The organism is Pseudomonas sp. Leaf15 (assembly GCF_001421425.1).
Taxonomy (GTDB): Bacteria; Pseudomonadota; Gammaproteobacteria; order Pseudomonadales; family Pseudomonadaceae; genus Aquipseudomonas; species Aquipseudomonas salomonii.
Map to the genome: position 1 here is coordinate 115343 of NZ_LMKI01000005.1, position 57671 is coordinate 173013.

At 61.4% G+C, this 57671-nt stretch carries 48 protein-coding genes; 24 read left to right on the forward strand and 24 right to left on the reverse strand.

The window, feature by feature from the left end:
* Nucleotides 1-133 precede the first annotated feature (133 nt).
* Entirely contained in the window at nt 134-1135 is a 1002-nt protein-coding gene (locus ASE80_RS06240) for an ABC transporter substrate-binding protein (RefSeq protein WP_056858146.1), read from the forward strand.
* 30 nt (nt 1136-1165) lie between these two features.
* On the opposite strand, the gene ASE80_RS06245 is transcribed toward ASE80_RS06240, so the two are convergent.
* Complete coding sequence (locus ASE80_RS06245; RefSeq protein WP_056858147.1) at nt 1166-2086, reverse strand: LysR family transcriptional regulator; 921 nt, start codon at nt 2084-2086, stop codon at nt 1166-1168.
* A 181-nt stretch (nt 2087-2267) separates the two neighbouring features.
* Between ASE80_RS06245 and ASE80_RS06250 the strand changes: the two genes are divergently transcribed.
* On the forward strand, nt 2268-3173 hold the full coding sequence (locus ASE80_RS06250; RefSeq protein WP_056858148.1) for a TauD/TfdA dioxygenase family protein: 906 nt from the start codon (nt 2268-2270) through the stop codon (nt 3171-3173).
* A gap of 56 nt (nt 3174-3229) precedes the next feature.
* On the opposite strand, the gene ASE80_RS06255 is transcribed toward ASE80_RS06250, so the two are convergent.
* The gene (locus tag ASE80_RS06255) at nt 3230-4837 is read right to left on the reverse strand and encodes an alkaline phosphatase family protein (RefSeq protein WP_056858149.1); all 1608 of its coding nucleotides are present in this window, start codon (nt 4835-4837) and stop codon (nt 3230-3232) included.
* A 190-nt stretch (nt 4838-5027) separates the two neighbouring features.
* Nucleotides 5028-5972, reverse strand: a complete 945-nt coding sequence (locus tag ASE80_RS06260) for a LysR family transcriptional regulator (RefSeq protein WP_056858150.1) — start codon at nt 5970-5972, stop codon at nt 5028-5030.
* 155 nt (nt 5973-6127) lie between these two features.
* On the opposite strand from ASE80_RS06260, the gene ASE80_RS06265 reads away from it, so the two are divergent.
* On the forward strand, nt 6128-8443 hold the full coding sequence (locus ASE80_RS06265; protein ID WP_056858151.1) for a TonB-dependent receptor: 2316 nt from the start codon (nt 6128-6130) through the stop codon (nt 8441-8443).
* Here the strand turns inward: ASE80_RS06265 and ASE80_RS06270 are convergent.
* Nucleotides 8414-9613, reverse strand: a complete 1200-nt coding sequence (locus tag ASE80_RS06270) for a CynX/NimT family MFS transporter (protein ID WP_056858152.1) — start codon at nt 9611-9613, stop codon at nt 8414-8416. The genes ASE80_RS06265 and ASE80_RS06270 overlap by 30 nt on opposite strands.
* Nucleotides 9614-9722: 109 nt before the next feature.
* On the opposite strand from ASE80_RS06270, the gene ASE80_RS06275 reads away from it, so the two are divergent.
* From ASE80_RS06275 to ASE80_RS06325, 11 genes are all read left to right on the forward strand, one after another.
* Complete coding sequence (locus ASE80_RS06275; RefSeq protein WP_056858153.1) at nt 9723-10574, forward strand: LysR family transcriptional regulator; 852 nt, start codon at nt 9723-9725, stop codon at nt 10572-10574.
* 396 nt (nt 10575-10970) lie between these two features.
* Complete coding sequence (locus ASE80_RS06280; RefSeq protein ID WP_056858154.1) at nt 10971-11789, forward strand: energy transducer TonB; 819 nt, start codon at nt 10971-10973, stop codon at nt 11787-11789.
* Between the two features lie 51 nt (nt 11790-11840).
* Complete coding sequence (locus ASE80_RS06285) at nt 11841-12563, forward strand: MotA/TolQ/ExbB proton channel family protein (RefSeq protein ID WP_111452836.1); 723 nt, start codon at nt 11841-11843, stop codon at nt 12561-12563.
* Nucleotide 12564: 1 nt separating this feature from the next.
* A complete protein-coding gene (locus ASE80_RS06290) occupies nt 12565-12966 on the forward strand; it encodes an ExbD/TolR family protein (protein WP_017136714.1) in 402 nt (133 codons plus the stop codon).
* 317 nt (nt 12967-13283) lie between these two features.
* Nucleotides 13284-13865 carry an alpha/beta hydrolase gene (locus ASE80_RS06295; RefSeq protein WP_056858156.1) on the forward strand — a complete coding sequence of 194 codons (582 nt, stop codon included), beginning with the start codon at nt 13284-13286 and terminating at the stop codon, nt 13863-13865.
* A 49-nt stretch (nt 13866-13914) separates the two neighbouring features.
* Nucleotides 13915-14853 (forward strand): sigma 54-interacting transcriptional regulator, encoded by a 939-nt coding sequence (locus ASE80_RS06300; protein ID WP_056858157.1) that lies wholly within the window; start codon nt 13915-13917, stop codon nt 14851-14853.
* A gap of 124 nt (nt 14854-14977) precedes the next feature.
* A complete protein-coding gene (locus tag ASE80_RS06305) occupies nt 14978-15760 on the forward strand; it encodes a MetQ/NlpA family ABC transporter substrate-binding protein (protein ID WP_056858158.1) in 783 nt (260 codons plus the stop codon).
* Nucleotides 15761-16285: 525 nt separating this feature from the next.
* A complete protein-coding gene (locus tag ASE80_RS06310) occupies nt 16286-16951 on the forward strand; it encodes an amino acid ABC transporter permease (protein WP_056858159.1) in 666 nt (221 codons plus the stop codon).
* On the forward strand, nt 16932-17591 hold the full coding sequence (locus tag ASE80_RS06315) for an amino acid ABC transporter permease (protein ID WP_056858160.1): 660 nt from the start codon (nt 16932-16934) through the stop codon (nt 17589-17591). Before ASE80_RS06310 ends, ASE80_RS06315 begins: the two co-directional genes overlap by 20 nt.
* Nucleotides 17588-18364, forward strand: a complete 777-nt coding sequence (locus tag ASE80_RS06320; RefSeq protein WP_056858161.1) for an amino acid ABC transporter ATP-binding protein — start codon at nt 17588-17590, stop codon at nt 18362-18364. The genes ASE80_RS06315 and ASE80_RS06320 overlap by 4 nt, the downstream gene beginning before the upstream one ends.
* Nucleotides 18361-19212 carry a transporter substrate-binding domain-containing protein gene (locus tag ASE80_RS06325; protein WP_056858162.1) on the forward strand — a complete coding sequence of 284 codons (852 nt, stop codon included), beginning with the start codon at nt 18361-18363 and terminating at the stop codon, nt 19210-19212. Before ASE80_RS06320 ends, ASE80_RS06325 begins: the two co-directional genes overlap by 4 nt.
* A 121-nt stretch (nt 19213-19333) precedes the next feature.
* On the opposite strand, the gene ASE80_RS06330 is transcribed toward ASE80_RS06325, so the two are convergent.
* Nucleotides 19334-20494 (reverse strand): AAA family ATPase, encoded by a 1161-nt coding sequence (locus ASE80_RS06330; RefSeq protein ID WP_056858163.1) that lies wholly within the window; start codon nt 20492-20494, stop codon nt 19334-19336.
* 119 nt (nt 20495-20613) lie between these two features.
* Here ASE80_RS06330 and ASE80_RS06335 point away from each other — a divergent pair, with 119 nt between their 5' ends.
* The 4 genes from ASE80_RS06335 to ASE80_RS06350 all read left to right on the forward strand — a co-directional run bounded on the left by ASE80_RS06335 (nt 20614) and on the right by ASE80_RS06350 (nt 28112).
* Complete coding sequence (locus tag ASE80_RS06335) at nt 20614-21696, forward strand: efflux RND transporter periplasmic adaptor subunit (protein WP_056858164.1); 1083 nt, start codon at nt 20614-20616, stop codon at nt 21694-21696.
* On the forward strand, nt 21693-22763 hold the full coding sequence (locus tag ASE80_RS06340) for an efflux RND transporter periplasmic adaptor subunit (RefSeq protein WP_056858165.1): 1071 nt from the start codon (nt 21693-21695) through the stop codon (nt 22761-22763). The genes ASE80_RS06335 and ASE80_RS06340 overlap by 4 nt, the downstream gene beginning before the upstream one ends.
* Entirely contained in the window at nt 22760-25813 is a 3054-nt protein-coding gene (locus ASE80_RS06345; RefSeq protein ID WP_056858166.1) for an efflux RND transporter permease subunit, read from the forward strand. Before ASE80_RS06340 ends, ASE80_RS06345 begins: the two co-directional genes overlap by 4 nt.
* Nucleotides 25814-25928: 115 nt before the next feature.
* Nucleotides 25929-28112, forward strand: coding sequence for a glycoside hydrolase (locus tag ASE80_RS06350; RefSeq protein ID WP_056858167.1), 2184 nt, complete (start codon nt 25929-25931; stop codon nt 28110-28112).
* Between the two features lie 112 nt (nt 28113-28224).
* On the opposite strand, the gene ASE80_RS06355 is transcribed toward ASE80_RS06350, so the two are convergent.
* The 12 genes from ASE80_RS06355 to ASE80_RS06410 form a co-directional block, all read right to left on the reverse strand.
* Complete coding sequence (locus ASE80_RS06355; protein WP_056858168.1) at nt 28225-28851, reverse strand: class I SAM-dependent methyltransferase; 627 nt, start codon at nt 28849-28851, stop codon at nt 28225-28227.
* Between the two features lie 50 nt (nt 28852-28901).
* On the reverse strand, nt 28902-29546 hold the full coding sequence (locus tag ASE80_RS06360; RefSeq protein ID WP_056858169.1) for a methionine ABC transporter permease: 645 nt from the start codon (nt 29544-29546) through the stop codon (nt 28902-28904).
* Nucleotides 29536-30648, reverse strand: coding sequence for a methionine ABC transporter ATP-binding protein (locus ASE80_RS06365; RefSeq protein ID WP_056858170.1), 1113 nt, complete (start codon nt 30646-30648; stop codon nt 29536-29538). Before ASE80_RS06365 ends, ASE80_RS06360 begins: the two co-directional genes overlap by 11 nt.
* Nucleotides 30645-31460, reverse strand: a complete 816-nt coding sequence (locus ASE80_RS06370) for a MetQ/NlpA family ABC transporter substrate-binding protein (protein ID WP_056858171.1) — start codon at nt 31458-31460, stop codon at nt 30645-30647. Before ASE80_RS06370 ends, ASE80_RS06365 begins: the two co-directional genes overlap by 4 nt.
* 143 nt (nt 31461-31603) lie before the next feature.
* Complete coding sequence (locus ASE80_RS06375) at nt 31604-32956, reverse strand: LLM class flavin-dependent oxidoreductase (protein ID WP_056858172.1); 1353 nt, start codon at nt 32954-32956, stop codon at nt 31604-31606.
* Entirely contained in the window at nt 32957-34150 is a 1194-nt protein-coding gene (locus tag ASE80_RS06380) for an SfnB family sulfur acquisition oxidoreductase (RefSeq protein ID WP_056858173.1), read from the reverse strand. It lies immediately after the preceding gene.
* A 24-nt stretch (nt 34151-34174) separates the two neighbouring features.
* A complete protein-coding gene (locus tag ASE80_RS06385) occupies nt 34175-35416 on the reverse strand; it encodes an SfnB family sulfur acquisition oxidoreductase (RefSeq protein ID WP_056858174.1) in 1242 nt (413 codons plus the stop codon).
* Between the two features lie 187 nt (nt 35417-35603).
* Nucleotides 35604-36389 (reverse strand): hypothetical protein, encoded by a 786-nt coding sequence (locus tag ASE80_RS06390; protein WP_056858175.1) that lies wholly within the window; start codon nt 36387-36389, stop codon nt 35604-35606.
* Between the two features lie 313 nt (nt 36390-36702).
* Nucleotides 36703-37449: an L-cystine ABC transporter ATP-binding protein TcyN gene (gene tcyN, locus ASE80_RS06395; protein WP_056858176.1), complete on the reverse strand. Its 747-nt coding sequence runs from the start codon at nt 37447-37449 to the stop codon at nt 36703-36705.
* A 2-nt stretch (nt 37450-37451) separates the two neighbouring features.
* Nucleotides 37452-38117: a cystine ABC transporter permease gene (tcyL, locus tag ASE80_RS06400; RefSeq protein ID WP_017135731.1), complete on the reverse strand. Its 666-nt coding sequence runs from the start codon at nt 38115-38117 to the stop codon at nt 37452-37454.
* Nucleotides 38117-38911: a cystine ABC transporter substrate-binding protein gene (gene tcyJ / locus ASE80_RS06405; protein ID WP_056858177.1), complete on the reverse strand. Its 795-nt coding sequence runs from the start codon at nt 38909-38911 to the stop codon at nt 38117-38119. The genes tcyL and tcyJ overlap by 1 nt, the downstream gene beginning before the upstream one ends.
* 275 nt (nt 38912-39186) lie before the next feature.
* Complete coding sequence (locus tag ASE80_RS06410; protein ID WP_056858178.1) at nt 39187-40185, reverse strand: D-cysteine desulfhydrase; 999 nt, start codon at nt 40183-40185, stop codon at nt 39187-39189.
* A 166-nt stretch (nt 40186-40351) separates the two neighbouring features.
* Between ASE80_RS06410 and epsC the strand changes: the two genes are divergently transcribed.
* The 4 genes from epsC to mgrA all read left to right on the forward strand — a co-directional run bounded on the left by epsC (nt 40352) and on the right by mgrA (nt 46421).
* Nucleotides 40352-41278: a serine O-acetyltransferase EpsC gene (gene epsC / locus ASE80_RS06415; RefSeq protein ID WP_056858179.1), complete on the forward strand. Its 927-nt coding sequence runs from the start codon at nt 40352-40354 to the stop codon at nt 41276-41278.
* 415 nt (nt 41279-41693) lie between these two features.
* A complete protein-coding gene (betT, locus tag ASE80_RS06420) occupies nt 41694-43655 on the forward strand; it encodes a choline transporter BetT (RefSeq protein WP_164488393.1) in 1962 nt (653 codons plus the stop codon).
* 291 nt (nt 43656-43946) lie between these two features.
* Entirely contained in the window at nt 43947-45275 is a 1329-nt protein-coding gene (locus tag ASE80_RS06425) for an OprD family outer membrane porin (RefSeq protein ID WP_082463572.1), read from the forward strand.
* Nucleotides 45276-45383: 108 nt separating this feature from the next.
* Complete coding sequence (gene mgrA / locus ASE80_RS06430; RefSeq protein ID WP_056858182.1) at nt 45384-46421, forward strand: L-glyceraldehyde 3-phosphate reductase; 1038 nt, start codon at nt 45384-45386, stop codon at nt 46419-46421.
* A 540-nt stretch (nt 46422-46961) separates the two neighbouring features.
* Here mgrA and tauD read toward each other — a convergent pair.
* The 7 genes from tauD to ASE80_RS06465 all read right to left on the reverse strand — a co-directional run bounded on the left by tauD (nt 46962) and on the right by ASE80_RS06465 (nt 55110).
* Entirely contained in the window at nt 46962-47798 is an 837-nt protein-coding gene (gene tauD / locus ASE80_RS06435; protein WP_056858183.1) for a taurine dioxygenase, read from the reverse strand.
* An 11-nt stretch (nt 47799-47809) separates the two neighbouring features.
* Nucleotides 47810-48646, reverse strand: a complete 837-nt coding sequence (gene tauC / locus ASE80_RS06440; protein WP_056858184.1) for a taurine ABC transporter permease TauC — start codon at nt 48644-48646, stop codon at nt 47810-47812.
* Nucleotides 48643-49422: a taurine ABC transporter ATP-binding subunit gene (gene tauB / locus ASE80_RS06445; RefSeq protein WP_056858185.1), complete on the reverse strand. Its 780-nt coding sequence runs from the start codon at nt 49420-49422 to the stop codon at nt 48643-48645. The genes tauC and tauB overlap by 4 nt, the downstream gene beginning before the upstream one ends.
* A gap of 18 nt (nt 49423-49440) precedes the next feature.
* Entirely contained in the window at nt 49441-50418 is a 978-nt protein-coding gene (gene tauA, locus ASE80_RS06450; protein ID WP_056858186.1) for a taurine ABC transporter substrate-binding protein, read from the reverse strand.
* A gap of 183 nt (nt 50419-50601) precedes the next feature.
* Nucleotides 50602-52185, reverse strand: a complete 1584-nt coding sequence (gene gshA, locus ASE80_RS06455) for a glutamate--cysteine ligase (RefSeq protein ID WP_056858187.1) — start codon at nt 52183-52185, stop codon at nt 50602-50604.
* Nucleotides 52186-52399: 214 nt separating this feature from the next.
* A complete protein-coding gene (locus ASE80_RS06460) occupies nt 52400-52783 on the reverse strand; it encodes a PaaI family thioesterase (RefSeq protein WP_017135364.1) in 384 nt (127 codons plus the stop codon).
* Nucleotides 52783-55110 carry a Tex family protein gene (locus ASE80_RS06465; RefSeq protein WP_056858188.1) on the reverse strand — a complete coding sequence of 776 codons (2328 nt, stop codon included), beginning with the start codon at nt 55108-55110 and terminating at the stop codon, nt 52783-52785. Before ASE80_RS06465 ends, ASE80_RS06460 begins: the two co-directional genes overlap by 1 nt.
* 357 nt (nt 55111-55467) lie before the next feature.
* Between ASE80_RS06465 and ompR the strand changes: the two genes are divergently transcribed.
* Both ompR and ASE80_RS06475 read left to right on the forward strand, forming a co-directional pair.
* Entirely contained in the window at nt 55468-56208 is a 741-nt protein-coding gene (gene ompR / locus ASE80_RS06470) for an osmolarity response regulator transcription factor OmpR (protein WP_017135366.1), read from the forward strand.
* A gap of 117 nt (nt 56209-56325) precedes the next feature.
* Nucleotides 56326-57639, forward strand: a complete 1314-nt coding sequence (locus tag ASE80_RS06475; RefSeq protein ID WP_056858189.1) for an ATP-binding protein — start codon at nt 56326-56328, stop codon at nt 57637-57639.
* Nucleotides 57640-57671: the final 32 nt, after the last annotated feature.

Below are 57671 nucleotides of genomic sequence, written 5' to 3' on the forward strand. Positions count from 1 at the left end.
CGCTGGAGCCAGCGTTTCTGCTCGCATAGTCCAAAAAGCTATTAAATTGTGAATTTATAGTATTTAAAGTTTTGCTCGGGCTATGCCTACTTTCTGCTCCCCAGGCGACCGTCGCCCACCAGGAGCTGCGCTTATGAAACTGCCCTTCAAACGTTTGATCAGCCTGTTCGCGGGCACCGCCCTGGCCGGGTTGGTGCACGCTGCCGACCTCAAGGAAATCCGCATCGCCGTGCCTGACCTGAGTGCCGGCAGCCAGCACAGCGGCGGCGGTATAACGGATGTGTTGCGCGAGCAGCAGATCTTCGAAAAAGCCTTTGCCGATCAAGGCATCAAGATTCAGTGGAATTACTTCAAGGGCGCCGGTCCCGTGATCAATGAAGCCTTCGCCAATGGCCAGGTAGACCTGGCCTACCTGGGCGATCTGGCGGCGATCATCGGTCGCTCCAATGGGCTGGACACGCGTTTGCTCAGCGCCACCGCGCGCGACATCAAGCAGTACCTGGGCGTGGTGCCGGGCTCGGGGATCAAGACTTTGAAAGATCTCAAGGGCAAACGTGTGGCGGTGTTCCGTGGCACGGCCAGCCAGTTGTCGTTCGACAGTGCATTGGCCAGCCAGGGCTTGAATGAAAAGGACCTGAAGGTCATCAACCTGGATTTCAACGCGGCGGGCGCGGCATTGGCCGCCAAGCAGATTGATGCGACCTGGGGCGGTTCGAACCTGACGGCGTTGCAGGCCAAAGGGCTGGCGGAAATACCGCTCACCACCAAGGACCTCGGCGGTGCCGGCAGCATCCAGGCGGTGCTGGTGGGCAGCAAACAGTTTGTCGACGAACACCCTGATGCGGTGGCCAAGTTGCTCAAGGCCCAGCAGCAAGCGGTGCAGTGGTTGACCACCGACAGCAACAAGCAGGCCTACATCGAGTTGGTGTCGGGGCGTGCCAGTTATCCACCGGTGATCCTGACCAACGACTTGAAAGACCAGCATCTCAGCGAGATTTTTCCGTCGACCCTGGATCCGGTGTTCCTGGGCAAGTTGCAGGGCGCGGTGGACTTGGCGTCCAAGGAGCGCTTGATTCGCAAGTCGTTTCAGGTGAGTGACTGGGTGGCGCCGAACCTGGCCGCTGCGGGCCTCTGAGGTCTTTTTTGGTGCCTGCGATGAGGCCCGTCAAACCGCCACACTCACCTCCTGCCTGTCGACCTCCACCAGCGTCTCGATCATCGCCTTCGCCGCCGGCGACAACCTCGACCCCGTGCGGCTGACAATCCCGCACCGCGCACTCATGGTCTCCATGTTCTGCGGCAGGTTGCGCCAGTGCAGCAGCACCAGCGAACCCTTTGCGATGTCCTCGGCAAAGGCTTCCTCGGTGCCCACGCCGATGGCATTCGATTGCAGCACGATTTTTACCAGCGCCGGGAAGTGTTCAGTCTGAATGCTGGGTGAAAAATCCATGCGCCCGCTCAGGTTTGCCAGCAGTTTACGAATGCCCTGAGAGATCAGCGGCGAGGCCAGCGGGTAGTCGAACATGTCGTTGGTCGACAGGCTGTCCTTGGCCAGTAACGGGTGGCCTGGGCGGCAGAAAAATACGCCGCGTTTGGGCGTCAATGCGCGGGTCTGGAAGTTCGGGTCGGCCTCGAACTGGCGGATGTCGGCGATAAAGAATTCGATCTCTTCGCGGCTCAAGGCGCGGCTGAGTTTTTCCCAGTTATCCACCTGGAAACTGGTGCGGATTTTCGGGTGCGCGCCGATAAAACGCGCCACTGCATCCGGCACCAGTTTTACCGCTGGCGCCGGGCCGCAACCGAAGCGCAGGTCGCCGGCGTCGAGCTTGGTCATGCGCGTAACTTCACTGCTCAGCAGCGCGGCGCCGTGCACCAGGGTCAAGGCATGTTGCAGCACCACCTGGCCCTCTGGCGTGGGCCGCAAGTCCTTGTGGCCACGGTCGACCAGCACGCAGCCGAACTCCTGTTCGAGCCCCTGGATGCTGCGGCTGAACGCCGGTTGGGTGATGCCCATGGCGTCGGCGGCGCGCACGAAACTGCGGTGTTCGTTGAGGGCGATGAAGTACCGAAGTTGGCGAAGATCCATATGCTTTCCCGGCATTTGAAAAATAGGTCGAAGGCATTTGCGACCGTGGGAGCTGAGGTTTTAAATGCAAGCTCTTATTCCGTCAACGAAGCATTGATTCATTTGCTAGATCTAAATTGCATATGAATAGAGCGTTGCAGGAAAGCATCCCACCATCAGCAGGCACATGAGGGTCATCACAATGAGCAACGCCGCATTAGCTGTTCAACCCGTCGCCCAGGCGCTCGACATCCACCCGGTGGCCGGCCGCATCGGCGCCGAGATCCGTGGCATCAAACTCTCCGGTGACCTGGATGCCGCCACCGTCGAGGCCATCCAGCAAGCGCTGGTGCAGTACAAAGTGATCTTCTTCCGCGAGCAAACCCACCTCGATGACCAGAGCCAGGAAGCCTTTGCGCACCTGCTCGGCGAGCCGATCGCACACCCCACGGTGCCGGTGCGCGACGGCACGCGCTTCCTGTTGGAACTGGACGGTGCCCGTGGCCAGCGCGCCAATTCCTGGCACACCGACGTGACCTTCGTCGATGCCTACCCGAAAGCCTCGATCCTGCGTTCGGTGTTGGCGCCAAAATCCGGTGGCGACACGGTGTGGGCCAATACGGCCGCCGCCTACAACGACCTCAGCGCCGACCTGCGCGCACTCGCCGACAACCTGTGGGCCGTGCACAGCAACGAGTACGACTACGCCGGGCGCAAGCCGGATGTGTCGCCGGAAAAGCTTGAGGAATACCGCAAAATCTTTACTTCCACCGTGTATGAAACCGAGCACCCCGTGGTGCGTGTACACCCGGTCAGCGGCGAAAAAACCTTGCTGCTGGGCCACTTCGTCAAACGCCTGAAAGGCTATTCCCAGACGGAGTCGGCGCAGCTATTCAACCTGCTGCAAGGCCACGTCACCCGCCTGGAAAACACCGTGCGCTGGCGCTGGAACACTGGCGACGTGGCGATCTGGGACAACCGCGCGACTCAGCATTACGCGGTGGATGACTACGGCACTCAGGAACGCATCGTGCGTCGGGTCACGCTCAAGGGCGATGTGCCGGTGAGTGTGCAAGGGCAGCGCAGCCAGACCACCAAAGGCCTCTAAACCGGTTGGAGATTAAACAATGTGGGAGCCAGCTCCCACATTAGTTTTTTGTGTGTTTACCAGACGCCGATTTTCACTACTTTTTCCGCTTCCGGCTCACCGTACCGGAACCATTGGCCACGCGAATCAACCTCCGCATGACTGATGGTCGTACGCCGCTTCAACCCACGCAGCCATTCGAACAAATACCCCAAGTGCGTCTCGCGCACCGCCGCATACGCCGGGTCTTCGCCCAAGTCCTGCACTTCCTGCGGGTCATTTTCCAGGTCAAACAGCTGTGGACGAAAGCCGTCATAGGCCAGGTATTTCCAACGCTCACTGCGCACCATGGTCATGCGGCAGCGGTCGATAGGCTGCGCCAGCCTCTCGCGGGCGGGAGCCTGGAAGGCATAGTCATATTCAGCGATGGCGTAATTGCGCCAGGTGATCGATTCGCCGTGCAACAGCGGGATCAGCGAGCGGCCTTCCAGGCGATGGTCTGCGGCGGGCAAGCCCAGGGCATCGAGGAACGTTGGCAGGGCGTCGATGGTTTCCACCAGGCGCTCATCCACCGTGCCCCGGCTGATATCGGCACTGGCACGCGGGTCGCGCACGATCAGCGGAATGCCCACCGCAGGCTCCAGCAGAAACTCTTTTTCGCCCAGGAAGTGGTCGCCGAGGAAGTCGCCATGGTCACTGGTGAACACGATCAGCGTGTCGTCCCAGCGGCCGTTGCTTTGCAGAACATCGAACAGCCGCCCGAGTTGATCATCGACTTGTTTGATCAGGCCCATGTAGGTCGGGATCACCGTGAGCCGCACTTCATCACGGGAAAAATTCACGCTCTCCTGATGCTGACGGAACGCCTGGTAGACCGGATGATCACTGGTGTGCGCGGGCTGAATCGGCGCCTGGATATGCTCCGCGCCATACAGCGCGTGGTACGGCGCCGGCGCGATGTAAGGCCAGTGCGGCTTGATGTACGACAGGTGCAAACACCACGGCTGCTCGCCTTGTTCAGCGATAAAGTCGATGGCGCGGTCGGTGGTGTAGACGGTCTCCGAATGCTGCTCGGCTACCCGCGCAGGCAGCCCGGCGTTGCGCATATGCCAGCCGCTGAGTACCTCACCGTTTTCGCCGGCGGCGGCGTTGGCCCATTCATGCCAAGGGTTGGTGCCGTCGTAGCCGTGCTCGCGCAGGTACTGGGTGTAGGGCGCGGACTCGCGTTTTTCTGCGAACAGCGGGCTGTCGGGGTAGATGCCGTCATGGCGCAGATATGCGTCGAAACCCACCTCATTGAAGGGCTCGGCCTGCGGGCTTTCAGGGTCGATATTCAGGCGCTGCAGGGCCTCCAGGTTTGGCGTGGCGTGGGTCTTGCCCACCAGCGCGGTGCGGATGCCGTGGGGGCGCAGGTAGTCGCCGATGGTCAGCTCTTCCAAGGGCAGCGGCACCGCGTTCCAGGCCACCTGATGGCTGCTGACATAGCGCCCGGTGTACGCCGACATCCGCGATGGCCCGCAAATGGTGCCCTGGGTGTAGGCGCGGCTGAAACGCACGCCGGCGGCGGCGAGGCGGTCAATATTCGGCGTGTGCAAATGCGCGTGGCCGTAGCACGACAGGTAATCGCGGCGCAGTTGATCGCACATGATGTACAGCACGTTACGCACGGGTTGGGAGTTGGACATGAGGCTTCACCGGACTGAGGACAGGTGAAGGTTTTCGCTGTTCAAGTGGTGTGCTGGCAAGTGCATTTGAGGACTGGGTTTTATGCAGGGAATGCATGGGTGTTGCTACCGGCGCTATCGCAGGCAAGCCAGCTCCCACAGTTGAAATGCGTTCCCCTGTGGGAGCTGGCTTGCCTGCGATAACGCCCGCTCAGACGGCGAGATTTTCCAAGGCACACACATCCTCATCCAGCTCATCGATCTGCTTGATCTGCTCAATCATCGCCTCCGCCAACGGCGACAGCCGATACCCCGCCCGACTGACAATCCCGTAGCGGGTATAGCGCTCTTCCAAGTCCTCAGCCAGCCCATCAATCTTCAAACACACCAACTCACCCCGGGCCATGTGCAGCACATCGCTGTTGGCGCTGACGATGCCGATCGCATCCGAGCGCAGCACCACTCCCATCAGGCTGTAGCCGTTTTCACACTCCACGTTGGGCAGGTAATCCGGCCGGCCGCTGAGGTCGACGATCACTTTTCGCAGGTTCGGCGGGCGAATCGTCACCGCCAGCGGGTAGCTCATCAGCTCGGCGGCGCTGACGCTTTTGCGCTCGGCCAGCGGGTGCCCGGCGCGGCAGCAGAAGTACCAGCGCCGTGCGCGCAGGCGGTGGGTGTGGTAGTCCGGGTTGGCTTCGAAGTGGCGGGTGTCGGCGACGAAAAACTCGAACTCTTCGCTGAGCAGGCGTTTGCTCAAACTTTGCCAGTCATCCACCTGGAACTGCACGCGGGCCTTGGGGTAGCGCCCGATAAAACTGCCTATGGCACGCGGAATCAACCCGGAAGCGGGCGCCGGGCCGCAGCCGAAGCGCAGTTCACCGGCTTCCAGGCCATTGAACTGGCTGATCTCGTTGGCCAGTTGCTGCGCGCCGCTGACCAGGCGCCGTGCATGTTCGAGCAGCACCTGGCCTTGCTTGGTCGGCGCCAGGTCCTTGCGCCCACGGTCCACCAGTTGGCAACCGGCACTGTGTTCCAGCGCCTGGATGCTGCGACTGAACGCCGACTGCGACAGGTTCACGGCCAACGCCGCCGCGACAAAACTGCGTTGTTCGGCAAGGGCAATGAAGTGACGAAGTTGGCGTAAGTCGATATGCATTTTTCACATCAAAAATATCCGGGAAATGCATTGGCTATGCATTAGGTCGACTCCTTATAAAGGCTATCTCTTATGCAGTAAATGTTCGATAAAACATAAATAAATAACTTTTGGGAATATCCACTGATGGATATTTCCGGGTTTCGGAGCCGCTTATGAGTCTGTTGAAGTCCTTGCCCCTGGCCATGTTGGTGGCCGGCAGCACCAGTTGGTCGCCGACCCAGGCCGCCGAAACGCCTGCGCCTGCCGGCAAGGGCGAAAACGCCAGCGGCCAGCTCGGGACCGTCACGGTGACGGCCCGGCGGCGCACCGAAAGCGCCCAGGCAGTGCCGACGCCCATGAGCGTCATCGGCGGCCAGGCGCTGGAGAGCCAGCGGGTCTACCGCATTCAGGATTTGCAGCAACTGGTGCCCAGCGTCAACGTTGCCTACATGCATGCGCGTCAGTCCAGCGTGTCGATTCGCGGGTTGGGCAACAACCCGGCCAGCGACGGCCTGGAAGGCAGCGTGGGGCTGTATATCGACAACGTTTATCTCGGGCGGCCGGGCATGGCGGTGTTCGACTTGATGGACATCGAGCAGCTTGAAGTCTTGCGCGGCCCGCAAGGCACCTTGTTCGGCAAGAACACCACGGCGGGCGTGATCAATATCAGCACGCGCGCGCCGAGTTTTACGCCGGAGCGCAGCATTGAAACCTCGTTGGGCGAGGACGGTTATTTCCAGACCAAGGGCACGATTTCCGGCCCGCTCACCGACGAGTTGGCGGGGCGTTTTTCGGCCTATCGCACGCGTAGCGATGGCGACATCAAGAATGAATACGACGGCCATGACCTTAACGGCGGCTCACGCCAGGGCTTTCGCGGGCAGTTGCTGTACAAGCCCAGCGACACCTTCAACCTGCGCTGGATCGGTGACTACAACGAGGAGGATTCCAGTGCCGGCACCCGCGTGCTGTACAGCACGGGGCCGACCATCAATGGCACCAACCTCTATCAGTCTCGGGCCGCAGCGGCGGGCGCGACCCTGGTGGATGGCACCCATCGCAAGGTCAACCTGGACAACGACCAGCATGTCACCGTGTTCCAGGGCGGCACGTCCCTTGAGGCTAACTGGACGCTACCAAGTGACTTCACCCTGACCTCGGTCAGCTCCTATCGCTGGTGGAATTTCACCCCGCGCAATGACGATGGCCTTAACGTGCCGGCGTCGTATAACGCCGGTGTGTCGGTGGAAGATAAGCAGTGGTCCCAGGAATTCCGCCTGGCCTCGCCCACCGGCGGTTTCTTCGACTATGTGCTGGGCGCCTATTACTTCGGCAACTCGCTGGATAACAAATCCTTCGCCTATTACGGGCCCAAGGCGGATATCTGGAATGGCATGCCGACCGGCGCCTTGAATGATGTGAGCAGCGTCGGCAACGGGCATATTCGCACCGACAGTTTTGCCCTGTTCGCCCAGGGCACCTGGCACCTCACCGAGCGCCTGGATTTCACCGCCGGTGTGCGCGGCACCTACGAAGAAAAAAGCGCCTGGGTCAGCCGCAATGCACCCGTGGGTGGCGCTGCGGTCACCGGCGCCGCTGCCACGGCGCGGCGTGGGCGCACCGGCGCGTATGACTCGGGCGATCTCAACCAGTACAGCGCCACGCCGTCGGGGCTGCTCAACCTGAGCTATCACTTCAACGACAACCTGCTCGGGTACGCCACGTTGTCCCATGGCGAGAAGTCCGGCGGGGTCAATTTGGTGGTGGGCTCTGCGCCGACGGCCGGGGCGGATTCGCTGCTGGTCGGCACCGAGCGCGCCAACAACGCCGAACTGGGGTTTAAAAGCACGCTGTGGGACCGCCGCCTGCAACTTAATGCCAACCTGTTCTGGACCCAGGTCAACGGCTACCAGACCAACGCCTACGACCAGGAAAACCGCGTGCAATACCTGACCAACGCAGGTTCCGTGCGCTCGCGCGGCGTGGAAGTGGAAAGCACGCTGGTGCCGATCCGGGGCCTGACGTTGAATATCAATGGCTCGTTCAACGATGTGAGTTACCTGTCTTACAAAGATGCGCCGTGCCCACCGGAAGTCAGCTTGCGTCCGGGTGCGCCGGCTTCCTGCGACCTGAGCGGCCACCAAGTGGTGGGCGCGTCCAAGTGGATCGCCAACGCCAACGGCGAGTACAAGTGGAACCTGGATAACGGCTTCGAACCTTACGTGACCGCCAGCTACGCATTCCGCTCCAAAGCGGTGGGCACGGTGGAGGATTCCGACTATGGGCAGATTCCGGCCTACGCGGTGGTCAACCTCTCTACCGGCCTGCGCGGCAACTACCAGCAAGGGCAGTGGGATGTGTCGTTGTGGCTGAAAAACGCCTTCGACAAAACCTACTACACCACCCTCTGGACCGGCGGCAATGGCGGCTACGAAGGCTTGCTGGGCACGCCGCGCACCCTAGGCGTGACGGGCCGCTACGACTTCTGAGTCGGTGCGGTAGGTGGCCGGGCTGAACACCCGCGTCACCACCAGCATCGCCAGCACCGTGACCGTCAGCACCACCCAGGCGCTGACGAAGTTGCCGGTGAGTTCACGCAGCCAGCCGGTCAGCCAGGGCGAAACCGCGTTGATCAAAAAGCCTACGCCTTGCACGAAGGCCGCCAGTTGCCCGGCCTGACGTGGATCGCGGTGGTGGTCGAGGGTCAGCAGCAGGCTCAGGGCGAAACACGCGCCCAGGCCAAAACCGCACAAGGCTACCCACAGGTGCGGGTACTCCAGCGGTGCGAGGATCAGGCCGAGGTAGCCGACAGTCTGTGCCAACAGGCTGATGCCGAGCAGCGGGCGACGGTCGATACCGCGCTGAGCCAGCACCGGCATCAACAGCGCAGCGATCACCTGGAAGATGGTCATGAACGCCAGCAACGAACCGCTCGGCAACACGCCCCAGCCCAGTTGCTGATAGTAGGCCGGCAGCCACGCCACCATGCTCATGTAGCCGCAATTCACCAGCCCGAAATACAACGCCAGCAGCCAGGCCCGACGATTGCGCAGCCCCTTGAATGCCGGCGCGACTTGCTGGTTTCTCGCCGCGCCCAACGGCAGCCAGGCCCACAGCAGCAACGCCCCCAATGCAGGTAACAGCCAAACGCCAAGCCCCGCCTGCCATTGCTGAAAATGCGTAGCCACCACGGGGCTGAGCAATGCCGCCAGGCCACCGCCCGCCATCAACGAGGCCGAATACACACCCATCGCCACCGGCACGCGGTGATGAAATTCGCGCTTGATCATCGCCGGCACCAACGCCTGGATCAGCGCCACACCGGCACCGCCCAGCAACGCGGTAACCAGCAGCGCCGACGCCTGGCCCATCAACCAGCGCGCCAGGCACGCCAGCAGAATCATCATCAAGCCCAGGGCAATGCCGCGCCGCTCGCCCAGGCGCGCTTCCACGCGCACGCCGACCAGCGCCACCAGGCCCATGCACACCACTGGCAGGCTGGTGAGCAGGGCGCTGCTTTGGAAGCTCAGGCCGGTGGCCTGGCGGATCTCGCCGAGCAAGGGGCTGATGGAGCTGAGGATGGGGCGCAGGTTCAGGCCCAGTACGACCAAAAGGCCCCAGCCGGCGAGTTTTCCCGCGAATGAATGGTTAAGCGTCATGCACGGCCTGTCGTCTGCGCAAAAGAGGCGTGAAGTATGGCCAGCCGCCAGAGTATTCTGAAATTAAATATAACCATGCCAATCAGTGGCAGACGTAATGGTGACAAACATGTTTGATCCCGTGTTATTGCGCAGTTTTGTCGCCGTGGTGGATTGCGGCAATTTCACCCGCGCCGCCGAGCGCCTGCACTTGACCCAATCCACCGTCAGCCAGCAGATCCGCCGCCTGGAAGACACGGTGGCGTGCCAGTTGCTCGACCGTGACCAGCGCCGCGTGGTGGCCACGGCCGAGGGCGAGCGTTTGCTGGCGTACGCGCGGCGCATCCTCGCGCTGCATGAAGAGGCCGCCGATGTCTTGATCAACCAGCAAAGTGACGGCGTATTGCGCCTGGGTGTGCCGGAGGACTTTGCCGCCGAGCGCCTGATGCCGTTGCTGTCGGCTTTTGTGGTGGCCTATCCGCGGGTGCGTCTTGAGGTGACCAGCGGCCTGGGGCCCGAGTTGCAGCGCCAATACCGTGCCGGCGAGTTCGACGTGTTGCTGGTCAAGCAGATGGGCGACAGCGACGACTGCGTGGCCTCGTGGCCGGAACCCCTGTGCTGGGTCGACAGCCGCGACATGCCGTCGATTGGGCGCGACCCGCTGCCCTTGGTGGCGTTTCCGGTGGGCGGCTTGTACCGCAATGAAATGCTTCACCACCTGGAAGTCGGCGGCTGGCGTTGGCGTATCGGTTATTCCAGCGCCAGCCTGGCCAGTGTGTGTTCGGCGGTAGCGGCAGGGTTGGGTATCAGCCTGTTGCCGCGACGGGTGGTGCAACCTGGGCATGTGGTGCTCGGCGATGACAGTGGTTTGCCGATGGTGCAGGGCGTGCGCCTGGCGCTGTATGGCCGCAGTGGGTTGGGCGCGGCCGGGCAGACTTTGCAGCAGCAATTGTTCGCTCTATGCGCCAACAACCCATCTTGAAGCGTTCGACGAGCGTTTTTTGTGGCGAGCGGGCTTGCCCCGCGTTGGGCTGCGCAGCAGACCCAAAACCTGCCAACACGCTATGCCTGGCGCGCCGCGTTTTGCCTTAGAGGGGCCGCTGCGCAGCCCAACGCGGGGCAAGCCCGCTCGCCACAATCCATGCGTTTACTGAATATTTTTTATGCCTTTAAAGCATTCAAAAACAACCCCTTCGCCACAGGCCACGGCCAACGTGGCTTTGGCGTTTCAGGATGTTTCGTTTATTCAATTTAGATCTATGTATAACTTTAAAGATTACTTTAAGAGATAAGCGTCTAGCCCCGATGATTCAGCCCTCGACGGCCGCTTTGGCAGGCCTGTCGGTTTTTTTGTGTGAAAACCGTAGGGAGTGAATCAATGGGCAATGTCCAGACCGCCGCCAGTGCACCCGAGGCGCAGTGGCGCCAGGCACCGGGTGGTGAGTTGGTCGACCTTGGCCGGCCGCACCGCGCGCCGTTGGGGCAATTGCGTTTGCAGAAAACCCCGAAGCGTTTTTCGAGCCGTCGCGAGGGGATTCTGCTCGGATTGCTGGTGCTGGCCCTGCACGGTGCGGTGATCTATTGGGTGAGCCAGAAGCCCACGCCGGTGCTGCCGATTGTGCCGCCGGAAATCCCGCCGATGACCATCGAATTTTCCCAGCCGGCGCCGCCGGTGGTGGAGCCGCCTCCGCCTGTGCCGCCACCACCGCCGCCACCTGTGGTCGAGCCACCGCCGCCGGTGGTCGATGAGTTGGCCGCCAAGCCTGCACCGCCAAAACCTGTTCCAAAACCCAAACCAAAGCCGGTCCCGAAACCGGAACCCAAGCCTGTGCCGAAAGCGGTCGAGCAACCGCCCGCGCCACCGACACCCGCGCCTCCAGCGCCCGCAGCGCCACCGACACCGTCACCTGCACCGGTGACACCGGCTTCGGCCAACGCTGCGTACCTGAAGAACCCGGCGCCGGAGTACCCGTCACTGGCCCAGCGCCGTGGCTGGGAAGGCACGGTGTTGTTGCGCGTGCATGTGTTGGCCAGCGGCAAGCCGGGTGAGGTCCAGGTCCAGAAAAGCAGCGGTCGCCAGCAACTCGACGACGCCGCACTGACCGCCGTGAAGCGTTGGAGCTTCGTGCCGGCCAAGCAGGGCGATGTGGCCCAGGACGGCTGGGTCAGCGTTCCGATCGATTTCAAGATTCACTAACTATTCGGCAGCGGTGTGTTGGACACGCCGCCACCTGCACAGAGGGAAAACATCATGGCATTAGCATCTCCACTTGAATCCATCGAAAGCGCGGTGATCTGGCTGCTGGTGGTCTTTTCGGTCGCCACCTGGGGCCTGGCATTATTGAAGGGCGTGCAGTTCGGGCGCCTCAAGGCGCAGGATCGCAAATTCCACAAACAGTTCTGGGCGGCGTCGAGCCTCGACTCCGCCGCTGAATTGGCCGAAACCCAGCCCGGCGCCGCTGCCCGTGTGGCCCAGGCCGGTTATGCCGCGATCCAGGTCGGTGATGCCCCGCACGCGGCAGACTTGAGCCAGGCCATCAATCACCAGGACCGCCTTGAACGCGCTTTGCGCCAGCAGATCGTGCGTGAGCGCCGCTCTTTGGAAACCGGCCTGGCCGTGGTCGCCAGTATCGGCAGCACCTCGCCGTTTATCGGCCTGTTCGGCACCGTGTGGGGCATCATGGAAGCCCTCAAGGGCATCAGCGCTGCCGGCTCGGCCAGCCTGGAAACCGTGGCCGGCCCGATTGGCGCGGCACTGGTGGCCACCGGTGTGGGTATCGCCGTCGCCGTGCCGGCGGTGCTGGTCTACAACTACTTCCTGCGTCGCCTGAAGCTCACGGCGGCGGACCTGGATGACTTCGCCCACGATTTCTACAGCCTGGCGCAGAAGAATTCCTTCCGTGTGCTGCTGCACCCGACCCTGACCAAAAGCGCGGCCGGCACCGCGCAAAAAGTGAAGGAGGCGTCCTGAGATGGCCTTCTCCACGCAAGACAGTGATGAGGTGCTGAGCGAGATCAACGTCACGCCGCTGGTGGACGTGATGCTGGTGCTGCTGGTGGTGTTTATCGTCACCGCGCCGTTGTTGACCAACTCGATCCCGATCAACCTGCCCAAGACCCAGGCTGTAGCCCCGGTGGAGCAGAAGGACCCGCTGGTGGTCAGCATCGATGGTGCCGGCAAATTGTTTATCAACAAGGACGAAATCCAGCCTGACCTGCTGGAATTCAATCTGCAGGCGGCCAAGGCCAAGGACCCGGAGGTGCGGGTGCAGCTGCAGGCCGATGATGGTGTGAATTACGGCGAAGTGGCGCGAGCCATGGCGTCTATCGAGCGCGCAGGCATCACCAAGCTGTCGGTGATTACTGCACGTTAAGTTTCAAAAGCCTCGACAATTTTTTGGCCGTCTCCTTGGCAGGGTGCGGCCTTTTTTTTGCCTGCAATTTAGGCTCTGACACGAATCTCGATGTGCAACAGGGTCCAGTGTGGGAGCTGGCTTGCCTGCGATAGCGGTGGGTCAGTCTATACATCTGTAACTCAGAGACCGCTATCGCAGGCAAGCCAGCTCCCACATTTTAACTATTCATGTGTTTGATTTTTTGGTTATTAATAAATAGCTTCTTATTCCTTAACGAATATAACCCTCGTCCCTATACTGACCAGCAACGTTAAACGCTGCAGGAGGGCACACCCATGCACAGCGAGTCGATTCGTTATCTGATCGTGCCGGGCTGGCAAGGATCGCCAGAAGATCATTGGCAAAGTCATTGGCAGAACAGCCTGCCCAACAGTGCGCGCGTGGAGCAGGCCGACTGGCTTACCCCGCGTCGCGAAGACTGGGTGGCGGCACTGGCGGAGGCCATCGCCGCTGACAGCACACCGGTGATTCTCATTGCCCACAGCCTGGGTTGCATCACGGTCGCCCACTGGGCGGCCACCGCGCCGGTGCATTTTCTACGGCAGGTGCGCGGCGCCTTGCTGGTGGCGCCGGCCGATGTCGAACGCCCAGCCTGCGCCCCCGCCCTGCGCAACTTTGCACCGATTCCCACGCACCTGTTGCCGTTTCCCAGCCAAGTGGTCAGCTCCGACAATGACAGCGCCATCAGCGCCACCCGCGCCTTGGAGCTGGCCCGCAACTGGGGCGCCGAGGCCGGCATTTTGTCCGGTGCCGGGCATATCAATGTGAAGTCCGGCCACCAACGCTGGGAACAGGGTTTCGCCTACCTCTATCGCCTGCAAAACCGCCTTGAGCATCACGCCCGGCGCCGTGCATAAATTTTTTTCAACGCCCCGTCCCTGAGCGGATTTGGGGCGGGAGCCTGCCATGAGTCATGACACCTTTGGCCAGCCGTTGCTGACCTTTCCCGATGCTGAAAAAAGCCCGCTGAGCATCCGCGCCAAGGCGCTGGTGTTTGTCGACCCGCGCTCACGCCAGCTGCGTGAAGAGCTGGAAAGCCTCGCGCCGCGTGCATTGCCGGTGTTGATTCGCGGCGAGACCGGCAGTGGTAAAGAGCTGCTCGCGCGGCATATTCACCGGGGCAGCGACCGCACGGGTTTGTTTGTGTCGGTCAATTGCGGCGCCATCAGCCCCACCTACGCGGATGCCGAATTGTTCGGTTATGCCGCCGGCAGCCACAGCGGCGCAGCCAGCAGCCGCGCCGGCTGGTTTGGCTCAGCCAATGGCGGCACCTTGTACCTGGACGAGATCGGCGACTTGCCGCTGCCGATCCAGGTGAAACTGCTCGCCGCCCTGGAAAACCACGAAGTCACCCGTGTCGGTGCTCATCAGCCAAGCCCGGTGGATGTGCGCCTGGTTGCGGCCACCAGCATCGACCTGGCCCAGGCTGTAGCCGCCGGCAAGTTTCATGAGCGCTTATTTCATTACCTGAGCGAAGGCCAGCTCGACCTGCCGGCCCTGCGTGAGCGGGTGGGCGACATCCTGTCGCTGGCTGAATATTTCCTCGGCATCTACAGCCAGCGCCTGGACCTGCCGGTGCCGCTGATCAGTGATGCCGCCCAGCGTGTGCTCGAGCACCACAGCTGGCCGGGCAATACCCGCGAGCTGGAAAACGTTATTCACTTTGCGCTGTTGGTAAGCAGTGGCGATGAGATTTTGCCCGAGCATTTGAACCTGCCCGCCGCCGGTTCGCCGCTGGAACAACTGCGGCGGATCTTCGCGAGTGCCAGCGCCGCCGAACAGCAAACCTTGCTCAGCTTTCTAAATGAACAGCCGCAACATGAAAAAAATGGAATATCAACGTGAATAAAAGATATTGTTCGGGAATAAAAAATCTAGGTATTGTCCATCCCACGCCGCGATAGCACTTCGCTGGCACACCATAAAAACGGTCGTCAGAGACGCCCCGGAATTTCGATAAGGACACTGCATGAAAAAGGTTCTGTTGTTTACCGCACTGGCGGCTGCCCTGACTGCAAGCTTCGCCCAGGCCAACGAGAAACTGGTGGTAGCGGCTACCCCGATCCCGCACGCGGAGATCCTTGAGCTGGTCAAGCCGACCCTGGCTAAAGAAGGCGTGGACCTGGAAATCAAAGTCTTCACTGACTATGTACAGCCCAACACCCAGGTTGCCGAGAAGCGTCTGGACGCCAACTACTTCCAGACCCTGCCGTACCTGGAAAACTTCAACAAGGGCAAGGGCACCAACCTCGTCACCGTGATTGGTGTGCACGTTGAGCCCATCGGCGGTTACTCGAAAAAGATCAAGAACATTTCTGAGCTCAAAGATGGCGCCACCGTGGCCATCCCGAACGAAGGCTCCAACGCCGGCCGTGCCCTGTTGCTGCTGCAAAAGAATGGTCTGATTACGCTGAAAGACCCGACCAATGCACTGGCTACGCCGAAAGACATCGCCAGCAACCCGAAAAACCTGAAATTCAAAGAGCTGGAATCGGCGCTGCTGCCACGCGTGCTGGACCAGGTTGACCTGGATGTGATCAACACCAACTACGCCCTGGAAGCCGGCCTGAACCCAGCCAAGGACGCACTGATCATCGAAGACGCCAAGTCGCCGTACGTGAACTTCCTGGTTGCCCGCCCGGACAACAAAGACAGCGACGCGATCCAGAAACTGGCCAAAGCCCTGACCAGCCCGGAAGTCAAAGCCTTCATCGAGAAGAAGTACAACGGCGCGGTAGTGCCTGCGTTCTGATGTAAATAAAACCCCCTTCAAGGTTTGAACGCCGACGGCTACTGCAGCGTCGGCGTTTTTTTATGCCTGAAACACCATCAAACCCTGTGGGAGCTGGCTTGCCTGCGATTGATCGTTCCCACGCTCCGCGTGGGAATGCCTCCTGTGACGCTCCGCGTCACGACCTTAGAGCGGACGCGGAGCGTCCTGTGCTGCATTCCCACGCGGAGCGTGGGAACGATCAGCGTTTCAGATATCGCGGCTATTGATCGCCCGACGCAACGCCACCAGCCACTTCACCAACTCCTGCGGATCAATCGGTTTCGCTTCGTTCATCAGTCATTCCCTCGAAACACAGACCCAGCAACCATAGCCGTCACCCACCAAACCCGCGAATCCGCCGGTTATCTTTTTGGGCGATATCAATATGCTATTTCGGTATTTAAATTTTACTTTTTATGCCTTTAAAGTTCGCGCTACCCGACGTTACCCTCGTCGGAACGGACAGCGCCCGCCGCATTACCCCTGCGGCGTCATGGACTCAAGATGACCTTCGATTTTGCTTTTATCCTCAGCACCTTGCCGGCGTTTCTAAAAGCCGTGGGGGTCACACTGCAAGTGGGCTTGATCGCCATTGCCACCTCGTTGCTGGTGGCGGTGATCAACGCGGCGCTGCTGGTATTTCGCACGCCCTACCTGTCACGCCTGGTGGCGCTGTATGTGGAGCTGGCGCGTAACACGCCGCTGCTGATCCAGCTGTTCTTCGTGTACTTCGCACTGCCGGCCCTGGGTTTCAATATCTCCGGGTTCTGGGCGGCGATCATCACCATGACCTTCCTCGGCGGCGCCTACCTCACCGAAGTATTGCGCGCCGGGGTGGAAGCGGTGCCGCTGGCGCAGATCGAGTCGGGCAAGTCCATCGGCCTGTCGGACTGGCAACTGCTGCGCCTTGTGATCCTGCCCCAGGCCGGCATCCTCAGCCTGCCGGCGCTGTTCGCCAATTTCATCTTTTTGCTCAAAGAGACCACCGTGGTGTCCGCCGTGGCGGTGCCGGAGATTCTCTACACCACCAAGAGCTACATCGCGCTCTACTACAAGACCTACGAAATGCTCGCCGTGCTGACGCTGATCTGCGTGCTGCTGTTCTTGCCGCTGTCGCTGTTGCTCAGCCGCCTGGAAAGGAGGCTCCAGCATGGCCAGTTCGGGTCTTGAGTTGTTGTGGGTGTCGTTGCCGCAACTGGGCAAGGGCGCGGCGCAAACCCTGTCGATTTCTTTTTTGAGCATCGCCTTCAGCACCGTCGGCGGCGTGTTGTATGGCGTGTTGCGCACCTTGAATAACAAGGTGATCAACGCGGTGCTGCGGGTGTACCTGGAGCTGTTTCGCGCGATCCCGGTGCTGGTGTGGTTGTACCTGCTGTTTTTCGGGCTGCCGATTTTCTTTGGCCTGAGCATTCCAAGCTTCTGGTGCGCGGTGCTGGTGCTGTCGCTCTGGGGCGCCAGCGAGGTGGGCGAGGTGGTACGCGGCGCGCTGCATTCGCTGCCACGCGGCCAGCGCGAGGCGGGGCTGTCGATTGGTTTATCCGACCCGCAACTGTACGGCTACGTATTGCTGCCCCAGGCCCTGAAACGCATGACGCCGCCGACCATCAACGTCTACACGCGCATCATCAAGACCAGCTCCCTGGCGGTGCTGATCGGCGTGGTGGATGTGATCAAGGTCGGCCAGCAAATCATCGAACGCACCTACGAGTCGGTACTGATCTACGGCGTGCTGTTTCTGTTTTTCTTTTTTATCTGCTACCCGTTGTCGGCCGCCTCCAAGGTGCTGGAACGGCGCTGGGGCCAGTCATGAGCGCATTGATCGAGTTCCAGGGTTTCAACAAATTTTTCGGCGAGGCGCAGGTGCTCAAGGGCATCGACCTGAGCGTGCAGAGCGGCGAAGTGGTGGTAATTCTCGGCCCCAGCGGCTGCGGCAAAAGTACCTTGCTGCGCTGCCTCAATGGGCTGGAAGTCGCCCACAGCGGCAGCCTGCGGTTTGCCGGCAAAGAGTTATTGGACAAAAACACCGACTGGCGCCAGGTGCGCCAGGACGTAGGCATGGTGTTCCAGAGCTACCACCTGTTCCCGCACATGAGCGTGCTCGACAACATCCTGCTCGGCCCGCTGAAAGTGCAAAAACGCGACCCGCGTGAAGCCCGTGAGCAAGCAGAGAAACTGCTGGCGCGCGTGGGGCTCGCCGACAAACGCGATGCCTTCCCGCGCCAGCTGTCCGGCGGCCAGCAGCAACGCATCGCCATCGTCCGTTCGTTGTGCATGAACCCGCAGGTCATGCTGTTTGATGAAGTCACCGCCGCCCTCGACCCGGAGATGGTCAAGGAAGTGCTGGAAGTGATCCAGGGCCTGGCCCGCGATGGCATGACCCTGTTGATCGTCACCCACGAAATGGCCTTCGCCCGCGCCGTCGCTGACCGCGTGGTGTTCATGGAGGCCGGTCGCATTCTCGAACACAACACCCCCGAGGCATTCTTTACGAACCCGCAAACCGCACGCGCGCAGCAGTTCCTCGAGAAGTTCTCCTTTGTTTCAACACTGCCCAAGAAAACCAAGGAATTGGAGCTGATATGAAAAAACTACTGCTGCCACTGTTTGCCGTTGCCTTACTGGCCGGCTGCGATAAAAAGGCCGAAGAGCCTGCCAAACCCGTCGCTGCTGCCAGCTACATCGACAAGATCAAAGCGCGGGACAAGCTGATTGTCGGCGTGTTTACCGACAAACCCCCGTTCGGTTTCGTCAACGAAGCGGGCCGCTATGTGGGGTTTGATACCGACATCGGCCGCCAATTCGCCAAGGACCTGCTGGGCGATGAAAACAAGGTTGAGTTCGTAGCCGTCGAGCCGGCCAGCCGTATTCCGTTCCTGCAAAGCGACAAGGTCGACCTGATCCTCGCCAACATGACCGTAACGCCGGAGCGCAAGGAAGCGGTGGACTTTACCAACCCCAACCTGAAGGTCGCTGTGCAGGCGCTGGTGCCGAATGACAGCGCGGTAAAAAGCCTGGATGACCTGGCGACCCGCACCACCATCGTCACGACCGGCACCACCGCCGATATCTGGCTGACCAAGAACCACCCGGACTGGAAACTGCTCAAGTTCGAGAAAAACTCCGAGTCACTGCAAGCCCTGTCGGCCGGGCGTGGCGATGCCTACGCGCAAGACAACCTGGTGCTGTTCAGCTGGGCCAAGCAGAACCCTGGCTACCGCGTGCTGGAAGAGAAACTCGGCGATGAAGCGCCGATTGCACCGGCGGTGAAGAAGGGCAATATCGAACTGCGCGACTGGGTGAATGCGGAGCTGGCGAAGTTGGGCGAGGAGAAGTTTTTGCTCAAGCTGTATGACCAGTATGTGCGTAAAGAGCTGAGCGATGACACCAAGCCTGAGAGTGTGATTGTTGAAGGCGGTAAGTGGCAGGGCTGATGATCGTTCCCACGCTCTGCGTGGGAATGCCGCTCAGGACGCTCTGCGTCCGCTCTTGGAGTCGTGACGCAGAGCGTCACAGGAGGCGTTCCCACGCAGAGCGTGGGAACGATCTTTATCTCTACTCAGGCCAATGCCAGGCCGGCCCATCCAGAATCCCCTGGCCCACAATCTGAGTCTGCCCCAGCACCTTCTCCAGCACGATGCAATTGCATGCCTCGTCCTGCTGCAACGCCGCAATCAAGCGGCTGGCATGCGACACCACCCACACCTGGCACTGCGTCGAGGCCTGGATAATCAAGCGCGCCAACGCCGGCGATAAATCCGGGTGCAGGCTGGTTTCCGGTTCGTTCAGCACCATCATGGTCGGCGGCCGTGGCGTCAGCAGCGCCGCGATCAGCAGCAGGTAGCGCAAGGTGCCGTCCGACAATTCCGCGGCCGACAACGGCCGCAGCAAACCTTCCTGATAAAACTCAATCGCAAAACGCCCACCTTGCAACGGCTCGATGTTCAGCCGTGCACCGGGGAACGCGTCACTGACGGCGCGCTGCAACGCCTCGGGATCGCCGATTTCGCGGATGGTCTGCAATGCCGCCGCCAGGTCGCGCCCATCGTGATGCAACACTGGCGTGCGCGTGCCCAGTTGCGGCTGGCGCACGGGGGCGTCCACATCGCTGCGAAAATGATCATAAAAACGCCAGCCACGAATGCTTTCGCGCAGCAACAACACCTCCGGCGAGCCGCGCAGGCTGCCGACCTGATCGAACAGGCTGTGATAGTTGGGCGTGTGCTGGGCCAGTACGTCCCAGGCGCGGCCATCGCGGGCGCGCACCATCGGCCCGGAGCGCTGCACCAGCAGGCTGGCCGGGCGGTAGACGTGACCGGCCCAGATGCATTCTTTCTTTACTTCCGGGTCCAGTTGGAACGCGGAAAGGGTCTTTTCCGGCAAGCCAAGGGAGATTGCGTAGCTGAAGTCCTCGGCGGCAAACCCCAGGCGCAGGCGTTTGACGCCCTGGCGCACCGTCGGCTCAACGGCCACCTCGCCATTGCGCATGCGTCGGCTGACGTTCTCGGGCCCGGCCCAGAAGGTTGAATCCAGCCCGCCTTCACGCGCCAGGGCATTGATCACCCCGCCTTGGGCGGTTTCGGCCAGCAAGCGCAAAGCGCGGTACAGGTTGGACTTGCCGCTGCCATTGGGGCCGGTGACCAGGTTCAAGCGGGCCAGCGGCACCACCAGTTTATTGATCGAGCGGTAGTTGGCCACCGCGAGGGTTTTGAGCATGTGTTTTAGTCGGCGTGGGAACCCTTGGAGTATGGGATGCTCCATGCAGATAAGGAACCCTGATCTAAGCTCACAGTCGCATACTCACTGTCACATCGCGTCACGCAAAAGGAGCCTGCATGGGCGGTCGTATTTACACCTGTATTTTCGGACTTGGCCTGCTGACGCTGCTGAGCGGCTGTGGCCAGGAAAAGGCCGAACCCAAGGAGCATTCGCGGGTGTTTGTGCAGACCGTGCAGCCCGCGGATTTTGCCGCCGCCGTGACCCTGACCGGCGATATTCAGGCTCGCGTGCAAACCGACTTGTCCTTTCGCGTGGGCGGCAAGATCATCCAGCGCATGGTCGACGTGGGCGACCGCGTAACCGCCAGGCAAGTGCTGGCCAAGCTCGACCCCAAGGATTTGCAGACCAACGTTGATTCCGCCCAGGCCCAGGTCGTGGCCGAGCAGGCGCGGGTCAAGCAGACCGCAGCGGCCTTTGTGCGCCAGGAAAAGCTCCTGCCCAAGGGTTACACCAGCCGCAGCGAATACGACGCCGCTCAAGCCGCGTTGCGCAGCAGCCAAAGTGCCCTGGCCGCGGCCCAGGCGCAGTTGGCCAATGCCCGCGAACAACTCGGCTATACCGCGCTGGTCGCTGATGCCCCAGGCGTGATCACGGCGCGCCAGGCCGAAGTCGGCCAGGTGGTGCAGGCCACCGTGCCGATTTTCAGCCTGGCCACCGATGGCGAGCGCGATGCGGTGTTCAACGTATATGAGTCCTTGCTGGTGGAGCCGCCGCCCGATGCGCCGATCACCGTGAGCCTGCTGGATAACCCGAGCATCAAGGCCGTGGGTAAAGTGCGTGAAGTCACGCCTGCCGTGGCGGCCAATACCGGCACCGTGCAAGTGAAAATCGCCCTGCAATCGCTGCCCAAAGGCATGCAGTTGGGCTCAGTGGTCAGCGCCACGGCCAATGGCCCGGCCAAGGCCAGTGTGGAGCTGCCGTGGTCGGCGCTGACCAAAGACCTTAACGAACCCGCCGTGTGGCTGATTGACGGTGACGGCAAGGCGCAACTGCACAAAGTCACGGTAGCGCGCTACCTGACCGGCAAAGTGATTATTGGCGACGGCCTTAAAGGCGGCGAAAAAGTCGTGGTGGCCGGCGGGCAATTGCTGCACCCCGGCATGCTGGTCGAGATCGCCCAGCAAGGAGTCCAGCCATGAAGCGCCTGACGGCATTGCTTGCCGCCAGCCTGTTGCTGGTCGCCTGCTCCAAAGAGGAAGCGCCGCCCGAGCCCGTGCGGCCGGTGCTGTCCATGGAAGTGAAATCTGAAGATCAGGAAAACCTCGGCCGTTTCGCCGGCACCATCCAGGCCCGCTACGAAAGCAACCTGGGTTTCCGCGTGCCCGGCCGTATCGCCCGCCGTGCCGTAGATGTCGGCGCCGAAGTGGAGAAGGGCGCCTTGCTCGCCGTGCTCGACCCCACCGACCAGCAAAACCAGTTGCGCGCCGCCCAAGGCGACCTGGCCCGCGTGCAGGCGCAGTTCATCAATGCCCAGGCCAACGCCCGACGCCAGCAGGAACTGTTCAATCGCGGCGTCGGCGCCCAGGCCCAGCTGGATGTGGCCCAGACCGACCTGAAAACTACCCAGGCGACCCTTGACCAAGCCAAAGCCTCGGTCAACCAGGCCAAGGACCAACTCAACTACGCCGAACTGCGTACCGACCACGCCGGGATCGTCACCGCCTGGAATGCCGAAGCCGGCCAAGTGGTCAGCGCCGGCCAGCAAGTGGTGACCCTGGCGCGCCCGGACATCAAGGAAGCGGTGATCGACCTGCCCGCCGGGCTCGCCGAGCGCCTGCCGCCGGACGTGGTATTCCTGGTCGCCGGGCAACTCGACCCGAGCGTCAACACCACCGCCATCGTGCGCGAGATCGAACCCCAGGCCCAAAGCGCCACGCGCACCCGCCGCGCACGCCTGACCCTGGCCGAAACGCCACCTGCGTTCCGCCTCGGCACCGCCATCAGTGTGACCCTGAGCACGGCCATTGCACCGCGTATCGAAGTACCGCTGACAGCCTTGCAGGAAGCCGACGGCAAAACCCGCATCTGGCTGCTCGACAGCCAAAGCCAGACCGTGCAGCCGCGTGACGTCACGGTGATCAGCCGCGATGCCAGCAGCGCCTTGCTCAACGGCGGCGTCAAACCCGGCGAACGCATCGTCACCGCTGGCGTGAACAGCCTGAAACCCGGGCAAAAAGTCAAAATCGACGAGGACAGCCCGCGATGAAAGGGAGCTTCAACTTATCCGACTGGGCCCTCAAGCATCAGTCCTTCGTCTGGTACCTGATGTTCGTCGCGCTGCTGATGGGCGTGTTCTCCTACATGAACCTGGGCCGCGAGGAAGACCCGTCGTTCACCATCAAGACCATGGTGATCCAGACCCGCTGGCCGGGCGCGACCCAGGAAGAAACCCTCAAGCAAGTCACCGACCGCATCGAGAAAAAACTCGAAGAACTCGACTCCCTCGACTATGTGAAAAGCTACACGCGGCCGGGTGAATCCACGGTATTCGTGTTCCTCAAGGACACCACCAGCGCCAAGGCCATCCCGGAGATCTGGTACCAGGTGCGCAAGAAAATCGACGATATTCGCGGCACCTTCCCCCAGGGTTTGCAGGGGCCGTCGTTCAACGATGAGTTCGGTGATGTGTTCGGCTCGGTCTACGCGTTTACCGGCGATGGCCTGTCGATGCGCCAGCTGCGCGACTACGTAGAACAGGTGCGCGCCGAGATTCGTTCGGTGCCGGGGCTGGGCAAGGTCGAGATGATCGGCCAGCAGGACGAAGTGATTTACCTGAACTTCTCCACGCGCAAACTCGCGGCGTTGGGCATTGATCAACGGCAAGTGGTGCAAAGCCTGCAATCACAGAACGCCGTGACCCCCGCCGGGGTGATCGAGGCCGGGCCGGAGCGGATTTCGGTGCGCACGTCCGGGCAATTCGCCTCGGAAAAAGACCTGGCCAACGTCAACCTGCGGCTTAATGATCGCTTCTATCGGCTGGCGGACATTGCCGATATCAGCCGTGGCTACGTCGACCCGGCGCGGCCGATGTTCCGCTTCAATGGCAAGCCGGCGATTGGCTTGGCCATAGCCATGCAGAAGGGCGGCAATATCCAGTCGTTCGGCAAGGCGCTGCACACGCGCATGGACGAACTGACCGCCGACTTGCCGGTGGGCGTTGGCGTGCATAAGGTTTCCGACCAGGCCGAAGTGGTGGAAGAAGCCGTCGGCGGCTTTACCAGCGCCCTGTTTGAAGCGGTGATCATCGTGCTGGTGGTGAGCTTTATCAGCCTCGGCATGCGTGCCGGCCTGGTGGTGGCGTGCTCGATCCCACTGGTGCTGGCGCTGGTGTTCGTGTTCATGGAATACAGCGGCATCACCATGCAGCGGGTGTCATTGGGCGCCTTGATCATTGCCCTCGGCCTGTTGGTGGACGACGCGATGATCACCGTGGAGATGATGATCACGCGCCTGGAAAAAGGCGAAACCAAGGAGCAGGCGGCGACCTATGCCTACACCTCCACAGCCTTCCCGATGCTCACCGGTACGCTGGTGACCGTGGCCGGTTTTGTGCCGATTGGCCTCAACGCCAGCTCGGCGGGCGAGTACACCTTCACCCTTTTCGCGGTAATTGCCGTGGCGATGTTGGTGTCGTGGGTGGTGGCGGTGCTGTTTGCGCCGGTGATCGGCGTGCATATCCTCAGCGCCAACGTGAAACCGCATGACGCCGAACCTGGGCGCATCGGCCGTGCCTTCAATGGCGGCATGCTCTGGGCCATGCGCAACCGCTGGTGGGCCATCGGCATTACCGTGGGCCTGTTTGTGGCCTCGGTGTTCTCCATGCAGTTTGTGCAGAACCAGTTTTTCCCGTCCTCGGACCGTCCGGAAATCCTCGTCGACCTCAACCTGCCGCAAAACGCCTCGATCAATGAGACGCGCAAGGCCGTCGACCGCCTTGAAGCAATCATCAAGGACGACCCGGACATTGCGCGTTGGAGCACCTACATTGGCCAAGGGGCGATTCGTTTCTACCTGCCCCTCGACCAGCAACTGGAAAACCCCTACTACGCGCAGCTGGTCATCGTGAGCAAAGGCCTGGAAGAGCGCGGCGCCTTGATTGCGCGCCTGCAAAAGCGCCTGCGCGATGATTTTGTCGGCATCGGCAGTTATGTGCAGCCGCTGGAAATGGGCCCGCCGGTGGGGCGGCCGATTCAGTATCGCGTGTCGGGCAAGGATATCGATCAGGTGCGCAAACACGCTATCGAACTGGCGACCTTGCTGGACCAGAACACCCACCTGGGCGAGATCATCTACGACTGGAACGAGCCCGGCAAAGTGCTGCGCGTGGACATTGCCCAGGACAAGGCGCGCCAACTCGGGCTGTCGTCGGAAGACGTGGCGCAGTTGATGAACAGCGTGGTCAGCGGCGCCTCAGTGACCCAGGTACACGACGATATCTACCTGATCAACGTGGTCGGCCGCGCCGAAGACGCCGAGCGCGGTACGCCGGAAACCTTGCAGAACCTGCAGATCGTCACACCCAATGGCACCTCGATTCCACTGCTGGCCTTCGCCACCGTGCGTTATGAGCTCGAGCAGCCGCTGGTATGGCGTCGGGACCGCAAGCCGACGATCACCATCAAGGCCTCGGTGCGTGACGAGATGCAGCCCACGGACCTGGTGAAACAGCTGGCGCCGACCATCGATAAATTCAGCGCCGGCTTGCCGGTGGGTTACAAGGTGGCCACCGGCGGCACCGTCGAAGAAAGCGGCAAGGCCCAGGGCCCGATTGCCAAGGTGGTGCCGCTGATGCTGTTCCTGATGGCGACCTTCCTGATGATCCAGCTGCACAGCGTGCAGAAGATGTTCCTGGTGGCCAGTGTCGCGCCGCTGGGCCTTATTGGCGTGGTGCTGGCGCTGATTCCCACTGGCACGCCCATGGGCTTTGTGGCGATCCTCGGCATTCTGGCGCTGATCGGCATCATCATCCGCAACTCGGTGATTCTGGTGACGCAGATCCACGAATATGAAGTGGCCGGCTACACAGCGTGGGACGCGGTGGTGGAAGCCACCGAGCACCGGCGCCGACCGATCCTGCTCACTGCAGCGGCGGCCAGCCTGGGCATGATCCCGATTGCGCGGGAAGTGTTCTGGGGGCCGATGGCCTACGCGATGATTGGCGGGATCATCATTGCGACCTTGCTGACGCTGCTGTTTTTGCCGGCGTTGTATGTGGCTTGGTACAAGATTCGGGAGCCGAAAAAAGAACAGGCCTGACCATCGGAGCCTTCCTGCAAGGATGTGGGAAGGTTCTTTGAAACACTTTTCGAACACTTGCTGAGGCTTATGTGCTTTACCCTCCGGGCCTGATCTTGTCTGGAAGGCCCGTGCCATGCGTCATTTTTTGCTGGTTGTCAGCCTGTTGTTATCTCCACTGGCATTAGCCGGCACCGTGTTGGAAAACGCCCTGTGGCGTGTCGAGCTCGACCCCGCCACGCTCGCGCTGCGCGTTACGCCCGCAGGCGAGGCGTCGGTGCAGGCGTCCAGCGGTGTGGCTGCCCATGCTGTCAGTGATATGCAATCGGGTGCCGAGCAGGCTGCCTGGCAGTGGGACAACGGCGCTTATCGCCTGACGGCCCGCCTTGAGCAGCGCGACCTGTCCCTGACCCTCAGCGCCCGCGAGCCGGGTGAGTTGCCGCTGTTGCGCCAACCCGCTGCGGCCATGGGCAAGGGGTTGATCTGGCCCTTGGCCGAAGGGCATTACATACCGGCCGATAACGCCGTGTGGAAAGCGTTTTTGCTGGAGCAGGGCGAACTCAATACCACTCAAGACCTCAGCCTGCCGTTATGGGGCATGGATCACGGCCGCTTCACGTTGAACTGGTTGCTGACCAACCCCTACAACAACCAGTTGAAATGGCAGGCCGACGGCAAGGGCCTGGCACTCTCGGTGGCGCACGAATTTACCCGTCTTGATCCCGCGGCGCCGATGACCTTGCGCTTGCACCTGGGCGACGCCGACCCATTGGCCGGTGCCAAGCGCTATCGGCAATGGCTTGTGGAGCAGGGCCGCTACGAGCCGCTGGCGGACAAGCTGCAACAAACCCCCGAAGCCAAAAAACTGCTGGGCGCCAGCCATGTCTACCTGTGGGGCAACAGCCTGCTGGCCCCCGCTGATGTGCGTGATTGGCCGCTGCTGGTCAAACGCTTGCGCGGTCATGCACTCAAGGGGTTGATGGACAAAGAGGCGACTCAGGTACTCGCGCAAGCCAAGGCCTTGAACCGTTATGAGCAAGGCGTTTTGCTGCGGGGCCTGAATGCGGCGATCAATCAGCAAGCCCGGCAGGCTTGGCAAGTCGAAGACCCGGACATGACCCGGCTCGCCGCCCGCTATGGTGAGCTGCGCAGCGAGCTGGCCAAGGACTTTGCCGGGGCCTTGACCGATACCCCGGAGACCTGGGGCAACCAGACGATTCAATCCCTGCGCGACGCCGGGCTGCCGCGTCTGTTGGTGACCCTGGGCGAAGGCTGGGAAGGCGGCCTGTGGCATCCCGAAGCGATTCGCGCCGGTGTCGAAGCCGGTTACCTGATGGCGCCCTACGACTCCTATGAAACCGCCTTGTCCGCCAGCGAAAACCCGGACTGGACCACCGCGCACCTGGGCGCCAAGGCCTACCGCGACTGCGCAATTGTGCTCAAGGACGGCAAGCTGAAAACCGGCTTCCAGCAATCGGGCCACTACATCGACCCGCGCTGTATACGGCCTTTGCTGGAAGCGCGGGTGAAGGCGGTGCAGGCCAGGGCCGGTTTTAACGCCTGGTTCCTGGATGCCTACGCCACCGGCATGGTGTTCGACAGCTACCGTGACAGTGCGCCCATGACTCAGGCGCAGAACGCCGAAGGCAATATCGATGCCTCCCGCTGGATCAACACGGTACTCAAACTGCCGGCGGGCTCCGAAGATGGCAATGCCAGCACCGCCCAGGGCACTCTGTTCGCCCACGGCATGCAGACACCGGTGATCGGCTGGGGCGATCGGCAGATGACCCAGGACAAGCAATCGCCCTATTACGTCGGCAACTGGTACCCGCCGGAGCAGCCGGCGGTGTTCTTCAAGCCTGTGCCGTTAAAAGAGCCGTTTCGCACACTGTACTTCGACCCGACCATGCGCCTGCCGCTGTACCAGGCGGTGTTCCATGGTTCGGTGATCACCACCCACCATTGGCTGTTCGACAACCTGAAGCTGAGCAATGTGCGGGCCGAGAACGAGCTGACCCAACTGCTCTACAACGTGCCGCCGCTCTATCACCTCACGGATGCGACGCTTAAGCAGCGGCTGCCGATGATTCAGCGTCAGGACCGTTTTTTCAGGCCGTTGCATCAGCGTTTGGCGGCTCAGGCGATGACCGATTTTCGGTGGCTGACGGCGGACAAACAGGTGCAGCAGACCACGTTTGCCGATGGCACGCGGTTGGTGGTGAATTTTTCTGCGCAGGAGCAAGCGGGGTATGTGGGGCGTAGCGTGACGGCGTTGGTGGTGGGTGAAAAACCGGTGGTGTATCAGGTGAATCCGTAGCGCCGGTTAAATCGCTATCGCAGGCAAGCCAGCTCCCACATTTGAAGGTATTCACACATCAAAATGTGGGAGCTGGCTTGCCTGCGATAGCGTCAGATCAAACAACGAGTCTCTAGGCCTTGCGCCACACACTCGCCAACCAAGGCTGTTGCTCGCGCGGCAACCCGGCCGGTCGGTAGTAATGCTCCAACTCCACAAACCCCGCCGCCGTCAGCAAGCCTTGCCACGTCTCCAGGTCGTGATAAGACCCGTACCGAGGCCCATTCCAGCCTTCCTGATTCTCACCCCGAGGGTTGGAACTGAACAACACACCCCCCGGTTTCAGCGCCCCATGCAGTTGCTTGAGCACCCGTGGCAGTTCCTGCTTGGGAATATGAAACAGCACCGCATTGGCAAACACCCCATCAAAGCGCGCGGCGGGTAAATCCAGCTTCAGGAAGTCCTGCTGCAACACCTCACAACCACTGTCTTCACGCGCCATCTGCGCAAAGCGCTCTGAGCCATCGAGCCCCACGGCGATATGCCCCATACGCGTAAACGTGCGCAAATCCCGCCCTGGGCCGCAGCCGAAATCCAGCACGGTAAACGGTGGCGTGCCCTGGATATGCCGCAGCAGGGCGTCGATGTTCTGGCTCACATCGTGATCGCGCGTGCCTTCGCGGAAGTCTTCGGCGACTTTGTTGTAGTGGCCGAGGGTGGTGGTGGTGATCTGGTCGAGGTCGTCGGGCTTTAAGGTCATGACGGGTAATACCGGGCGCTGAGATTGCCCGACTATACCTCACCTCTCCCTCATCTCTTGTTAAGCACCCGCGCCAACCGATCCCCACCCAACTGAATCACCGCTACCAACACCACCAGCAGCACAATCACCGTGAGCATGATCTGCGTGTCAAAGCGCTGATAGCCATATCGATAAGCAATGTCCCCCAGGCCGCCAGCCCCAATCGCCCCGGCCATGGCCGATGAGTTGATCATGGTCACCAGGGTAATCGTAAACCCGCCGACAATCCCCGGCAGCGCCTCGGGAAGCAACACATGCCAGATAATGTGCCAGCGGCGGCAGCCCATGGCCTGTGCGGCCTCGATCAAGCCATGATCGACCTCACGCAAACTCACTTCGGCAATCCGCGCAAAGAACGGCGTGGCGGCGATGGTCAGCGGTACAACGGCGGCCCACACGCCGTAGGTAGTGCCGACGATCAGCCGCGTGAACGGGATCAGCGCCACCATCAGGATCAAAAACGGAATGGAGCGGAACAAATTGACGAACGCCCCCAGCACACGGTTCAGCGCCGGAGCCTGGTAGATGCCGCCCTTGTCGCTGGTGACCAGGAACACCGCCAGCGGAATCCCCACCAGCAACGCAATCAGCGATGACACGCCAACCATCAACAAGGTGTCGATGGCGCCCTGTAATAAACGATCAAACCACATAGCCCAGTACCTCTACCTGTTGCGCCCAATTCCCCGCGCGGCTGCGCAACTCTTCGGCGTTGTGGGGCGAGCCATTTACCGCCAACAGCAATTGCCCCAGGGCATGCCCCTGAATCCGCTCCACACCGCCTTGCAGCAAGCGCACGCGCCCGCCGAGGGCGCTGAACAGTGCGGCCAGGTCCGGTTCGTCTGCGGTGCTGCCAGTGAACTGCAACCGCAACACCGCCGCCGCCGTCGACGAAGGTTCAGCCTGCAAGCGACTTTGCAATTCGTCCGGCAGCCCGTGTTGCAACGGCGCCAGCAGGGTTTTGCTGACCTCGTGCTGGGGGTTGCCGAACACTTGCCACACCGGGCCTTGCTCGACGATGCGCCCGTGTTCCAATACCACCACGCGGTCGCAGATGTCGCGAATCACCGCCATCTCGTGGGTGATCAACACGATGGTCAGGCCCAGGCGCTGGTTGATCTCGCGCAACAGGCCGAGGATCGACTGGGTGGTCTCCGGGTCGAGGGCCGAAGTGGCCTCGTCGCACAACAAAATCTGCGGGTCATGCACCAGCGAACGGGCGATGCCCACGCGCTGTTTCTGCCCGCCGGAAAGTTGCGCCGGGTAGGCTGTGTGCTTGTCCTTGAGGCCGACCAGTTCCAACAGTTCCCGCACCTTTTGCTCACGCTGCGGCTTGGGCACACCGGCGACTTTCAGCGGCAGTTCGACGTTCTGCCACACCGTCTTGGCCGACATCAGGTTGAAGTGCTGGAAGATCATGCCGATGCGCCGCCGCAGCGCCACCAGACGGTCTTCGTCGAACTCACCAATGTCCACCTGATCAATCAACACGCGCCCGCTGCTTGGTTGTTCCAGGCGGTTGATGGTGCGGATCAGCGACGACTTGCCGGCGCCGCTGCGGCCGATAATGCCGAACACTTCACCGTGCTGGATCGCCAGATCAATGCCTTGCAGGGCATGCACGGCGCCGTCATAGGTTTTGCCCAGGTTGATAAAACGCACATGGGCACGGTTCAGGTCGGGGTGCAGCTCTGTCTGCTCGGCGGCCCTGGGCGGCATGCCCAGGTCGCGCAGTTGGGCGTTGGCGGCGGTCATTTTTTATCTTCCCAGCCGACCTGGTAGAGCTTGCCGAGGGATTTATCCAGCGCCGCACGCACCACTGGCGAGTGCTGGTAAATGTCGACGAACTTGATCACGCGCGGGTCGGTTTTGCTCTTGGGCTGGATCACAAACTGAATCACGTATTCCGGGTGGTCGAGGCCGTCGAACAGCAGCGCCGACTCGGCATCGAAGGTCTTGGACAGGCGGATATACGCCGGGTAACCCTGCACCAGATCGGCGTCGTCATAGGCGCGCACCAGTTGCACGGCCTCGACTTGCAGGATCTTGAGCTTTTTCGGGTTGGCGATGATGTCTTCTTCGGTGGCCTTGTAGCCCACGCCCGGCTTGAGGCTGATCAGCCCGGCCTTGGCCAGCAATTGCAGGCCGCGACCGCTGTTGATCGGGTCGTTGGCAATCGCCACGCTGGCGCCTTGGGGCAGGTCATTGATGGTTTTGTACTTCTTGGAATACAGCCCGACGTTGTTGATGATGCCCGGCGCGTAGGGCACCAGGTCAAAACCGGCGGCGGCCTTGGCGTTTTCCAGGAACGGAATGTGCTGGAAGTAGTTCACGTCAATATCGCCGGCGGCCAGGCTGACGTTGGGCGCGATCCAGTCGGTGAACTCCACCAGCTCGACTTTCAGGCCTTGCTTGCCGGCTTCAGCGACGGCGGCTTCGAGAGGAATCGCGAAGGCGGCGGTGGTGCCGATTTTCAGCGGTGCGTCGGCGGCAAAGACGGCCGAGCTGAACAAGCCGAAAGCCAGGGCCAGTGCTTTGACTGGGTGGGAGAGCCGTGTCTTTTTCATAATCGATTTCCAGTCGTAAGAGATTCGAGCAAACGATGAGGATCTAATGTGGAAGCTGGCTTGCCTGCGATAGCGGTGGGTCAGCAAAAAAGATGTGGCTGACAGACCGCTATCGCAGGCAAGCCAGCTCCCACAGTTTTGGTTCAGTGTCGGTAGGTGGAACCGGTGTGTTGTTCGGGTAGACGAGCCCCGGCGTGAAAGACCTTTTCGCGCAGTGTTCCCTGCTCATAAGCCGTCTTGTACGACCCACGCTTCTGCAACTCCGGCACCACCAAATCGATAAAGTCGACATAGCTTTCCGGCGTCACAATCCGCGTCAAATTGAAGCCATCCAGCCCCGTCTCGCTGATCCAGGATTCCAGCTCATCAGCCACCTGCTCGGGCGAGCCGACCAAGGTGATATAGCGCCCACCCAGGGCGTGCTGTTCGAGCAATTTGCGCCGGGTCCAGTCGTTGTTCTGCAGGTTCTTGGTGGCGGACTGAATCGCGTTGCTCTTCACGTACTGGATCGGTTCGTCGATCTCGTATTGAGAGAAATCAATCGCCGTGGACGCCGAAAAATGCGCCACGCCGGCCTCCGGGCTGGCGTAGCTCAAGTACTCGGCGTGCTTGGCCCAGGCCAGCGCTTCGGTGGCGCCAACGATCACGTTGAGCCCCATGAACACCTTGATGTCCTCCGGGTTGCGCCCGGCCTCGACGGCACTGGCGCGCACCTTGTCCACCTGGGCTTTGGTCGCGGCCTTGTTCTGGCCGCTGATAAATACGCACTCGGCATGGCGCCCGGCAAACAGCAGGCCACGGTCCGAACTGCCGGCCTGGAACAGCACCGGGGTACGCTGTGGCGAGGGTTCGCACAGGTGATAACCCTCGACCTGATAGAACTCGCCGTGATGCTCGACCTTGTGCACCTTGCCCGGCTGCGCGTAGACCCGTTGCTTCGGGTCATTGAGTACCGCGTCGTCTTCCCAGCTGCCTTCCCAGAGTTTGTACAGCACCTGCAGGTACTCATCGGCCTGGTCATAGCGGCGGTCATGCTCCACCTGCTCGGTCAGGCCCATGGCCTTGGCCGCGCTGTCGAGGTAGCCGGTGACGATGTTCCAGCCGACCCGGCCACGGCTCAGGTGGTCGAGCGTGGACATGCGTCGGGCGAACAGGTACGGCGGCTCGTAGGTGAGGTTGGCGGTGAGGCCGAAACCGAGGTTTTTGGTCACGGCGGCCATGGCCGAGACCAGCAGCAACGGGTCATTGACCGGCAGTTGGATCGACTCTTTGAGCGGCACGTCGACCGAGTTCTGGTACACGTCGTACACGCCGACGATATCCGCGATGAACAAACCGTCGAACAGCCCGCGCTCCAGGGTTTGCGCCAGTTCGGTCCAGTATTCGATGGTTTTGTATTGCGTGGAGGTATCCCGTGGGTGAGTCCACAGGCCGTGGTTGATATGCCCGATGCAGTTCATGTTGAAGGCATTGAGCAGGATTTTTTTCTTGGCCATTCAGATGGTCCCCCGCAGTGGTGGGTTTTCATCGTTGAGGTAGTAATTGCCCACCGCGTGGTACTTCCAGCGCACCGGGTCGTGCAGGGTGTGCACCCGGGCGTTGCGCCAGTGACGGTCGAGGCCATGCTCGGCCAGAGTGGCCTGGCTGCCGGCCAACTCGAACAAGGTGCTGCCGGCGGCCAGGGAGATTTCCGTGCTCAGGGCGCGTACTTCAGCGACAGCAATGGAGGCTGCTGCGACGGTTTCGGCATTGCTGTCGGCCTGGGCGCGGTCGAGATATTCACCCGAGCGCTCCAGCAAGGCCTCGGCCGCGTGCAGGCGGATGCTCAAGTGGCCGAAGCTCTTGAGCGTCAGTGGGTCTTCGCTGGCCTTGTCGTTGCCGGCGTCGATCCACGGGCGGGTCTTGGTGCGTACAAAGTGCAGCGCGTCTTCAAAGGCGGCGCGGGCGATGCCGGTGTCGATGGCGGCGTGAAGGATCTGCGCCAGCGGGCCGACGGTGGTCGGGCGCTCGAAGGCGCTCTGGAACGGGATCACGTCCTGGGCGGCCACCCAGACGTTTTCGAATACCACTGAACCGCTGCCAGTGGTGCGCTGGCCGAAACCACTCCAGTCGTCGATCACGCTCAAGCCCTCGCTGTCGCGGGGCACAAACGCCAGTTGCTGCACGCCGTGTTCATCCACCACCGAAGTGGGGATGCGTTGGGCGTAGATCGCGCCGGTGGAATAAAACTTGCGCCCGGTGATGCGAAAACCGTCGCCGTCGCGGCTGATGGAGGTGACGCGGTCGTGGGCGGTTTTGGTGCCGAGTTCCGCCAAGGCGTTGCCGAAACGCTGCCCGGCGAGTACTTCGGCGTACAGGCGTTTTTGCTGGGCCGGGCTGCCATTCACGCGCAGCACTTCCAGCGCATAAAAGTGGTTTTGCGGGATCTGGCCCAGCGAGGCGTCGGCCTGGGCAATCAGGGCGATGACCTTGGCCAGGGTGACGTTGGACACACCGGCGCCGCCATATTCCTTGGGCACGCTGATGCCCCACAGGCCGGAGCGCGAAAACACGTCCAGTTCGGGCAGCGGCAGACGGCGTTCGCGGTCACGCTGGGCGCTGTCACGGGCAAAGTCTTCGGCCAGGTCGCTGGCGACAACAAGGGCTTGTTCGTCGCTGGTGATGACCGCGACGTTAGGGGAAAAAGTCATGGGTTTCTCCAGATGTCTGGTCGGTCAGATCCAGGAATGTCGAGCAGGCAAAGTGCCGTTCAGCCGATACGCGCCGATGGCGTGATACTTCCAGCGCACCGGGTCGTGCAGGGTGTGCACGCGGGCGTTGCGCCAGTGGCGGTCGAGGTTGAATTCGGCGAGGGTGGCGCGGCTGCCGGCCAGTTCGAAGAGCTTTTCGCTGACCAGCAACGACACTTCGGTAGTCAGCACCTTGGCCTCGGCCACGGCAATCGAGGCGCGGGCGGCCGAGTGCGCGGTGATCGGTGCGGCGCCGACTTCGTCCAGCAGCTTGCCGGCCTTGCGCAGCAGGGCTTCGGCGGCGTGCAGTTCGATTTTCAGTTTGCCGATATCGGCGATCACGTACAGGTCATCGCTGGCGCGTTCGACCTTGGCGTCGATCCACGGGCGCGAACGTTCGCGCACGAAGGCGATGGTGTCATCCAGCGCCCCACGGGCGATGCCGGCATCGATGGCGGCCTGGATCAGTTGCGAGACGGCGCCCTGAATATTCGGGCTTTCGCCGAGGCGCCAGTTGTCGACGACCAACTCTGCGTCCACCGGCACCTGATCGAGTAATACCGTGCCGCTGGCGGTGGTGCGTTGGCCAAAGCCCGACCAATCGTCAACGATGCGCAGCCCTGGCGTGCCACGGCGCACAAACGCCATGACTTGCTTGCCGTCATCGTTCAGGGCTTTTACCGCGACCCAATGGGCGAACAAGGCGCCGGTGGAGTAGAACTTCTGGCCGCTGATCACATAGCCGTCATCCCTGGCAGTGAGGCGCGCCTTGAGTTCCAGGGTGTTTTTGGTGCCGCGTTCGGGGCCGCCATTGCCGATGCGCCAGCCGTCGAGCACGCTTTGGAACAGCTGCTTTTTCTGGCGCGCGGTGGCGGTGCTTTGCAGCAGGTGCAGAATGCCGAAATGGTTCTGCGGGATTTGCCCGAGGGCCGGGTCCGCTGCGCTGATGATCGCGAACACTTCGGCCAGGGTCACGAATGACACCTGGGGGCCGCCGTATTCACGGGGAATGGAAATACTGCCCAGCCCGCTGCGGGTGAACTGTTCAAGCTGCGCCCAGGGCAGCTTGCGCTGCTGGTCGCGTTTGGCCGCTTGCAGGCGCGCGGCCTGAGCCAGCTCATGGGCCGCGCTCAACGCCTGGGCGTCGTTGCGCAGCACCGTGGCCGGCAACAGCAGTGGGGCTACGTCCAGATCACTCTGGTGGGGTGTTAGAGCCAAGTTAGACATCAGCGCCGCTCCTTGGCTGCACGTAATGCCCTGGCGTTATGCACCGGGGTAATTCTGACCATACCGACCTCGCATTCAATGAAATAAAAACAGAAAAATCAGAGATGTCCGGTGGTCCGGTGCATATACCCTAAGCGTGTTAAATTTTTAAATAAACTAACTTATTGGAATATGCATAGAAGGGCTGTCACCCAGGCTCGCAGGGCGAGCCGGGCTGGCGCGGTTGATAGGTCGTCGCGGCCCTGACGGAGCGGGCTGGCGGCTGTGGCGCGCAGGTGGCGATGTTCAAGGTGCGTACCGGTGCCCAGCGCGAATTATTGCCGACCCGATCGAGAATGCAGTACGTCACGTCCAGGCGGCTGTCGTCGCCCGCTTCGATAATCACTGTGGAAGGCACCCACACTTGCACCGGCAGGCCGACGCCTTTGGCCTGGATTCTCGGCAGGTCCAGGCGCACATCGCCCCAGCGCAGGGTGATGGCATCGCCCGTGGCCATGTTCAGGTAGGGCTGGATGGTCAGTGGGATGCCGCGCCGCACCTGGCTGCCGTTGACACCGTAGCGGCGGATGGTCTCGGGCAGACCCACGGGGGCGAGGTTCTGGTTTTCATCGTCCAGCAGTGCGCAGGGGTGGCCACCCGGACAGCAGGTCTTCACGGGCACCTGAGTGAGGTCTGAACGGGCCGGGCCGTGGCCGACTTGCATGACCTGGTAGTGAACCCGTGCGGTGCCATCCTGAATAAAACTTTCGGGTACACGCAGGCGGGTCAGGGTGCCGACCTTGCACGCGGTAATCCGACGCGAGTCGGCAAAGCAGTTGTTCCAGAACAGTTCGATCAGGTCGCCCTCGTCCATGCCAGGGTAAGGTGCGATATCCACCTGCAATTGGGTCGCGGCGAGGGCGTTGATGCCGTGTCGATTCGCTTGGGGCAGGGTTGGGGCGGTGAACGTGGCCTGGGGTGCGGTGCGCGTCATAAGTAATCTCCTTGATGCAGCCAGCAGCAATCGTTCCGGCGCCCGTGGCGCGTTTGCGCGTAAGGTGCCGAAAGGAACGATTCAGTGAGTAGCCGGGATAGGATCCAATCCTCTGTGCGCTAGATAAGAGGGTTGGCTGGCAGGCGTCAATGGCGGCAAAAGGCTAAACGGCGAGTTGGAGCAGATTCAGAAAAGGCTGACGCGGCGGGGGATTTTAAGGCGGGTTTGGCGGGGTGTTTTACCCATGGGAACGAGGATTTTGTGTAGGAACGCTGTTAGGTGGGAGCTGGCAAGCCAGCTCCCACAAAAACTGTCAGTGGGCTAGAAACTTGCTCAAAAACTGCTTGGTCCGCTCTTCCTTGGGGTTGGCAAACAGCGCCTTGGCTTCGCCTTGCTCGACGATCACGCCTTTGTCGAAGAAGATCACCCGGTTGGCCACATCGCGGGCAAAGCTCATTTCGTGGGTGACGATAACCATGGTGCGGTTTTCTTCAGCCAGGCTGCGGATGGTCGCCAGCACTTCGCCGACCAGCTCCGGGTCGAGCGCCGAGGTGGGTTCGTCAAACAGAATCACCTCCGGCTCCATGGCCAAGGCACGCGCAATCGCCACGCGCTGTTGCTGGCCGCCGGACAAGCGCCGCGGGTACGCGTCTTCCTTGCCTGCCAGGCCGACCCTGGCCAAGAGCTTGCGACCCAGCGCGGTCGCCGCCTCGCGCGGCATCTTCTTGACCACGATCGGGCCTTCGATGACGTTTTCCAGCGCGGTGCGGTGCGGGAACAGGTTGAAGTTCTGGAACACAAAACCCACATGCTGGCGCAAGCGCCGCACCAGGCCTTGTTGCTGGTTGAGCGGTTTGCTGCTGTCGATCTCGATATCACCAACCTTGATACGGCCGCTGGTGGGTTCTTCGAGGAAGTTCAGGCAGCGCAGCAAGGTGGTCTTGCCGGAGCCGCTGGGGCCAATGATGGCGACCACTTCGCCTTCCTTGACCTCCAGGTCGATGCCGTTGAGTACCACCTGACCTTTGAATTGTTTGGTCAGTTTTTCAACCACGATCATGCTCAGGACTCCAGGTCATGCCGGTTGACCCGGTCTTCCAGGCGATTTTGAAAGTGCGCCAGGATGCTTGCCAGGATCCAGTAGATCAGGGCTGCGGAGAGGTACATGGTGAAGATTTCGAAGGTACGCGCCGACACCAACTGTGCCTGACGGAACAACTCCGGCACCTGGATTGTGGCGGCCAGCGCCGTGTCCTTGACCAGCGAAATAAAGCTGTTGCCCAGCGGCGGCAAGGCCGTGCGCATGGCCTGCGGCAGGATGGCCCGGCGCAGGGTCTGCGCGCGTGTCATGCCAATGCTGGCGGCAGCTTCCCATTGGCCGCGCTCGATGGAGCTGATCGCGGCGCGCAGGATTTCACAGGCGTAAGCGGCCATGTTCAGCGAAAAGCCGATCATGGCCGCCGGGATCGGATCCAGCTCGATGCCCACTTGCGGCAAGCCGTAGTAGATCAAAAACAGCTGTACCAGCAAGGGCGTGCCGCGAAAGAACGACACGTAGACTCGGGCGGTCCAGCTTAGAAGCTTGAAGCGCGACAAACGCATCAAGGCCAGGCCGAAGCCCAGCAGCAAGCCGAAAAACATCCCGCCGAGGCTAAGAATCACCGTGTAGTACGCGCCCTTGAGCAGAAAGGGCGCGGAGTCCAGCGCGAGTTGGAAACCTGCTTCCATTATTCAGTGACGTCAGCGTTGAAGTACTTCTCGGACAGCTTCTTCAAGGTGCCATCGGCGCGCAGCTTGTCGAGGGCCTTGTTCACCGCGTCGAGCAGTTCCGGCTCGCCTTTGCGCAGGGCAATACCGGCTTCCTGACGGGAGAAGGCATCACCGGCAGCGGCGGTGTCCGGGGCTTTCTTGGCGTATTCCAGAGCGGCCAGGCGGTCGATCAGGATGGCGTCGATACGGCCGATGCGCAGGTCCTGGAACTTGGTCGGGTCATCGTTATAGGTCTTGATGATGGCTTTGGGTTGGTTGTCCTTGAGCCATTGTTCGTAGTTGGTGCCCAGGCCCACACCGACTTTCTTGCCGGCCAGGTCGTCGGCGGTCTTGATGCTGTCGACGTTTTTCTTCAGCACCAGCGCCTGGATACCGGAGACGGTGTAAGGCTTGGAGAAGTCATACTTCTTCTTGCGCTCCTCGGAGATGGTCACTTGGTTGACCACCGCGTCCAGGCGCTTGGATTCCAGGGCTGCGAGGATGCCGTCCCACGGCGTGGCCTGCAGCTTGACCTTGACGCCCAGCTCTTTGGCCAAAGCCTCGGACAGCTCGACTTCAAAGCCGCTGAGCTTGCCGCTTTCATCGACAAAGCTGAACGGCGGGTAGGTGCCTTCCAGGCCGATCTTGATTTCGCCGGCTTTTTTGATGGTGTCCAGCTGCTCGCCCGCGATGGCTTGGCCCATCAGACCAGCCCCGAGTGCCAAGCCCAAAGTGCCAACCAGCAACGTGCGACGGAATACAGAAATAGTCATGAAGAGCCCCTGTGTTTTTATGTTGAGCGAAGCAGGTGACGCAGTAGTCGTATCCTGCCTTAAAGCGCGGTGCGCGTCTTCGCCTGCGGCGCGACTATAAAGACAGTTTTTAAGACTTGAAAATAATATAAATTCTATTTGATATTCTTTTATGGAATATTCAGCTGATCTAATGTGGGAGCTGGCTTGCCTGCGATAGCGGTGGATCAGCCAGCCCATCTGTAGCTGACGGACCGCTATCGCAGGCAAGCCAGCTCCCACATTTTGGTCCGCGTTCAGTCCGTTAGAATAGCGTCATACGCAAACAACGCCGGTGCCCCGCCGGTGTGCAGGAAAATGATCGGGCCGTCCTCAAACCGCTGACGGCCGATGCCATCGAGCAAACCGGCCATGGCCTTGCCGGTGTAGACCGGGTCCAGCAGCAAGCCTTCCTGGCTGGCTAATAGCTTGACCGCCGCCAGGGTACCGGCGTTCGGTTCGCCGTAGCGCGGGCCGAAATATTCGTCCCACAGGATCACTTTTAAGGCTTCGGGAATGTCCACGCCCAGCAACTCAGCGGTGCGTTCGGCCAGGCCTTGTACCTTCGGGAACTGGGCTTCTTCGGTGCGCGACACGGTAATGCCCACCACCGGCAGATTCGGCAGCACTTCACTCAACGCCAGCGCGAGGCCGCTATGGGTGCCGGCGCTGCCGGAGGCCAGCACCACGGCGGCGAACTCAATGCCGCTGTCTTCGATCTGCCCGGCCAGCTCCAGCCCGGCGCGCACGTAGCCCAGGGCGCCCAAGGCATTGGAGCCGCCGACAGGGACGAGGTAGGGCTTCTTGCCGTTACTGCGCAGGCGGTCGGCGAGGGCGTTGAGTTGGTCGTCGACGTTATCGAGGTTCTCGACCAATTCGACTTTGGCGTCGAACAACTCCAGCAGCAAGCGGTTGCCATTGCCCAGGTAGTTGGGGTCTTCGGTGCCGGTGGGGTTTTCCAGCAGCGCCACGCAGCCCAGGCCGAGCTTGGCGGCCAGCGCGGCGGTCTGGCGCACGTGGTTGGACTGGATGGCGCCGGCGGTCACCAGGGTGTCGGCACCTTGCGCAAGGGCATCGGCGGCCAGGTATTCAAGTTTGCGCAGCTTGTTGCCGCCCATGGCCAGCGGCGTGGTGTCGTCGCGCTTGACGTAAATGTCCCTGCCCAGCCAGGCCGACAGCCGCTCGAGCTTTTCCAGGGCGGTGGCGCCGCCCAGCAGTTCCAGGCGGTTAAAACGGTCAAGCTGTTGTTTGATCATGGCGACGTACAGTGGCTAAGTGATGGGGCGACTATAGGCAGGCACTTTTCATCGGGCAACCGCCAATCGCTTATGCCGGATAGTTCTTAGCATCACACCATTGGTTCTTAAGGGCGGCCAGGGTGCATACCGTAAAGTGATGGCCATATCGTCAGGAGTGAATACCGTGAGTGAGCGTTCCAGTCATTGGCAATTACAGACCATCGTCAGCCAGCTGCGCAGCGCCCGGGACCAGTGGCGCACGCGCAATGGTCGCCTGAGTGGCGAACACGGTGGCCGTGAGTTGCCGTCCCGCGAGGCGGTGGCGCAGATTCTTGAGTCCTTGTGCGGCGCGCTGTTCCCGATGCGCCTGGGGCCGGTGGACCTGCGTGAAGAAAGTGAAGATTTTTACGTCGGGCATACCCTCGACGTCGCCCTGAATGCCTTGCTTGCCCAGGCCCGCCTGGAGCTGCGCTACGCCGCGCGCCAGGGCGCCAAGGATGACAGCGAGGTCGACGCCCTGGCTATTCGCCTGATCCAGGACTTCGCCCTGGCCTTGCCCTCACTGCGCAGCCTGTTGGACACCGACGTGCTCGCCGCCTACCACGGCGACCCGGCCGCGCGCAGTGTGGATGAAGTGCTGCTGTGCTATCCGGGGATTCTGGCGGTGATTCACCACCGCCTGGCCCACCATCTGTACCGCGCCGGGCTGCCGCTGCTGGCGCGGATCAGCGCAGAGATTGCCCACTCGGCCACCGGCATCGACATTCACCCCGGCGCGCAGATCGGCCCGAGTTTCTTCATCGACCATGGGACCGGCGTGGTGATCGGCGAGACCGCGATCATCGGCGAGCGCGTGCGCATCTACCAGGCCGTGACGTTGGGCGCCAAGCGCTTCCCGGCGGATGAGGACGGGCAGTTGCAGAAAGGCCATCCACGCCATCCGATCGTTGAGGACGATGTGGTGATTTACGCCGGTGCGACGATCCTGGGGCGCATCACCATCGGCAAGGGCTCGACCATCGGCGGCAATGTGTGGCTGACCCGCAGCGTGCCGGCGGAGGCGAACATTACGCAGGCGAATTTGCAGCATGACGACGGTGCGCAGAAATAGAGAATCAGCACAAATCCCCTGTGGGAGCGGGCTTGCTCGCGAAAGCGGTGGGTCAGCCGACGAATCTGGTGACTGATACTCCGCATTCGCGAGCAAGCCCGCTCCCACATTTTGAATGTATTCCAGATTCCAACCGATTTTCCCTCAGCCACCGCTGAACGATTTACCTCTCGCGCCCGTCATACCAATCCTTGAGCTAGTGTAGGAATTGTCTACCACTCGGCCCTGCGATTAGTCCCAAACCGCCAACCTATGTTTAACTTGAATGCTTGTTCAAGTTAAACCCGGTGGTTCGCTGCCCGCTCACAACAGGAGGCTTACCTTTGCTGAGTCCGTTATTTACAGCCACATCACACACCTTCGGGGTGCATCGTTCATGAGTGCATCGTCCACCCCATCCAGCGGCCTGGTGCGCATGAATGCGCCGGTTTTCTACTTTGCCGCAACCTTCATTCTGCTGTTTGGCATCACTGTCATCGCTATCCCGCAACAGGCCGGTGCCTGGCTGCTGGCGGCACAAAACTGGGCGGCCAACACGGTCGGCTGGTACTACATGCTCGCGATGACGCTGTATCTGGTCTTCGTGGTGGTCACCGCGCTATCGGGCTACGGCAAGATAAAACTCGGTGCCGACCACGACGAGCCCGAATTCAGTTACCTGTCCTGGGCCGGCATGCTGTTCGCCGCCGGGATCAGCATCACGCTGTTCTTCTTCTGCGTCTCCGAGCCGCTGACACATCTGGTGCAGCCGCCTCAGGGCGAGCCGATGAATGCCGATGCGGCACGCCAGGCCATGCAGATCCTGTTTCTGCACTGGGGTTTGCATGGCTGGGGCGTATTTGCCTTCGTCGGCATGGCCCTGGCGTACTTCGCCTACCGGCATAACCTGCCGCTGGCGCTGCGCTCGGCGCTGTACCCGCTGATCGGCAAACGCATCAACGGCCCCATCGGTTATGCGGTGGACGGCTTCGGCATCATTGCCACGGTGTTCGGCCTGGGCGCCGACATGGGGTTTGGTGTGTTGCACCTCAACTCCGGTCTCGACTACCTGTTTGGCATCGCGCATACGCAGTGGATTCAGGTCGGCCTGATCACCCTGATGATGGGCGCCGCGATCCTCGTGGCCGTGGCCGGTGTCGACAAGGGCGTGCGAGTGATGTCCGACATCAACATGCTGCTGGCCTGTGCGCTGCTGCTGTTCGTGTTGTTCGCAGGTCCCACCCAGCACTTGCTCAACACTTTGATCCAGAACATCGGTGACTACCTCGGCGCCTTGCCGACCAAGAGCTTCGATGTGTACGCCTATGACAAACCCAGCGACTGGCTGGGCGGTTGGACAGTGTTCTACTGGGCCTGGTGGATCGCATGGTCGCCGTTTGTGGGCCTGTTTATCGCGCGTATTTCCCGTGGCCGTACCATCCGCGAGTTCGTGTTCGGTGTGTTGCTGATCCCGCTGGGTTTCACCCTGGCGTGGATGTCGATTTTCGGCAACAGCGCCATCGACCAAGTGCTCAATCACGGCATGACCGCGCTGGGCCAGTCGGCCATCGATGACCCGTCGATGAGCCTCTACCTGCTGCTGGAAACCTACCCGTGGAGCAAGACGGTGATCGCCGTCACGGTGTTTATCAGCTTCGTGTTCTTCGTCACCTCGGCGGATTCCGGCACCGTCGTGCTGTCGACCTTGTCATCCAAAGGCGGCAACGCCGATGAAGACGGGCCGAAATGGCTGCGGGTGTTCTGGGGCGCGATGACGGCGCTGGTCACCAGTGCCCTGCTGTTTGCCGGCAGTATCGACTCGCTCAAATCGGCAGTGGTGCTGACCTCGTTGCCGTTCTCGCTGATTTTGCTGCTGATGATGTGGGGGCTGCACAAGGCCTTTTACCTCGAATCGCAGAAGCAGATTGCCCAGCTGCATTCGCTGGCACCGGTGTCGGCTGCGCGTAAAGGCCGAGGCGGTTGGCGCCAGCGTTTGAGCCAGGCCGTGCACTTCCCGTCACGCGATGAGGTGTACCGTTTCCTCGAATCGACGGTGCGCCCGGCGATCGAAGAAGTGACGGCGGTGTTTGTCGAGAAAGGCCTGAATGTGGTGACTCAGCCGGACCCGTCCAACGACAGCGTCAGCCTCGAAATCGGGCATGGCGAGGAGCATCCATTCGTTTACCAGGTGCAGATGCGCGGCTACTTCACGCCGTCGTTTGCCCGGGGTGGCATGGGCTCCAAAGAGATCAACAACCGCCGCTATTACCGCGCGGAAGTGCACTTGAGTGAGGGCAGCCAGGACTACGACCTGGTCGGCTACACCAAGGAGCAGATCATCAACGACATCCTCGACCAGTACGAGCGCCACCTGCAGTTCCTGCACCTGGTGCGCTGACCCGCCGATCGTTCCCACGCTCCGCGTGGGAATGCCGCCTGGGACGCTCCGCGTCCCGCCGCAGAGATGACGCAGAGCGTCAATGGATGCATTCCCACGCAGAGCGTGGGAACGATAAAATTCCCGCAAACCCGTGTAATTAAAGGCTTTCTTAAACTTAATTTCATTCGTGAACCGTCTGTTTTGACTCCGAACTGTCATCTGGCCACTGCGTAATTGTGTGAAGCGTTTGACGCTTTCATTTCAGAACAGTGACGGAGACCGGTAACAATGAAGACGTTAATAAGCCCCATGGTGGGTGCCGCCATGGCGAGCTTTATGCTGTCCGCCCATGCCGATTTTATCGACGACAGCCACGCCGACGTGACCCTGCTCAACCGCTATCTCAACCAGCAGGGTCGTGATGTGGTGGGCAGCAACGCCAAGGCGCATAGCGTGCGGGATTGGGGCCAGGGTTTCGAGTTCAACTTCAAGTCCGGCTACACCGAAGGCCCGGTGGGTTTTGGTCTGGATCTGCAGGCGTTTTACGGTCTGAAACTCGATTCCGGCGGCGATCTTAACGACAAAGACCACCAGAGCCGCTACCCCGGCAGCATGTTCCCGCTGGATAACGGCAAGTCCGCCGACCAGTTCGGTGTGCTCAGCCCAACGTTCAAAATGCGCTTCGCCAAGGATGAGCTGCGCGTCGGCACCTTGTTCGGCAACAACCCGGTACTGGCCAACACCGACGGCCGCCTGTACCAGCAGACCAACACTGGCGTGCAACTGGTCTCCAAAGACCTCAGCGACTTCACCTTCACCGGTGGCGATATCTTCAAGACCAAGATCCGCAACGAAACCGGCGACCAAGGCATGATCACCGCCGGCGGCACCAAAGAGAGCGATCGCTTCCTGTTCGGCGGGGCGGATTACACCGGCATTCAGAACACCACCGTGAGCCTGTGGTATTCCAATCTTGAGGACTACTACCAGCAGTTCTTCCTTGGTGCCAAACGCCATGACGCGTTGAGCGTGGGCGCCATCGACACCGACGTGCGCGTGTTCCGCAGCCTTGGTGTAGGCGCCAACGCCGACGGCGATAAAGACTTCACCGGCGCCGGTCTGTATGGCGACGGCACCAGCAAAGGCCGCATCAACCAGACCACCGCCAGCCTGCTCGAGAGCTACAGCCTGGACGGCCACACCGTCGGCCTGGGCATCCAGAAAAACAGCGGCGACAGCGACTTCCCGTACCTCGATTCCGGCCTCAACAGCGGCGACAACCGCCAAGGCCCAGGCTCTGGCGCCGACACCCCGGCGCTCACCAACATGCAGTTGAATAAATTTCAACACGCCGGTGAGCGTACTTGGCTTGCGCAGTACAAGTACGACTTCGGCAAGCTGGGCCTCACCGGCCTGACGTTCTCTGCTGCCTACGCCCACGGTGATGACATCCGCACCGTGCAAGGCACCACCAGCGAGTGGGAACGCAACATTGCCGTGGCATACCAAGTACCGACCGGCACCCTCAAGGGCCTGGGCGTGACCTGGAAAAATGCCCACGCCAGCCCGGACATTACCGGTGCCACCGTCCAAGATGAAAATCGCTTTTATGTCAGCTATGTCGTTCCACTCTGGTAGGAAATTGCTGTAGAACGGAAGGGCAGGCTCAAGCGATTCAGCTGGTTAAAAGGCCTGGGAATAACCTTATTCCCAGGCCTTATTTGCCTACGTCCAAGAGAGGATTCGATGACTTACATTGCTGCCGAAAACCGCTATGAATCTATCCCGTACCGCCGCGTAGGCCGCAGTGGGTTGGTGCTGCCGGCACTGTCCCTGGGGCTGTGGCACAACTTTGGCGACAGCACCCCGATCGACACCCAGCGCGCCTTGCTGCGCACCGCATTCGACCTGGGGATCAACCACTTCGACCTGGCCAACAACTACGGCCCACCGTATGGCAGCGCCGAGATCAACTTCGGCCGTTTGCTGCGTGAAGACTTCAAGCACTACCGCGACGAACTGATCATTTCCAGCAAAGCCGGTTGGGACATGTGGCCCGGCCCTTACGGCCAGGGTGGCGGTTCGCGCAAATACGTTCTGGCGAGCCTGGACCAGAGCCTGCAACGCCTGGGCGTTGACTACGTGGATATTTTCTACTCCCACCGTTTTGACGCCGACACCCCGCTGGAAGAAACCGCCAGCGCACTCGCCACTGCCGTGCAACAGGGCAAGGCGTTGTACATCGGTATCTCGTCTTATTCCGGAGTAAAAACTCGCGAAATGGCTGCGCTGCTGCAAGAGTGGAAAGTGCCGCTGTTGATTCACCAGCCGGCCTACAACCTGCTCAACCGCTGGATCGAAAAAGACCTGTTGGACACCACCGATGAGCTGGGTGCCGGTGTGATTGCCTTCACGCCGCTGGCCCAGGGTTTGCTCACTGACAAATACCTCAACGGCGTGCCGGCCGATGCGCGCGTCAACCGCCCGGGTGGCGGCTCGCTGCAGGCCAAGCACTTGTCCGAAGCCAACATTGCCCATGTGCGTGGGTTGAATGAAATCGCCAAGCGCCGCGGCCAGAGCCTCGCGCAACTGGCCCTGGCCTGGACCCTGCGTGACCCACGGGTGACCAGTGCCTTGATTGGTGCGAGCCGGCCGGAGCAGATCATTGAAAACGTCGGTGCGTTGAAGAACTTGAGCTTCAGCGCGGAAGAACTGGCGGAGATCGACCGGTTTGCGCAGGAAGGCGGGATTAACCTGTGGGAAAAACCGTCCACTGCTGAATAAGCTGGTACAACCCGGTCAAAAATGTGGGAGCGGGCTTGCTCGCGAAGGCGGTGAGTCAGTCGACGAATCTGTTGGCTGACACTCCGCTTTCGCGAGCAAGCCCGCTCCCACATTTGATCTTCAGTGTGGCAAATTCACTCAGTTGTACTCGGTCAATGTGGGAGCCGGGCTTGCCCGCGATGGCGGTGTGTCAGTCGATGAATGTATGGGCTGGTACGCCGCTATCGCAGGCAAGCCAGCTCCCACATTTTTGATCTTCAGTGTGGCAAATTCATTCGGTTGAACTCGGTCAATGTGGGAGTCGGGCTTGCCCGCGATGGCGGTGTGTCAGTCGATGAATGTATGGGCTGGTCCGCCGCTATCGCAGGCAAGCCAGCTCCCACACTTTGATTTTTTCAGTGTGGAAAATTCATTCGGCAGTACTCGGTCAATGTGGGAGCCGGGCTTGCCCGCGATGGCGGTGTGTCAGTCGATGAATGCATGGCCTGGTCCGCCGCTATCGCAGGCAAGCCAGCTCTGACTTTTGATCATCGCCAGGCGCTAGAACGGCACGTCGCCCAGGATCGTGGCGCGATGCATCACGCGCCGCTGCGGCCGGTAGTCATCCACGGCGTAGTGCTGGGTCACGCGGTTGTCCCAGAATGCCACGTCGTTCTCCTGCCAGCGCCAGCGAATGGTGAATTCCGGCCGCGTTGCGTGGGCAAACAGCAGCTTCAGTATGGCCTCGCTTTCCGCCGGCTCCAGTTCGTTGATCTTGGTGGTGAAACCGTCACTGACAAACAGCGACTTTCGCCCGCTTACCGGGTGCGTGCGCACCACCGGGTGTGACAGCGGCGGATTCTTCTTGCGGGTCTCCTCCCAGCGCGCCAGGTCTTCGGCGGTGTTGCCAAAGCGCTCCAGGGGGAAGGATTTGGTGAAGTCGTGCGTCGCCGTGAGGCCATCGAGCAGGCGTTTGAGTGGCTCCGACAAGGCTTCATATGCCGCTATGCCACTGGCCCACAGCGTGTCGCCACCAAAGGCCGGCAGCAGCTTGGCGCTGAGCACCGCGCCGAGCGCAGGCGTCGGCAGGAAGGTCACGTCGGTGTGCCATACGGCGTTGTCGCGCACGTCGGTCACGGCGGTGTCGAGGATCAGCACTTCGGGCTGTTCCGGCACGTTGGGGTAGATCGGGTGAATGTGCAGGTCGCCAAAATTTGCCGCAAACCGCGCCTGTTGCTGCGGGGTGACGGCCTGGCCACGAAAGAACAGCACCGAGTGGCTGAGCAGCGCCTGCTCAATGGCGTCACGTTCTTCAAGGCTCAACGGTTGGGTGATATCGACGCCACTGATCAGGGCGCCCAGGGCGGTGCTGATTGGCGTAACGGTCAGGCTGCTCATGCGGTTCTCACTCAATGTGCCTGGCCATGCCAAGGCACTAATTTGCGCTGCAGGGCACGCAGGCCCATTTCCATGGCGAAGGCAATCAGGGCGATCACTAGAATCCCCAGCACTACCACGTCGGTGACCAGGAACTGCGCCGCCGACTGCACCATAAAGCCCAGGCCGCTGGTGGCGGCGATCAGCTCAGCGGCAACCAGGGTCGACCAACCCACACCCAAGCCGATGCGCACGCCGGTAAGGATGTCGGGCAGGGCGCTCGGCAGGATCACATGGCGAATCAACTGGGCGCGGGTGGCGCCCAACGACTGCGCGGCACGCAGCTTGGCCGGGTCGACCGTGCGCACGCCGGTCGCGGTGGCGATGGCGATAGGCGCAAAAATCGCCAGGTAAATCAGCAACACCTTGGACAGCTCACCGATGCCGCACCAGATCACGATCAGCGGCAGGTAAGCCAGGGGCGGAATCGGCCGGTAGAACTCGATCAGCGGGTCGAGGATGCCACGGGCAATGCGGTTGGAACCGATGGCAATCCCCACCGGCACGGCGGTCAGCACCGCAAAACCCAGGCCCAGGCCGATGCGCGTGAGGCTGGCGCCCAAGTGCTGCCACAAGGTGGAATCCATATAGCCGGTGGTCGCCAGCAGCCAGCCTTTTTGCAGCACGGCGGACGGTGGCGGCAGGAACAGCGGTTCGATCACGCCAGTGGCAGTGACCGCCCACCAGAGCGCCAGCAAGGCGACCAGGGTGAGTACGCTGATCCAGCGTGTGCTCAGGCTACGACGTACCGCAATGACCTTGTGTGTTACCGGCTTGGCGGCCGTGGCGGGAAGTTCGTAGCTGCTCATGCGGACACCTGCCGTTGCGAGAACACTTTGCCCAGCACGTGTTCACGGGTTTCGATAAAGCGCGGATCGGACTTGATCGCCCGCGCCGATTCACCGGCGGCGTAGCGTTGACCGAAGTCCAGGTGCAGGCGCTCGACGATCTGGCCTGGGTTGGGCGCCAACAGGATCAGGTCGGTGGCGAGAAATACCGCCTCTTCAATGTCATGGGTAATCAGGAACACCGGCTTGGCCGTGCGCCGCCAGACTTGCAGGAGCAATTCCTGCATCTGTTCGCGGGTGAAGGCATCGAGGGCGCCGAAAGGCTCGTCCATCAGCAATACGCGCGGGTCAGCCGCCAGTGCGCGAGCCAGGCCCACACGCTGTTTCTGGCCGCCGGAAAGCTGCCAGACACGGCGGCTGTCGAAACCGGCGAGGTCGACCAGGGCGAGCATTTCCCGGGCGCGCACTTCACGTTGCGCCTTGGGCACACCGGCCAGCTCCAGGCCGAAGCCGACGTTGGCCAGCACGTCCTGCCAGGGCAGCAGGGCATCGTCCTGGAACACCACGCCGCGTTCGGCGCTCGGGCCTTTGACCGGCACGCCATCGAGGGTGATGCGCCCGGCAGAGGGTTCGACGAAACCGGCAATCAGGTTCAACAGCGAAGTCTTGCCACTGCCGGACGGGCCGAGGGCCACCAGCAATTGCTGAGGCCCAAGGTCGAGTGAAATATCGGACAGTACCGGTTCTGTGGCGCCTGGGTACTGTGCGCTGATGCGCTCCAGTTGTAGCAAGGCCATCGCGAGGAACTCCTTGAATCAGTTAGTGATGAACTTGGCGCTGACGTAAGGGGCGTAGTCCGGCAGCACGGCGTCGACTTTGCCTTGTTCCTTGAGGAACGCGGCGGTGTCGGTCACAGCCTTGGTAGTCGGTGCGCCCAGCAGGGTCACTTGGTCAGCCGCCAATGGGTAGACGTTGCCTTGCAGCAGCAGTGGAATGTCACTGGCCTTGGCGCCGGAGAGCTTCACCAGCTTGTCGACGTTGCCTTTGTCGGCCAGCCAGGCCTGTGGGTCTTTGCGGTAGGCGGCGTAGGCGTCCAGGGTGACCTTGGCGAAGGCCGTGACGATTTCCGGGTGTTTTTCGGCGAAGTCTTTGCGCACGATCCAGGCATCGAAGGTGGGCGCGCCGAACTTGGCCAGTTCGCCGGAGGTGATCAGCACTTTGCCGTTTTCCTTGGCGACGCCCAGGGCCGGGTCCCACACGTAAGTCGCGTCGATATCGCCGCGCTTCCACGCCGCGATGATTGCCGGCGGTGCGAGGTTGAGAATGGTCACTTTGGACGGGTCGATGTTCCAGTGCTTCAGCGCGGCCAACAGGCTGTAGTGGCCGGTGGAAACGAAGGGCACGGCAATCTTTTTGCCGATCAGGTCCTGTGGGCTGTTGATCCCCGAACCATTGCGCGCTACCAGCGCTTCGGCGCCGCCGATCTGGGTGGCGACCAGGAAGGTTTCCACCGGCACTTTGCGTGTCACCGCAGCGGTCAGTGGGCTGGAACCGAGGTAGCCGATCTGTACGTCGCCGGAAGCGATGGCGGCAATGATGTCGGCGCCATTGTCGAATTTGCGCCAGTCGATCTTGGCGTTGGTAGCTTTTTCATACGCGCCGTCAGCCTGGGCGACTTTCGCCGGGTCCACGGTGGTCTGGTAGGCGATGGTCACATCTGCCGCCTGGGCAAACAGGCTGGCACCGGCCAGGGACAATGCGGCCAAGAGGCGCAATGGGGTAAGCAGTTTCAAGGGGAAGCTCCTCAATCAGGCGGCCGAGGGTCGGCGTGTGAGGAGACTAAATGATCTAAGAACTCGAAAATAAATAACATTTTCGAATTAGCTTATGAGTAGAAGAGTGAGCGCAATCTTCAACCCAATGAAGGCAAATGTGGGAGCTGGCAAGCCAGCTCCCACAGGGGACCGAGCAAGCCTTTAGTTACTGATCGCCAGAATGCTTGCCTGGTACGAGCCGACAAACACGTCAAAGTCGCCCACTTCGTTTTGCTCCAGCTCCACCTGCTGGGCCAGCGACTTGCGCGCCAGCTCTTCAAAGCGTGCCTGCTCCTCGGCCGGTAACGGCTCCTGACGGAAGTGCGCGGCGTGAACCTCGCTCTGGTGCAGTGAGAACTGCGCAAAACTCTCTTTGCGCTCGGCCATCGTTGCCAGCACTTGGGCCGACGGCGTCAGGGACGAGTCCTTGACCTTCGCCAACTGAGCGTCCAGCGCCTGGCTGTGCTCGGTGATGCCATGGCTCTCATCCAGCAAGGCCGCCAGCGGGGCGATCTTCTCCAGCAGCTCGGTGGCCCATTCCTTCATGTCCACCGCCTGGCCGTCACGCTGCAATTGCAGGCCTGGGCGACGGCCCTCCTTGACCACACTAAGGAAGTTGGAGGTGGCATTGCCGCACTCGTTGTTGGCGAACAGCGGGCTGTCGTTCAACGCGCAGTACAGCAGGAACGCATCGAGGAAGCGTGATTCCGGCAGGTCGATGCCCATCGGCAGGAACGGGTTGATGTCCAGGCAGCGCACTTCGATGTACTGGATGCCACGGGCCATCAGCGCCTGGATCGGCCGTTCGCCGGTGTAGGTCACGCGCTTGGGGCGGATGTTGGAGTAGTACTCGTTTTCGATCTGCAGGATGTTGGTGTTGAGCTGCACCCACTCACCATCCTTATGGGTGCCGACTTCGACGTAAGGCGCGTAGGGCGTTGCCACCGCTTCACGCAGGCTGTCGGTGTAGCTGCTCAAATCGTTGTAGCACGGCGTCAGGCCGGCTTGGGCGTTGCTCTGGTAACCCAGGTCGCTCATGCGCAGGCTGGTGGCGTACGGAAGGTACAGCGTGTCGGCGTCCAATACTTCCAACTGGTGCGAACGACCGCGCAGGAAACCCGCGTCCAGCGCCGGTGAGGCACCGAACAGGTACATCAACAGCCAGCTGTAGCGGCGGAAGTTACGGATCAGCGCGATGTAGGCCGTGGACTGATAGTCGCGGTCGGTGCCGACGAAGCCTTCAGTCTCCTTGAGCAATGGCCACAGCTGTTCCGGCAGGGAAAAGTTGTAGTGGATGCCGGCGATGCACTGCATGGTCTTGCCGTAACGCAGGGCCAGGCCCTTGCGGTACACGTACTTGAGTTGGCCGATATTGGAGGTGCCGTAGTAGGCAATCGGAATATCTTCCTCGGCCGGCAACGGGCACGGCATCGAAGGGCTCCACAGGTACTCGCTGCCGAGCTTGCTGTAGGCAAACCGGTGGATCTTGTCCAGGCTGCTCAGGGTATCGGCCGGGTTGGGCAGGGCGGGAGTGATGAACTCCAGCAGCGATTCCGAGTAGTCGGTGGTGATCAATTCATTGGTCAACGCGGCGCCCAGGGCTTCGGGGTGCGGCGTTTGTGCCAGGCGACCCTCACCGGTGACGCGTAGGCATTCACGCTCGATGCCGTGCAAGCATTGCTCTAGCAGGGAGAGGTGTTCGCGCTTGCCGAGCAGGGCCAGGCGGCGGTTGAGAAGTTCGCTCAAGTTGGATTCCTTCACGCGTCAGTCGCCCCAATATGGGGGTGGGCAGGACGGTCTACAAGGGTGAAGTTGAAACTGGCGTTATCGCCTGGTTTAGAGTCGATTTGGCTCACATTGAAAAAGCCTACTTCACTCCATGAATTGGGCTATAGCGCAGCAAGAAAATTCCGACGCTGTTGTCGCAGCGCCGAAATTAACTCAAATCGAGGGCGGGGAGCTAGAGGACAGCGAAGGTGCCTTGTGCTTTTGCGACAAGTCTTTCGCCTTGATACACATCGGCCTCCACCACCAATGTGCGTCTGCCGGCGTGAATCACCCGGCTGGTGCACAGCACATCACCGTCTTCGACGGCGCGGATATAGTTGATCTTGCACTCGATGGTCGCGCTCTGCTGGTCAAAACCATGGGCGCTGGAACAGGCCAGCCCCATGGTGATGTCGACCAGGCTGAAAATCGCCCCGCCATGGAGCTTGCCCGCGCGGTTGCGCAGCTGCGGCTCCAGGGTCAGGGCCACCTCGGCAACGCCCTCGTCCAGGCGTTGCAGGCGGCAGCCGATCAGCTCGCTGAACGCGCTCTGGGTCAAACCGGCCGGGATTTCCATCAGCGTTTCTTCAACTGTTTGGCGTTGGCGAACAACGACGCCATGGCGTTGTTGCTCGGCGCGGCCGTCGCGGTAGGCTCTTTACGCGGCGCATTGCCCTGAGACTGGCGCGGTGCGGAGCCTGGGCGCGCACCACGGGCGCCGTCGATTTTCTCGCCGGGGGTGTCGCTCATGCGCATCGACAGGCCCACGCGTTTACGCGGGATATCGACTTCCATGACCTTGACCTTGACCACGTCACCGGCTTTGACCGCTTCGCGCGGGTCCTTGATGAACTTCTCCGAAAGCGCAGAGATGTGCACCAAACCGTCCTGATGCACGCCGATGTCCACAAAGGCGCCGAAGTTGGTCACGTTGGTGACCACGCCTTCGAGGATCATGCCCGGCTGCAGGTCCTTGAGGTCTTCAACACCGTCCTGGAACTCGGCAGTCTTGAACTCGGGACGCGGGTCGCGGCCAGGTTTTTCCAGCTCTTGCAGGATGTCGGTGATGGTCGGCACGCCGAAGGTTTCGTCGGTGTACTTTTTCGGGTCCAGGCGCTTGAGGAACGCGGCGTCACCGATCAGCGAACGGATATCACGGTCGGTCTCGGCGGCAATACGCTGTACCAGCGGGTAGGCTTCCGGGTGGACCGCAGACGAGTCCAGCGGGTTATCGCCGTTCATGACGCGCAGGAAGCCGGCGGCCTGTTCAAAGGTTTTTTCGCCCAGGCGTGCGACTTTCTTCAGCGCGGCGCGGGTTTTGAACGCGCCGTTCTCGTCGCGGTGAGTAACGATGTTTTGCGCCAGGGTGGTGTTCAGGCCGGAGATACGCGCCAGCAGCGCGACCGAGGCGGTGTTTACATCGACGCCCACCTTGTTCACGCAGTCTTCCACCACCGCATCCAGGCCGCGTGCCAGTTTCAGCTGCGAGACGTCGTGCTGGTACTGGCCGACACCGATGGATTTAGGGTCGATCTTCACCAGCTCTGCCAGCGGGTCTTGCAGGCGGCGAGCAATGGAGACAGCGCCACGGATCGACACGTCGAGGTCCGGGAACTCTTTGGAAGCCAGTTCCGACGCCGAATACACCGAAGCGCCGGCCTCGGAAACCATGACCTTGGTCATCTTCATGGCGGGGTATTTTTTGATCAGTTCGGCGGCCAGCTTGTCGGTTTCACGGCTGGCGGTGCCGTTGCCGATGGCGATCAGGTCCACGGCGTGCTTGGCGCACAGGGCGGCCAGGATGGCGAGGGTCTGGTCCCACTTGTTGTGCGGCACGTGCGGGTACACGGTGGCGTGGTCCAGCAGCTTGCCGGTGGAGTCGACCACCGCAACCTTGCAGCCGGTACGCAAGCCCGGGTCGAGGCCCAAGGTGGCACGCGGGCCGGCCGGTGCGGCCAGCAGCAGGTCGTGCAAGTTGTGGGCGAACACGTTGATCGCCTCGGTTTCGGCGCCGTCGCGCAGCTCGCCGAGCAGGTCGGTTTCCAGGTGGGTGTAGAGCTTGACCTTCCAGGTCCAGCGCACGACTTCACCGAGCCACTTGTCCGCAGGACGGTTCTGGTTCTGGATGCCGAATTGTTGACCGATCATGCCTTCGCACGGGTGCATGGTGCCCGGCAACTCGTCGCCGACTTTGAGCGCGGAGCTGAGAATGCCTTCGTTGCGACCCCGGAAAATCGCGAGTGCGCGGTGCGACGGCATGCTCTTGAGCGGTTCGTCGTGTTCGAAATAATCGCGGAACTTGGCGCCTTCTTCCTCTTTGCCGGCGATAACGCGAGCGCTGAGAATGGCTTCCTGCTTGAGGTAGGTGCGCAGTTTTTCCAGCAGGCCGGCGTTTTCAGCGAAACGCTCCATGAGGATGTACTTGGCACCTTCGAGGGCGGCCTTGACGTCGGCGACGCCTTTTTCGGCATCGATAAAGCGTGCGGCTTCGGTTTCCGGGGCCAGCGACGGGTCGTTGAACAGGCCGTCGGCCAACTCGCCCAAACCGGCTTCCAGGGCGATCTGGCCCTTGGTGCGGCGTTTCTGTTTGTACGGCAGGTAAAGGTCTTCGAGGCGGGTCTTGGTGTCGGCGAGCTTGATGTCGCGTTCCAGCTGCGGGGTCAACTTGCCCTGTTCCTCGATGCTGGCGAGGATGCTGATGCGCCGTTCGTCGAGTTCTCGCAGGTAGCGCAGGCGCTCTTCCAGGTGACGCAATTGGGTGTCGTCGAGGCTGCCGGTCACTTCTTTACGGTAACGGGCGATGAAAGGCACCGTGGAGCCTTCATCCAGTAGCGCGACGGCCGCTTCGACCTGTTGTGGGCGTACACCGAGTTCCTCGGCAATGCGGCTGTTGATGCTGTCCATAAAACCACCTGAAATGCTTGAAAGCAGCTCGCAGGCCCGGAAAACAAGGCGTTGCGAGGCTGGTTGAGCGGCGCCAGCGGCGCCGCTGCCTGGGTCAAAAGGCTGCCTATTGACCCTCGAAATCGGGAAATTGCTGCCCCGCGCTGAAAAAACGGCTGAGGCTGCAAACAGTAAAGTCTGACAGTGCCCTGCATGAAGGCGCCGCATTATAACCAGCGTTCTGCCCTTGGGGGGTACTGCGCCGGTGGTTGTAGGACGTGGGTTCGCTGGCGGTGGAGGAAAAATCTGCTAACAATGCACACGGTGCGTATAACGGCAGCTACGCCATAATGCGCGCCGAGATAAGAGGAGCATCTAATGAGCAGCACTGCACAAACTGCTGAAGGCGAAAAAATTCTCATCGTTGACGACGATCCGGGGCTGAGCAGCCTGCTGGAACGTTTTTTCAACTCCAAGGGCTACCGTGCCCGCGCGGTGCCGAACACCGAGCAGATGGACCGCCTGTTGGGGCGTGAAGTGTTCAACCTGGTCGTACTCGACCTGATGCTGCCCGGCGAAGACGGCCTTACCGCCTGCAAACGCTTGCGCGGTGCGAACAACCAGATCCCCATCATCATGCTGACCGCCAAGGGCGATGAGCTGAGCCGCATCAAGGGCCTGGAACTGGGCGCTGATGACTACCTGGCCAAGCCGTTCAACCCTGACGAGTTGATGGCCCGGGTCAAAGCCGTATTGCGTCGCCAGGCACCGCCGGTACCGGGCGCGCCAGGCAGCGAAGACGAGAGCGTCACCTTTGGTGAATACGAGCTGTCACTGGCGACACGCGAGCTTAAGCGTGGCGAAGAAGTGCACATGCTGACCACCGGCGAGTTCGCCGTGCTCAAGGCATTGGTGATGAACGCTCGCCAGCCGCTGACCCGCGACAAGCTGATGAACCTGGCCCGTGGCCGCGAATGGGACGCCCTGGAGCGCTCCATCGACGTGCAGATCTCCCGGTTGCGCCGGATGATCGAGCCGGACCCGGCCAAGCCGCGGTACATCCAGACGGTGTGGGGCGTGGGTTATGTGTTTGTGCCGGATGGCACTGCTACCAAGTGACCGATGACTTGCAGGCGCGGGCATCCCGGCGTTTGACTCCTTGAGGGTCGACGGGATGCCCGGCGTCTGCAATTCTGCGAGCGCCGCTCGTTCCTGCAAGGTGTTTAGCTGTCTCCTATGAAAACCCCGTTGTGGTTCCCGCAAAGTTTCTTCTCTCGCACCCTTTGGCTGGTGCTGATCGTCGTGCTGTTTTCCAAGGCACTGACGCTGGTTTACCTGTTGATGAACGAAGACGTGCTGGTAGACCGGCAGTACAGCCACGGCGTGGCGTTGACGTTGCGCGCCTATTGGGCGGCCGACCCCGAGAACCGCGAGAAAATCGCCAAGGCCGCCACCCTGGTTCGTGTGGCGGGCGCAGGCGTGCCGGAGGGCGAGCAGCATTGGCCCTACAGCGAGATCTACCAACGGCAGATGCAGGCTGAGCTGGGTGAAGACACCGAAGTGCGGCTGCGTATGCATGTGTCGCCCGCCTTGTGGGTGCGTGCGCCGAGCCTGGGGCAGGACTGGCTGAAAGTGCCGTTATACCCGCACCCGCTGCGGGGGCAGAAGATCTGGAACGTGCTGGGCTGGTTCCTGGCCATCGGCTTGCTTTCGACGGCGTCCGCGTGGATTTTCGTGCGTCAGCTTAACCAGCCACTTAAACGTCTGGTCTTTGCCGCGCGCCAACTGGGGCAGGGGCGCAGTGTGCGCCTGCCGATCAGCGATACGCCCAGTGAGATGACCGAGGTGTACGGTGCCTTCAACCAGATGGCGGAGGATGTCGAACAGGCCGGGCGCGAACGCGAGCTGATGCTGGCGGGCGTATCCCATGATTTGCGCACGCCGCTGACGCGTTTGCGGCTGTCTCTGGAGTTGATGGGCAACCATAACGACCTGACCGACGACATGGTGCGCGACATTGAGGACATGGACGCGATTCTCGACCAGTTCCTGGCGTTTATCCGTGATGGCCGTGATGAGGTGGTGGAAGAGGTCGATCTCACGGACCTGGTGCGTGAGGTGGTGGCGCCCTACAACCAGAATGGTGAACAGGTGCGTATGCGCCTGGAGCCGATCCAGCCGTTTGCATTGCGTCGGGTGTCGATGAAGCGCCTGTTGAACAACCTGATCGGCAACGCCTTGCATCACGCGGGTTCCGATGTGGAAGTGGCCGCCTATGTGTCCGGCGACAGCACTGCGCCCTATGTGGTGTTGAGTGTGATGGACCGTGGCACGGGCATCGACCCGGCGGAGCTGGAAGGTATTTTCAACCCGTTCACCCGTGGCGACCGTGCGCGGGGCGGCAAGGGCACGGGGCTGGGGCTGGCGATTGTGCGGCGAATTGCTTCGATGCATGGCGGCAATGTTGAGCTGCGCAACCGCGAAGAAGGCGGGCTGGAAGCGCGGGTGCGCTTGCCGCTGGGCTTAATGTTGCCTAGAGACGCGGTCTAAAAAACAACAGCAACCCAATGTGGGAGCTGGCT

Coding starts and splice junctions, on each gene's coding strand:
- ASE80_RS06315 (WP_056858160.1), top strand. CDS start 16,932: ATGGCCAGTTCGGGTCTTGAGTTGTTGTGGGTGTCGTTGCCGCAACTG.
- ASE80_RS06345 (WP_056858166.1), top strand. CDS start 22,760: ATGAAAGGGAGCTTCAACTTATCCGACTGGGCCCTCAAGCATCAGTCC.
- ASE80_RS06240 (WP_056858146.1), top strand. CDS start 134: ATGAAACTGCCCTTCAAACGTTTGATCAGCCTGTTCGCGGGCACCGCC.
- ASE80_RS06255 (WP_056858149.1), bottom strand. CDS start 4,837: ATGTCCAACTCCCAACCCGTGCGTAACGTGCTGTACATCATGTGCGAT.
- ASE80_RS06320 (WP_056858161.1), top strand. CDS start 17,588: ATGAGCGCATTGATCGAGTTCCAGGGTTTCAACAAATTTTTCGGCGAG.
- tauC (WP_056858184.1), bottom strand. CDS start 48,646: ATGAGCAGCTACGAACTTCCCGCCACGGCCGCCAAGCCGGTAACACAC.
- ASE80_RS06340 (WP_056858165.1), top strand. CDS start 21,693: ATGAAGCGCCTGACGGCATTGCTTGCCGCCAGCCTGTTGCTGGTCGCC.
- ASE80_RS06325 (WP_056858162.1), top strand. CDS start 18,361: ATGAAAAAACTACTGCTGCCACTGTTTGCCGTTGCCTTACTGGCCGGC.
- ASE80_RS06300 (WP_056858157.1), top strand. CDS start 13,915: ATGAGTCATGACACCTTTGGCCAGCCGTTGCTGACCTTTCCCGATGCT.
- ASE80_RS06390 (WP_056858175.1), bottom strand. CDS start 36,389: ATGACGCGCACCGCACCCCAGGCCACGTTCACCGCCCCAACCCTGCCC.
- ASE80_RS06335 (WP_056858164.1), top strand. CDS start 20,614: ATGGGCGGTCGTATTTACACCTGTATTTTCGGACTTGGCCTGCTGACG.
- ASE80_RS06330 (WP_056858163.1), bottom strand. CDS start 20,494: ATGCTCAAAACCCTCGCGGTGGCCAACTACCGCTCGATCAATAAACTG.
- ASE80_RS06365 (WP_056858170.1), bottom strand. CDS start 30,648: ATGACCGCCGCCAACGCCCAACTGCGCGACCTGGGCATGCCGCCCAGG.
- ASE80_RS06360 (WP_056858169.1), bottom strand. CDS start 29,546: ATGTGGTTTGATCGTTTATTACAGGGCGCCATCGACACCTTGTTGATG.
- ASE80_RS06275 (WP_056858153.1), top strand. CDS start 9,723: ATGTTTGATCCCGTGTTATTGCGCAGTTTTGTCGCCGTGGTGGATTGC.
- ASE80_RS06475 (WP_056858189.1), top strand. CDS start 56,326: ATGAAAACCCCGTTGTGGTTCCCGCAAAGTTTCTTCTCTCGCACCCTT.
- ASE80_RS06280 (WP_056858154.1), top strand. CDS start 10,971: ATGGGCAATGTCCAGACCGCCGCCAGTGCACCCGAGGCGCAGTGGCGC.
- tcyJ (WP_056858177.1), bottom strand. CDS start 38,911: ATGACTATTTCTGTATTCCGTCGCACGTTGCTGGTTGGCACTTTGGGC.
- ASE80_RS06425 (WP_082463572.1), top strand. CDS start 43,947: ATGGTGGGTGCCGCCATGGCGAGCTTTATGCTGTCCGCCCATGCCGAT.
- ASE80_RS06355 (WP_056858168.1), bottom strand. CDS start 28,851: ATGACCTTAAAGCCCGACGACCTCGACCAGATCACCACCACCACCCTC.
- ASE80_RS06465 (WP_056858188.1), bottom strand. CDS start 55,110: ATGGACAGCATCAACAGCCGCATTGCCGAGGAACTCGGTGTACGCCCA.
- tauB (WP_056858185.1), bottom strand. CDS start 49,422: ATGGCCTTGCTACAACTGGAGCGCATCAGCGCACAGTACCCAGGCGCC.
- ASE80_RS06245 (WP_056858147.1), bottom strand. CDS start 2,086: ATGGATCTTCGCCAACTTCGGTACTTCATCGCCCTCAACGAACACCGC.
- ASE80_RS06295 (WP_056858156.1), top strand. CDS start 13,284: ATGCACAGCGAGTCGATTCGTTATCTGATCGTGCCGGGCTGGCAAGGA.
- ASE80_RS06310 (WP_056858159.1), top strand. CDS start 16,286: ATGACCTTCGATTTTGCTTTTATCCTCAGCACCTTGCCGGCGTTTCTA.
- betT (WP_164488393.1), top strand. CDS start 41,694: ATGAATGCGCCGGTTTTCTACTTTGCCGCAACCTTCATTCTGCTGTTT.
- ASE80_RS06460 (WP_017135364.1), bottom strand. CDS start 52,783: ATGGAAATCCCGGCCGGTTTGACCCAGAGCGCGTTCAGCGAGCTGATC.
- ASE80_RS06350 (WP_056858167.1), top strand. CDS start 25,929: ATGCGTCATTTTTTGCTGGTTGTCAGCCTGTTGTTATCTCCACTGGCA.
- ompR (WP_017135366.1), top strand. CDS start 55,468: ATGAGCAGCACTGCACAAACTGCTGAAGGCGAAAAAATTCTCATCGTT.
- tcyL (WP_017135731.1), bottom strand. CDS start 38,117: ATGGAAGCAGGTTTCCAACTCGCGCTGGACTCCGCGCCCTTTCTGCTC.
- tcyN (WP_056858176.1), bottom strand. CDS start 37,449: ATGATCGTGGTTGAAAAACTGACCAAACAATTCAAAGGTCAGGTGGTA.
- ASE80_RS06410 (WP_056858178.1), bottom strand. CDS start 40,185: ATGATCAAACAACAGCTTGACCGTTTTAACCGCCTGGAACTGCTGGGC.
- ASE80_RS06385 (WP_056858174.1), bottom strand. CDS start 35,416: ATGTCTAACTTGGCTCTAACACCCCACCAGAGTGATCTGGACGTAGCC.
- ASE80_RS06270 (WP_056858152.1), bottom strand. CDS start 9,613: ATGACGCTTAACCATTCATTCGCGGGAAAACTCGCCGGCTGGGGCCTT.
- ASE80_RS06265 (WP_056858151.1), top strand. CDS start 6,128: ATGAGTCTGTTGAAGTCCTTGCCCCTGGCCATGTTGGTGGCCGGCAGC.
- ASE80_RS06305 (WP_056858158.1), top strand. CDS start 14,978: ATGAAAAAGGTTCTGTTGTTTACCGCACTGGCGGCTGCCCTGACTGCA.
- mgrA (WP_056858182.1), top strand. CDS start 45,384: ATGACTTACATTGCTGCCGAAAACCGCTATGAATCTATCCCGTACCGC.
- ASE80_RS06250 (WP_056858148.1), top strand. CDS start 2,268: ATGAGCAACGCCGCATTAGCTGTTCAACCCGTCGCCCAGGCGCTCGAC.
- ASE80_RS06375 (WP_056858172.1), bottom strand. CDS start 32,956: ATGGCCAAGAAAAAAATCCTGCTCAATGCCTTCAACATGAACTGCATC.
- tauD (WP_056858183.1), bottom strand. CDS start 47,798: ATGAGCAGCCTGACCGTTACGCCAATCAGCACCGCCCTGGGCGCCCTG.
- ASE80_RS06370 (WP_056858171.1), bottom strand. CDS start 31,460: ATGAAAAAGACACGGCTCTCCCACCCAGTCAAAGCACTGGCCCTGGCT.
- ASE80_RS06380 (WP_056858173.1), bottom strand. CDS start 34,150: ATGACTTTTTCCCCTAACGTCGCGGTCATCACCAGCGACGAACAAGCC.
- ASE80_RS06260 (WP_056858150.1), bottom strand. CDS start 5,972: ATGCATATCGACTTACGCCAACTTCGTCACTTCATTGCCCTTGCCGAA.
- ASE80_RS06290 (WP_017136714.1), top strand. CDS start 12,565: ATGGCCTTCTCCACGCAAGACAGTGATGAGGTGCTGAGCGAGATCAAC.